The 57671-nt window shown below is 72.5% G+C and carries 46 protein-coding genes and 1 pseudogene (1 of these 47 running past the window's edge); 23 read left to right on the top strand and 24 right to left on the bottom strand.

Annotated elements, in window-relative coordinates:
- Positions 1-411: 411 nt before the first annotated feature.
- Complete coding sequence (locus tag ACFZDK_RS14665) at positions 412-861, top strand: PTS glucose transporter subunit IIA (protein WP_365684972.1); 450 nt, start codon at positions 412-414, stop codon at positions 859-861.
- Positions 862-947: 86 nt separating this feature from the next.
- Positions 948-2618: a phosphoenolpyruvate--protein phosphotransferase gene (gene ptsP, locus ACFZDK_RS14670; RefSeq protein WP_390972550.1), complete on the top strand. Its 1671-nt coding sequence runs from the start codon at positions 948-950 to the stop codon at positions 2616-2618.
- Positions 2619-2690: 72 nt separating this feature from the next.
- Here the strand turns inward: ptsP and ACFZDK_RS14675 are convergent, their stop codons facing one another.
- Positions 2691-3584, bottom strand: coding sequence for a hypothetical protein (locus ACFZDK_RS14675; RefSeq protein WP_390972552.1), 894 nt, complete (start codon positions 3582-3584; stop codon positions 2691-2693).
- Positions 3585-3606: 22 nt separating this feature from the next.
- Entirely contained in the window at positions 3607-4881 is a 1275-nt protein-coding gene (locus ACFZDK_RS14680) for an MFS transporter (protein WP_390972553.1), read from the bottom strand.
- Between the two features lie 45 nt (positions 4882-4926).
- Here ACFZDK_RS14680 and ACFZDK_RS14685 point away from each other — a divergent pair, with 45 nt between their 5' ends.
- Positions 4927-6246 (top strand): aminotransferase class I/II-fold pyridoxal phosphate-dependent enzyme, encoded by a 1320-nt coding sequence (locus ACFZDK_RS14685; protein ID WP_390972555.1) that lies wholly within the window; start codon positions 4927-4929, stop codon positions 6244-6246.
- 18 nt (positions 6247-6264) lie between these two features.
- On the opposite strand, the gene ACFZDK_RS14690 is transcribed toward ACFZDK_RS14685, so the two are convergent.
- Positions 6265-8232, bottom strand: a complete 1968-nt coding sequence (locus ACFZDK_RS14690) for an acetoacetate--CoA ligase (protein WP_390972557.1) — start codon at positions 8230-8232, stop codon at positions 6265-6267.
- A gap of 213 nt (positions 8233-8445) precedes the next feature.
- On the opposite strand from ACFZDK_RS14690, the pseudogene ACFZDK_RS14695 reads away from it, so the two are divergent.
- Both ACFZDK_RS14695 and ACFZDK_RS14700 read left to right on the top strand, forming a co-directional pair.
- Positions 8446-10240, top strand: a pseudogene (locus tag ACFZDK_RS14695) (TIM-barrel domain-containing protein); the annotation flags it as partial.
- 51 nt (positions 10241-10291) lie between these two features.
- On the top strand, positions 10292-10807 hold the full coding sequence (locus ACFZDK_RS14700; protein ID WP_390973398.1) for a hypothetical protein: 516 nt from the start codon (positions 10292-10294) through the stop codon (positions 10805-10807).
- A gap of 10 nt (positions 10808-10817) precedes the next feature.
- Here ACFZDK_RS14700 and ACFZDK_RS14705 read toward each other — a convergent pair whose 3' ends face one another.
- On the bottom strand, positions 10818-11351 hold the full coding sequence (locus ACFZDK_RS14705) for an NUDIX domain-containing protein (protein WP_390972558.1): 534 nt from the start codon (positions 11349-11351) through the stop codon (positions 10818-10820).
- A 187-nt stretch (positions 11352-11538) separates the two neighbouring features.
- Here ACFZDK_RS14705 and ACFZDK_RS14710 point away from each other — a divergent pair, with 187 nt between their 5' ends.
- The 5 genes from ACFZDK_RS14710 to glpK all read left to right on the top strand — a co-directional run bounded on the left by ACFZDK_RS14710 (position 11539) and on the right by glpK (position 17563).
- Positions 11539-11985, top strand: a complete 447-nt coding sequence (locus ACFZDK_RS14710; protein ID WP_390972559.1) for a zinc ribbon domain-containing protein — start codon at positions 11539-11541, stop codon at positions 11983-11985.
- Entirely contained in the window at positions 11982-13172 is a 1191-nt protein-coding gene (locus ACFZDK_RS14715; RefSeq protein WP_390972560.1) for a lipid-transfer protein, read from the top strand. Before ACFZDK_RS14710 ends, ACFZDK_RS14715 begins: the two co-directional genes overlap by 4 nt.
- A 112-nt stretch (positions 13173-13284) precedes the next feature.
- Entirely contained in the window at positions 13285-14925 is a 1641-nt protein-coding gene (locus ACFZDK_RS14720; RefSeq protein ID WP_390972561.1) for an EAL domain-containing protein, read from the top strand.
- A 306-nt stretch (positions 14926-15231) separates the two neighbouring features.
- A complete protein-coding gene (locus ACFZDK_RS14725) occupies positions 15232-15969 on the top strand; it encodes an MIP/aquaporin family protein (protein ID WP_359224660.1) in 738 nt (245 codons plus the stop codon).
- Positions 15970-16042: 73 nt separating this feature from the next.
- Entirely contained in the window at positions 16043-17563 is a 1521-nt protein-coding gene (gene glpK / locus ACFZDK_RS14730; RefSeq protein WP_390972564.1) for a glycerol kinase GlpK, read from the top strand.
- A gap of 59 nt (positions 17564-17622) precedes the next feature.
- On the opposite strand, the gene ACFZDK_RS14735 is transcribed toward glpK, so the two are convergent.
- From ACFZDK_RS14735 to ACFZDK_RS14755, 5 genes are read right to left on the bottom strand one after another with little or no spacing between them, the layout of a single operon-like run.
- Positions 17623-18228: an ATP/GTP-binding protein gene (locus ACFZDK_RS14735; RefSeq protein WP_390972565.1), complete on the bottom strand. Its 606-nt coding sequence runs from the start codon at positions 18226-18228 to the stop codon at positions 17623-17625.
- A complete protein-coding gene (locus ACFZDK_RS14740) occupies positions 18209-21850 on the bottom strand; it encodes a hydantoinase B/oxoprolinase family protein (RefSeq protein ID WP_390972567.1) in 3642 nt (1213 codons plus the stop codon). The genes ACFZDK_RS14735 and ACFZDK_RS14740 overlap by 20 nt, the downstream gene beginning before the upstream one ends.
- 24 nt (positions 21851-21874) lie before the next feature.
- Positions 21875-22270: a DUF742 domain-containing protein gene (locus tag ACFZDK_RS14745; protein ID WP_355722724.1), complete on the bottom strand. Its 396-nt coding sequence runs from the start codon at positions 22268-22270 to the stop codon at positions 21875-21877.
- 9 nt (positions 22271-22279) lie between these two features.
- Positions 22280-22714: a roadblock/LC7 domain-containing protein gene (locus ACFZDK_RS14750; RefSeq protein WP_355722721.1), complete on the bottom strand. Its 435-nt coding sequence runs from the start codon at positions 22712-22714 to the stop codon at positions 22280-22282.
- Positions 22711-25530 (bottom strand): nitrate- and nitrite sensing domain-containing protein, encoded by a 2820-nt coding sequence (locus tag ACFZDK_RS14755; protein ID WP_390972570.1) that lies wholly within the window; start codon positions 25528-25530, stop codon positions 22711-22713. Before ACFZDK_RS14755 ends, ACFZDK_RS14750 begins: the two co-directional genes overlap by 4 nt.
- A 434-nt stretch (positions 25531-25964) precedes the next feature.
- On the opposite strand from ACFZDK_RS14755, the gene ACFZDK_RS14760 reads away from it, so the two are divergent.
- The gene (locus ACFZDK_RS14760) at positions 25965-26456 is read left to right on the top strand and encodes a hypothetical protein (RefSeq protein ID WP_390972572.1); all 492 of its coding nucleotides are present in this window, start codon (positions 25965-25967) and stop codon (positions 26454-26456) included.
- Between the two features lie 51 nt (positions 26457-26507).
- On the opposite strand, the gene ACFZDK_RS14765 is transcribed toward ACFZDK_RS14760, so the two are convergent.
- From ACFZDK_RS14765 to ACFZDK_RS14780, 4 genes are all read right to left on the bottom strand, one after another.
- Positions 26508-31103, bottom strand: a complete 4596-nt coding sequence (locus ACFZDK_RS14765; RefSeq protein ID WP_390972574.1) for a hypothetical protein — start codon at positions 31101-31103, stop codon at positions 26508-26510.
- A 40-nt stretch (positions 31104-31143) separates the two neighbouring features.
- Entirely contained in the window at positions 31144-32013 is an 870-nt protein-coding gene (locus tag ACFZDK_RS14770) for a hypothetical protein (protein WP_390972575.1), read from the bottom strand.
- Positions 32014-32118: 105 nt separating this feature from the next.
- Complete coding sequence (locus ACFZDK_RS14775) at positions 32119-33645, bottom strand: hypothetical protein (RefSeq protein ID WP_390972576.1); 1527 nt, start codon at positions 33643-33645, stop codon at positions 32119-32121.
- Positions 33646-33757: 112 nt separating this feature from the next.
- Positions 33758-34456, bottom strand: a complete 699-nt coding sequence (locus tag ACFZDK_RS14780) for an FCD domain-containing protein (protein ID WP_390972577.1) — start codon at positions 34454-34456, stop codon at positions 33758-33760.
- A 170-nt stretch (positions 34457-34626) separates the two neighbouring features.
- On the opposite strand from ACFZDK_RS14780, the gene ACFZDK_RS14785 reads away from it, so the two are divergent.
- Genes ACFZDK_RS14785 through ACFZDK_RS14805 form a run of 5 tightly spaced genes read left to right on the top strand, consistent with a single transcriptional unit; the run spans position 34627 to position 39082 of the window.
- A complete protein-coding gene (locus ACFZDK_RS14785; RefSeq protein ID WP_390972578.1) occupies positions 34627-35943 on the top strand; it encodes an MFS transporter in 1317 nt (438 codons plus the stop codon).
- On the top strand, positions 35940-36788 hold the full coding sequence (locus tag ACFZDK_RS14790; RefSeq protein WP_390972579.1) for a putative hydro-lyase: 849 nt from the start codon (positions 35940-35942) through the stop codon (positions 36786-36788). Before ACFZDK_RS14785 ends, ACFZDK_RS14790 begins: the two co-directional genes overlap by 4 nt.
- A gap of 19 nt (positions 36789-36807) precedes the next feature.
- Entirely contained in the window at positions 36808-37566 is a 759-nt protein-coding gene (locus ACFZDK_RS14795; protein WP_390972580.1) for a 5-oxoprolinase subunit PxpA, read from the top strand.
- Positions 37567-37598: 32 nt separating this feature from the next.
- The gene (locus ACFZDK_RS14800) at positions 37599-38216 is read left to right on the top strand and encodes a carboxyltransferase domain-containing protein (protein ID WP_390973400.1); all 618 of its coding nucleotides are present in this window, start codon (positions 37599-37601) and stop codon (positions 38214-38216) included.
- Positions 38213-39082, top strand: coding sequence for a 5-oxoprolinase/urea amidolyase family protein (locus ACFZDK_RS14805; protein ID WP_390972581.1), 870 nt, complete (start codon positions 38213-38215; stop codon positions 39080-39082). The genes ACFZDK_RS14800 and ACFZDK_RS14805 overlap by 4 nt, the downstream gene beginning before the upstream one ends.
- Positions 39083-39170: 88 nt before the next feature.
- On the opposite strand, the gene ACFZDK_RS14810 is transcribed toward ACFZDK_RS14805, so the two are convergent.
- The 5 genes from ACFZDK_RS14810 to ACFZDK_RS14830 form a co-directional block, all read right to left on the bottom strand.
- Complete coding sequence (locus tag ACFZDK_RS14810) at positions 39171-40022, bottom strand: GDSL-type esterase/lipase family protein (RefSeq protein WP_390972583.1); 852 nt, start codon at positions 40020-40022, stop codon at positions 39171-39173.
- Positions 40019-41224 carry a glycosyltransferase gene (locus ACFZDK_RS14815; protein WP_390972584.1) on the bottom strand — a complete coding sequence of 402 codons (1206 nt, stop codon included), beginning with the start codon at positions 41222-41224 and terminating at the stop codon, positions 40019-40021. The genes ACFZDK_RS14810 and ACFZDK_RS14815 overlap by 4 nt, the downstream gene beginning before the upstream one ends.
- On the bottom strand, positions 41221-42351 hold the full coding sequence (locus ACFZDK_RS14820; protein ID WP_390972586.1) for a glycosyltransferase: 1131 nt from the start codon (positions 42349-42351) through the stop codon (positions 41221-41223). The genes ACFZDK_RS14815 and ACFZDK_RS14820 overlap by 4 nt, the downstream gene beginning before the upstream one ends.
- Positions 42352-42577: 226 nt before the next feature.
- A complete protein-coding gene (locus ACFZDK_RS14825; RefSeq protein ID WP_390972588.1) occupies positions 42578-43996 on the bottom strand; it encodes a HEAT repeat domain-containing protein in 1419 nt (472 codons plus the stop codon).
- Between the two features lie 300 nt (positions 43997-44296).
- Complete coding sequence (locus ACFZDK_RS14830) at positions 44297-44689, bottom strand: ankyrin repeat domain-containing protein (protein ID WP_390972590.1); 393 nt, start codon at positions 44687-44689, stop codon at positions 44297-44299.
- Between the two features lie 340 nt (positions 44690-45029).
- Between ACFZDK_RS14830 and ACFZDK_RS14835 the strand changes: the two genes are divergently transcribed.
- Positions 45030-45224, top strand: a complete 195-nt coding sequence (locus ACFZDK_RS14835; RefSeq protein ID WP_355722683.1) for a hypothetical protein — start codon at positions 45030-45032, stop codon at positions 45222-45224.
- A 37-nt stretch (positions 45225-45261) separates the two neighbouring features.
- Positions 45262-46818, top strand: coding sequence for an ABC transporter ATP-binding protein (locus ACFZDK_RS14840; protein WP_390972592.1), 1557 nt, complete (start codon positions 45262-45264; stop codon positions 46816-46818).
- Positions 46819-46939: 121 nt separating this feature from the next.
- On the opposite strand, the gene ACFZDK_RS14845 is transcribed toward ACFZDK_RS14840, so the two are convergent.
- Positions 46940-48439, bottom strand: a complete 1500-nt coding sequence (locus tag ACFZDK_RS14845; RefSeq protein WP_390972594.1) for an aminotransferase class I/II-fold pyridoxal phosphate-dependent enzyme — start codon at positions 48437-48439, stop codon at positions 46940-46942.
- A gap of 101 nt (positions 48440-48540) precedes the next feature.
- On the opposite strand from ACFZDK_RS14845, the gene ACFZDK_RS14850 reads away from it, so the two are divergent.
- The 4 genes from ACFZDK_RS14850 (at position 48541) to ACFZDK_RS14865 (ending at position 52023) form a co-directional block, all read left to right on the top strand.
- Positions 48541-49194: a YitT family protein gene (locus tag ACFZDK_RS14850; protein WP_390972596.1), complete on the top strand. Its 654-nt coding sequence runs from the start codon at positions 48541-48543 to the stop codon at positions 49192-49194.
- Positions 49191-49958 (top strand): glycerophosphodiester phosphodiesterase family protein, encoded by a 768-nt coding sequence (locus ACFZDK_RS14855; protein WP_390972597.1) that lies wholly within the window; start codon positions 49191-49193, stop codon positions 49956-49958. The genes ACFZDK_RS14850 and ACFZDK_RS14855 overlap by 4 nt, the downstream gene beginning before the upstream one ends.
- Before the next feature lie 39 nt (positions 49959-49997).
- Positions 49998-51356 carry an MFS transporter gene (locus ACFZDK_RS14860; RefSeq protein WP_390972598.1) on the top strand — a complete coding sequence of 453 codons (1359 nt, stop codon included), beginning with the start codon at positions 49998-50000 and terminating at the stop codon, positions 51354-51356.
- A 292-nt stretch (positions 51357-51648) separates the two neighbouring features.
- Entirely contained in the window at positions 51649-52023 is a 375-nt protein-coding gene (locus tag ACFZDK_RS14865) for an RNA polymerase-binding protein RbpA (protein WP_010046329.1), read from the top strand.
- 132 nt (positions 52024-52155) lie between these two features.
- Here the strand turns inward: ACFZDK_RS14865 and fxsA are convergent, their stop codons facing one another.
- The 4 genes from fxsA to ACFZDK_RS14885 all read right to left on the bottom strand — a co-directional run bounded on the left by fxsA (position 52156) and on the right by ACFZDK_RS14885 (position 56442).
- Positions 52156-52719: an FxsA family membrane protein gene (fxsA, locus tag ACFZDK_RS14870; protein ID WP_390972600.1), complete on the bottom strand. Its 564-nt coding sequence runs from the start codon at positions 52717-52719 to the stop codon at positions 52156-52158.
- 114 nt (positions 52720-52833) lie between these two features.
- The gene (locus ACFZDK_RS14875; RefSeq protein ID WP_355720838.1) at positions 52834-53628 is read right to left on the bottom strand and encodes a polyprenol monophosphomannose synthase; all 795 of its coding nucleotides are present in this window, start codon (positions 53626-53628) and stop codon (positions 52834-52836) included.
- 606 nt (positions 53629-54234) lie between these two features.
- Complete coding sequence (locus ACFZDK_RS14880) at positions 54235-55839, bottom strand: amidohydrolase family protein (RefSeq protein ID WP_390972602.1); 1605 nt, start codon at positions 55837-55839, stop codon at positions 54235-54237.
- A 162-nt stretch (positions 55840-56001) separates the two neighbouring features.
- Positions 56002-56442: an Lrp/AsnC family transcriptional regulator gene (locus tag ACFZDK_RS14885; RefSeq protein ID WP_004002750.1), complete on the bottom strand. Its 441-nt coding sequence runs from the start codon at positions 56440-56442 to the stop codon at positions 56002-56004.
- 266 nt (positions 56443-56708) lie between these two features.
- Between ACFZDK_RS14885 and ACFZDK_RS14890 the strand changes: the two genes are divergently transcribed.
- A complete protein-coding gene (locus ACFZDK_RS14890) occupies positions 56709-57167 on the top strand; it encodes a hypothetical protein (RefSeq protein WP_390972604.1) in 459 nt (152 codons plus the stop codon).
- 1 nt (position 57168) lies between these two features.
- On the opposite strand, the gene ACFZDK_RS14895 is transcribed toward ACFZDK_RS14890, so the two are convergent.
- Positions 57169-57671, bottom strand: partial view of a phosphotransferase gene (locus tag ACFZDK_RS14895; protein ID WP_390972606.1) — the 3' portion only. Its footprint extends 637 nt past the window's final position; the window shows 503 of its 1140 coding nt (coding positions 638-1140); the start codon falls outside the window, past its right edge; its stop codon occupies positions 57169-57171.

A 57671-nucleotide genomic window follows, 5' to 3' on the forward strand; every position in this document is an offset into this window, starting at 1 on the left:
GCGTTGACTTTTGGCACGCTGTTGAGTTCTCAAGGAACGGTCGCTTCCTTTGTACTCACCCTCTCGGGCTTTCCTCCGGGCTTCCCTTCGGTGTTCCAAACTCTACCAGTGTTTTTCCGTCTCCCTGACCACCGTCCCGCAGGCATGCGGAAGATGATCCCGAGTTAGGATCTGACGAGTTTGGGTGCTGCTGAGCAAGGACGCTTTTTATCGCGCCGCTCGGTCTCAAGCAGGAGTACGACTGTACACGGGGCCTCGAAGGGCACGCAAATCGATTAGACTGGTGGTCTAGACCACTAGCTGGTAGCTTCCATGCGGAACCGCCACTTCATATGACATACGCTGCTGCTCAGTGCCGTCCGGGACAGCCAGTGACGGCCCGTAAGCAGCTCCACTCCCGGGAGGCTTCCCATGACCACCGTGACGTCCCCGCTCGCAGGACGTGCCATCGGACTGGCCGCCGTGCCGGATCCGGTCTTCTCCGGGGCCATGGTCGGCCCGGGCACAGCGATCGACCCCGCTCGCGAGCCTTCCGAGGTCGTGGCGCCCGTGGACGGCGTCATCGTCTCTCTGCACCCGCACGCGTTCGTCGTCGTGGACGAGAGCGGCCACGGCGTGCTCACGCATCTCGGTATCGACACCGTGCAGCTCAACGGCCAGGGCTTCGAACTGCTCGTCAACAAGGGCGACACTGTCACCCGCGGCCAGGGCATCGTGCGCTGGAACCCGGCCGAGGTCGAGGCCGCCGGCAAGTCCCCGGTGTGCCCCGTCGTGGCCCTGGAGGCGACCGCCGACTCCCTCTCCGAGCTCCGCGAAGACGGTGACGTGAAGGCCGGCGACAGCCTCTTCGCCTGGAGCTGACTCCTCTGTCTGCAGCTGACGACCAGCTGACGACCACGACAACCATCGCGGCGGCGGGACCCGCCGCACTATCGGAGACGGGTGAGATGGAGACAACGCTGCGAGGCGTCGGCGTGAGCCACGGTGTGGCGATCGGCGAGGTTCGGCACATGGGAACGGCGGTGCTGGAGCCGCCTGCCAAGCAGATCGCCGCGGAGGAGGCGGAGCGGGAGCAGGGACGCGCCCGTCAGGCCGTGGACGCGGTGGCCGCCGACCTGATGGCGCGCGGCAACCTGGCGGGCGGCGAGGCGCAGGCGGTGCTCGAGGCGCAGGCCATGATGGCCCAGGACCCCGAGCTGATGGCGGACGTGGAGCGGCGGATCGCCGTCGGCAGCACCGCCGAGCGTGCCGTGTACGACGCGTTCGCCGCGTACCGCGAGCTGCTGGCCGGAGCCGGCGAGTACCTCGCGGGCCGGGTGGCCGACCTGGACGACGTGCGGAATCGTATCGTCGCCCGGCTGCTGGGGGTTCCGATGCCGGGTGTCCCGGACAGCGACGAGCCCTATGTGCTGGTCGCGCGGGATCTGGCGCCGGCGGACACGGCGCTGCTCGACCCGGCCCTGGTGCTCGGTTTCGTGACCGAGGAGGGCGGGCCGACGAGTCACAGCGCGATCCTGGCGCGGGCGCTCGGGGTGCCGGCCGTGGTGGCGCTGCCGGGTGCCGGTGAGCTCGCCGAAGGCACGATGATCGCCGTCGACGGCAGCACCGGGGACATCTTCGTGAACCCGAGTGCGGAGAAGAAGGCGGAGCTGGAGGCGGCGGCCGCCGCGCGCAAGGCCGCGCTGGCCGCTTCGACCGGCCCGGGTGTCACCGCTGACGGGCACAAGGTGCCGCTGCTGGCCAACGTGGGCGGTCCGGCGGATGTGCCGGCGGCCGTGGCGGCCGGTGCCGAGGGCGTCGGTCTGTTCCGTACCGAGTTCCTGTTCCTGGACGACAGCAAGAACGCGCCGTCCGAGGAGAAGCAGGTCGAGGCCTACCGTCAGGTGCTCGAGGCGTTCCCCGAGGGCCGGGTCGTCGTGCGCGTGCTGGATGCGGGTGCCGACAAGCCGCTGGACTTCCTGACTCCGTCGGACGAGCCGAACCCGGCGCTGGGCGTGCGGGGTCTGCGGACGCTGCTCGACCACCCGGAGGTGCTCCGCACCCAGCTGACCGCGCTGGCGAAGGCGGCCGAGGGGCTCCCTGTCTACCTCGAGGTCATGGCGCCCATGGTGGCGGACCGTGCGGATGCCAAGGCGTTCGCCGATGCCTGCCGCGAGGCGGGGCTGCGGGCCAAGTTCGGCGCGATGGTGGAGATTCCGTCGGCGGCGCTGCGGGCGCGCTCGATTCTCCAGGAGGTCGAGTTCCTGTCGCTGGGCACCAACGATCTGGCGCAGTACACGTTCGCCGCGGACCGTCAGGTGGGTGCGGTGTCCCGGCTGCAGGATCCGTGGCAGCCCGCACTGCTCGACCTGGTCGCGCTGTCCGCGGAGGCGGCCAAGGCGGAGGGTAAGAGCTGTGGTGTATGTGGTGAGGCCGCGGCCGATCCGCTGCTGGCCTGTGTGCTGACGGGTCTGGGTGTCACCTCTCTTTCCATGGGCGCGGCGTCGATTCCCTATGTCCGGGCGGCGCTGGCGAAGTACACGCTTGCCCAGTGCGAGCGGGCCGCTTCCGCCGCGCGGGCCACCGACAGCGCGGACGAGGCCCGTGCCGCGGCGCAGGCGGTGCTGTCCGGCGAGTAGTCGGCCGGCGGCCGTGACCGGCCGTTCTTCCAGGGGCGCTCCACCTGACGGGTGGGGCGCCCCTGGTGCGTTTCAGTGGTGGTGGCCCGGTGTCGTCTCCTGGTCGCCGAGGTCGGGGGGTGCGCTGTAGTCGACGTCGGATTCCGGGGAGATGAGGTCGCCGGATTCGACGTCGGTGCAGTAGGCGTCGAAGACCTCGCCGGCGGTGAGGGGGGTGAGGCCGTCGCCGCGCAGTCGCCAGCCGTAGACGCGGTCGGCGGTGCCGGGGGCGGTGGTGCGGATGACGAGCCCGCCGGGGGTGCGGGTGGCCAGGCCGAGGGCGAGGACGCTGGTGAATTCGAGGGCTTCGGCTTCGTCGAGGTGGGTGGTGCCTTCGGCGCCCTGGTCGGCGTGGAGGACGGTGACGAGGGTTTCGGGTGGTCCGGAGACGCTGCATACGAGGTGCCGGTCGCCTGGTGGGGCGGTGTCGAGGATGCGGGTGAGGAGGTGGGAGGCGCGGGTGAAGGCGGCGCGTCCGAGGTCCTCGCCGCAGGTGGAACAGGGGCCCAGGCGGGCGAGGAGGGTGCTGGCGTACTCCCAGGTGGCCTGGCGTACGGCCTCGTCGACGAGGGCGGGGACCAGGTCGGTCAGCGGCCTGCCGTCGTAGGGGATGGTGGCGCCGGTGGCCGCCAGGTCGGCGGTGAAGCGGGTGCGGCTCGCGGGGTGGTCGGGGTCGAGTCCGCTGTCCGTGCAGAACTCGGCGTATTCCTCGGGGTCGAACAGGGCGAGTGTGGTGTGGGTGCCCGCTGCCGCACGGGTCCTGAGGAGGGCTTCGATCTGCCGGAGGTAGGTGGGGTGGTCGTCGAAGGCGAAGGTGCGGTAGCGCCGCATGGCGCGGAAGTCGTGTTCGTCGGTCAGCAGGCCGATGGTGCCGGCGATTTCGCGGCGCAGGACGCGTCGCATGGTGCGGTGGTCGGTGTGTGCCATGGTTCCCCCTGTGAGCGGTCGATCAATGCTCACTCACAGTAATCGGCGCCACTGACAACGCGGGTTGCGGTAGTCGGTCGCGGACCAAGTGGTGCTGAATTGCGCAGGTCAGGGCGATGGCTGCGCCGAATGTGGTCCAGCCGAGGGGGCCGGTGGCGATGGCCGCGGTGACGGCGAGTGGGCCGATGCTGCGCTGGGCGGACTGGGCGAGTCCGTGGACGCCGAGGTAGGCACCCTGGGCGGTGTCGGGGGCGAGGGCGACGGAGAGTTCCCAGGAGACGGTGGCGTGCAGTATCTCGGCGACGGTGAAGGCCGCGGCCGCGGCGGTGAGCAGGAGGATCGCCGTGAGGGTTCCGCCGGTGGCGGAGAGGGCCATCGTGATGCCGCCGAGGGCGAATGCGGCGGAGAGCGGGACGAGGAGCCGGCGGGCGGCTTCGCTGGTGGTGCCGAAGCGGGCCAGGGGGACTTGGAGGGCCACCACCATCACGTTGTTGAGGACGAGCAGCAGGGGTGCGAGGCCGTGGGGTACGTGGTCGCTGTGGGCGATCCAGAGGGGCAGGCCGACCTTGAAGACGGCGTCGTCGAGGAAGAGCACGGTGTCGGTGGCGACGTAGGCGAGGTAGGCCCGGTCGCGCCAGGGGTTGGCGGGCCTTGTGCTGGCCGGTTCGGTCCGGGAGCCGGCCACGATCCGCGAGGGTGACGGGGGTTCGCCGCAGCGCAGGGTGAGGAGTGCGGCGGCGACGAAGGAGAGGGCGTCGCCGGCCAGGAGGCAGCGGTAGGCGGTGGTGGTGCCGAGGGCGAGGGCTGCCGCGGCGGCGAGGCCGCCCAGGGCCCAGCCCGCGTTGGCGATGGTGCGGTTGAGTGCCTGGTAGCGGACCCGGTCGGGGCCGGCGATACGGGTGGCGTAGAGCTTGGTGAGCACGTTGGCGGCGCGGTCGCCGAGGGCGCCGACGGCGGAGATGGCGAGCAGCAGGGCGTAGTCGTGGGTGGTGAGCAGGGCGAAGGAGGCGAGGGCGCGCAGGAGTTGGAGTGCGATCAGGACGCGGGTGAGGGGCAGTCGGTCGGCGATGCGGCCGCCCAGTGGGGCTCCTGCGATGCCGATGGCGCCCGATACGGCGGCGAGGGTGCCGACTTCGGCGAGGGAGAGGCCCGAGACGTAGGTGAAGTACAGGACCGAGACGGATGCCCACAGGCCGCTGCCGACGCGGTCGACCAGGGCGACGAGGAGCATTCTTCGTCCGTCGCGGCCTCCCGGTACGCGTTTGTGCCGTGCGGTCTCGCCGGGCTTCGCGTTCACTGCTCCCCCTTGCCGGACATTATGTACTGATACATACTTGCCAACGTGGCAACACAATATGCGATCAGTGGTACGACGGCCAAGGGGATTGCCGCGTCCGTGGAACAAGGGGTGGCCGAGGGCGCGTTGGGCCCGGAGGCAGCGCTGCCGCCGGTGCGGCGGCTCGCGGACGAGCTCGGGGTGAGTCCGGGGACGGTCGCCACGGCGTACAAGGAGCTGCGGCGGCGCGGGATTGTCGTCACGCGCGGACGGGGCGGCACCGTGGTGGCGCCGGCTCCGGCGGTGGCGTCCCGGCGGCCGCCCAGGGTCCCCGAGGGGCTCCGGGATCTGGCCGGCGGGCATCCGGATCCCGCCCTGCTGCCCGGTCTGGTGCCGCCCTCACGGCTCTCCCCCGGTGCCCGGTCGCACCGTTCGACGCCCCGGCTCGCGCGGCTGGAGGAAGCCGTGCGGGACTGGCTGCGGCCGGACGGTGTGCCGGTGGAGCATGTGACGTTCGCGCACGGGGCGCTGGATCTCGTCGGCCGGCTGTTGTCGGTGGAGCTGCGGCCCGGGGACGCGGTGGCCATGGAGGACCCTGGTTACCACCATCTGCTCGATCTCGTCCCGGCGTTGGGGCTGCGGATCGTGCCGGTGGCCGTGGACGACGAGGGGATGCGCCCGGACGCCCTGCGTACGGCGCTGCGCGCGGGTGTGCGGGCCGTGGTGTACAGCCCTCGGGCGCAGAATCCGTACGGGGGCTGCTTCTCGGTGGCTCGCCGGGACGCGCTGGCCGAGGTGTTGCGGGAGGAGCCCGATGTCCTGGCGGTCGAGAACGATCACGCCTCCTCGGTGACCGACGCCCCGCTGAACTCGCTGGCCGGGGCCGGGCCGACCCGCTGGGTGCATGTGCGGACGGTGAGCAAGTTCCTGGGCACCGACCTGCGGTGGGCGGCGGCCGCGTGTGATGCGACGACGCTCGCGCGGCACGACGGTCTGCTGTTGCTGACGTCCGGGTGGGTCAGCCACCTGCTGCAGGAGACGGTGCTCGGGCTGATGACGGACGCGGGCACGCGCGCGTTGGTGGCACGCGCGCGGGAGACGTACACGCTGCGCCGGGAGGCGCTGGCCGCGGAGCTGGCCGGGCGCGGGATCGCCTCGCACGGGGCGAGCGGAATGAACCTGTGGGTGCCCGTGCGGGACGAGTCGGCCGTGGTGAACGGGCTCCGGTCGTACGGCTGGTGGGTGGCCGCGGGGGCGCGGTTCCGGCTGTCGGCCGGGCCGGGTGTCCGGATCTCGACCGCGGGGCTGGAGCCGGCCGACGCGGTACGGCTGGCCTCGGACTTCGCCGCCGTGCTGGGCGAGTCCGAGGCCACCTACGGCGGCTGATCGCGTCTCTGGGGAGGGTCAGGCGCGTTTGCGGGCCAGGTCCTCGTAGAAGCCCAGCAGGTCGAGGTTGTCGATGGAGCCGGGGTTGACGGCCTTCTCCAGGGGTGCGCCCTGGAGAAGGCGTTTGACCGGGACCTCGATGCGCTTCCCGGTGAGGGTGTGCGGGACGCCGGGGACCTCGATGATCTCGTCGGGGACATGGCGTGGTGAGAGCTGTTCGCGGATGGCCTGCTTGATGCGGTTCAGCAGGGCCTCGTCGAGGACCGCGCCCGGGGCCAGGTGGACGAACAGGGGCATCCAGTAGCCGCCGTCGGGCTGCTCGATGCCGATGACCAGGGACTCCTTGATCTCGGGCAGGCGCTCGACGACCTCGTAGATGTCGGCCGAGCCCATCCGTACGCCCTGGCGGTTGAGCGTGGAGTCGGAGCGGCCGTGGATGATCACCGATCCGCGTGAGGTGACGGTGATCCAGTCGCCGTGGCGCCAGACGCCGGGGTAGGTGTCGAAGTAGCTGTCGTGGTAGCGGCTGCCGTCGGGGTCGTTCCAGAAATAGATCGGCATCGAGGGCATGGGGTTGGTGACGACCAGTTCGCCGACCTCGTCGACTACGGGCCGGCCGGCCGGGTCCCAGGCCTGGAGGTCGGTGCCGAGGCCGGGTGCCTGTAGTTCGCCGGTGTGGACCGGGAGGGTGGGTACGGCACCCGCGAAGCAGGAACACACGTCCGTGCCCCCGCTGACGGAGGCGATCCAGAGATCGTCGCGAACCTCGTCGTGCAGCCAGCGGAAGCCGTCGGGGGGCAGCGGGGAGCCGGTGGTGGCCACGCACCGCACCCGGGAGAGGTCGAAGTCGCGGGAGGGGTGCACGCCGGCCTTCCGGCAGGCCATCACATACGCGGCGGAGGTGCCGTAGAGGGTGGCTCCGGTGCGTTCGGCGACCCGCCACTGGGCGCTGACGTCGGGGTGGCCGGGGCTGCCGTCGTACAGGACGATCGTGGTGCCCGCCAGCAGGCCGGAGACGAGGAAGTTCCACATCATCCAGCCGGTCGAGGTGTACCAGAAGAAGCGGTCCTCGGGGCCCAGGTCGCAGTGCAGGCCGAGCTGTTTGAGGTGTTCGACCAGGATGCCGCCCTGGGACTGGACGATGGCCTTGGGCAGGCCGGTGGTGCCGGAGGAGTAGAGCACCCAGAGCGGGTGGTCGAAGGAGACCTGTTCGAACTCGGGCTCGGTGTCGGCGGAGGTGAGGGCCGACCACTCCAGGGCCCCCTCGGGGGCCGGGGTGCCCAGCAGCGGGATGTGGACGACGGCGCGCAGGGTGGGCAGTTCGCGGCGGAGTTCGGCGACGATCCCGCGGCGGTCGTGCTCCTTGCCGCCGTAGCGGTAACCGTCGACGGTGAACAGGACGACGGGCTCGACCTGCTGGAAGCGGTCCAGGACGCTGCGGGCGCCGAAGTCGGGGGCGCAGGAGGTCCAGACGGCACCCACGGCGGCGGTGGCGAGGAGGGCGACCACGGCCTGCGGGATGTTCGGGAGGTAGCCGCTGACGCGGTCGCCGGGGCGGACGCCCAGCGCGCGGAGTTCGGCGGCCAGGGAGCCCACTTGGCGGCGCAGCTCAGCCCAGGTGACCGGGCGGGGTTCGTGGGTCTCGTCGACATACAGGAGGGCCGGTTCGTCCGCGCGGGTGGCGGCGGCGCGCAGAGCGTGCTCGGCGTAGTTCAGGCTGGCGCCGGGGAACCACTCGGCGCCGGGCATGGAGCGGTCGCCGAGCACGCGCGCGTAGGGCGTCGAGAACCGTACGTCGAAGAATTCCGTGACGGCTTTCCAGAAGGTGTCCAGCTGGTCGACGGACCAACGGTGCAGGGCCGGGTACCCGCCCTCGGTGGGGGCTCCGTGGCGTTCCGCCGCCCAGGACTGGAACCTGGTGATGCGTGCCTGGGCGATCCGCTGCGGATCGGGCTGCCAGAGCGGCTGGGGGTTCGCGGTCGACATGGGGCGGCTCCCGGGCTTCTGCGCTGGTGTGCGAGGGGCGCGCACGGGCTGGGGTGTGCGCGTGACGCGGCTGACAGGGATGATGCCATGTGATCGACTTCTACACCAGGGCGCGCTCCACATAGTCCGTGTCGTGAAGATGTGGTCCTGGCACGGGTGAACGGCAGTTGAACGGTACGCGCGTGTGGAGCGCTGAGTGGCAGGGTGAGCAGCATGGACGGTCGTGACCTGGTGCGTTCGGTGAGAGTGGTCGGTTCGAGGAATGCGGCTCAGGGGTTGCGTACCGTACGGGCCGCGTGGCGCAGGAGGCGGATCGATGCCGCCGCGCTGCCCGCACGGGGCGCGGAGCGGGCCCGGGTGCCGGGGCCGGTGCAGGGCGCGGAGCCGGGGCCGGGGGGCGGTGTGATCCGCTTCAGCCGGTCCGAGCTGCGCATCACGGTCGCCGTGAACGGGGCGGTGTTCTGGGGCTGGGACGGGGCCGGTGCCGAGCCGTCGTACGCGCTCGTGGGCCGTTGCCCGGAGCCGGATCCGCGGGCGGTCCTGGAGCCGGACACGGACGGCGGCTGGCGGGTGGTGGCGGAGCGGGCGACGGTCAGTGTCTCGCGGCACGGCGCGGTGGAGGTGAGCACGCCCGGTGGCGTGATGCTGCGGCGGGATCTGCCGCCCCGGTGGTGGGAGCCGGTGGACGGGGGTACGGCGCGCTGGGTGCAGCGCTCGGAGGTGGCCGCGGACGCGCGGTTCTTCGGTCTCGGCGGGCGCGCCTCGGGGCCGCGGCTGCGTGATGGAACGTACCGCCTGTGGAACACCGACCCCGGACACGCGTTCGGGCCCGGAGACGATCCGCTGTACATCACCATGCCGGTGCAGCTGGTGGTGGCGGACGCGGCCGCGCATCTGGTGTTCCACGACACCTCGTGGGACGGGACGGTGAGTCTCCGGGAGGGCGAGGAGGGGGCCGGTTCCGGCCATGACCGGACCGGGCGGTCCGAGCTGCGGATGGACGGCGGTCCGCTGCGCTGCTGGGTGATGGTGGGCACCCCCGCGCGCGTGCTGCACACCTGGGCCTCCCTGACGGGCGCGCCCGCGCTGCCGCCGAAGTGGGCGCTGGGCCATCACCACGCGCGCTGGGGTTTCGGCAGCGAGCAGGAGGTACGGCGGATCGTCGCCGGTTACCAGGAGCGCGGTCTGCCGCTGGACGCCGTCCATCTGGACATCGACCACTACGACGCCCATCAGGTGTTCACCGTCGACCAGGAGCGCTTCCCGAAGCTGCCGACGCTGGCGGAGGAGTTGCGGCGGGACGGGATCCGGCTGGTGTCGATCGTGGATCCGGCGGTGAAGGCCGAGCCGGGCAACTCGGTCCACGACAGCGGGACGGCCGTCGACGCCTTTGTGCGGGATCCGTCGGGGCGGCTGGTGGAGGGCGTGGTGTGGCCCGGGGAGACGGTCTTCCAACGATTTCACGCACGCGCGCGTGCGCAAGTGGTGGGGCGAGCTGTACGAGGAGCGGCTCGCGCAGGGCTTCGCGGGCTTCTGGCACGACATGAACGAGCCGACCTCCCTCAGCGCCTTCGGCGAGTCGACGCTGCCGCGTTCCTCGCGGCACTCCCTGGAGGGCCGGGGCGGCGACCACAGGGAGGCGCACAACGTCTACGCGCTCTGCATGGCGCGGGCGGCCTACGAGGGTCTGCGGGAACTGGCGCCCGAGGAGCGGCCGTTCCTGTTCTCGCGCTCCGGCTGGGCGGGCATGCATCGCTACGGGGGGACGTGGTCCGGCGACGTCGCCACCGGCTGGCCGGGGCTACGCGCGTCCCTCTCGCTGGTTCTGGGGCTCGGGCTGTGCGGGGTGCCGTACTCGGGGCCGGACGTGGGCGGCTTCGACGGGAGTCCGTCGCCGGAGCTGTTTCTGCGCTGGTTCCAGCTGGGCGCCTATCTGCCGCTGTTCCGGACCCACGCGAGCATGCGGGCGGGGCGGCGGGAACCGTGGGAGTTCGGGGCCGAGGTGCTGGAGCACGCGCGCGTGGCGCTGCTCGAACGGCGGAGGCTGCTGCCGTACTTCATGACGCTGGCGCATCTGGCCCGGCGGACCGGTGCGCCCTATGTGCGTCCTGTGTGGTGGGGTGCGCCGGAGGACCGGGCGCTGCGCGACTGCGAGGACGCGTTCCTGCTCGGCGACGGACTGCTGGTGGCTCCGGTGCTGGACCCGGGCGCCGACCGGCGCGCGGTGCAGCTGCCCCGCGGGCGCTGGTACGACACGGTCACCGAGCAGGCGTACGAAGGGCCCGGGCAGGTGCTCGTGGACGCTCCGCTGTCCCGGATTCCGGTGCTCGCGCGTGCGGGTGCCGTCCTTCCCGTGCGGGGCGAGGACGGCGGGACGCAGCTCGAGGTGTGGGCCCCCGTCCGGGGACGGACGGGAGGCGGGCTGTTCGTGCCGGACGCGGGCGACGGCTGGGACGAGCCGGAGATCGAGCGTTACGTCGCCCGCTGGGAGGGCCGGCGGGTGGTGGTCCGACGCGAGGGGGACAACGGCGTGGCCGAGCCGGCCCACCCGGTGCGCGTCAGGGGGCTGGGCTGAGCCGGAGGGCTCAGTAGCGGCCCTCGAACCACGCGCGTACCGCCACGCTGTGCAGCGGGAAGGCGAGCTCCTCGGGCCTGCGCAGCAGCTTCCAGCCCTCGGTCTCGTCGGTGGCGCCGGACGGCGGGAGCCCTTCGACGGGACGTTCCGGAAGGAGTCCGAACAGCAGCAGGTGCCCGTCGGGTGAGCTCATGGCGTCGACGAGCCGTACGTCGCGGGCGGCCGCGTCGATGCCCGTCTCCTCCTTGAGCTCACGGACGACGGCGTGCCGCCAGTCCTCGCGGTCGTCGACATAGCCGCCGGGCAGCGCGGTGCCCCCGCGCGCGGGGGCGACGGTGCGGGTGATGACGACCAGGGCGGTGCCCTTCGTGTCGTACACGGGCTGGAGGGCGATCGCCACCGGCAGCGGGTTGCGGTAGGCGACGTGGCCGCAGGCCGGGCAGGTGCGCGGCCAGCCGGAGACTCCCGCTCCGTAGGGCGCTCCGCAGCTCGAACAGTGCGAGCCCGGAGCGGAGTTGGCAATTGGGTGCTGATTTTCGGACACGCGCGGACTTTATCCGATCACGGGAACGCCGTCTTGCGGTCAGGGGAACGTCTTCTTCCGGAAGTGAAACGAACCGGGAAAGCCGGGAACCGGCAGGTGCGGTCGGTTCGGCCGGACGGCCTGCCCAATTCCGGCGGCCCGTGGCACACTTCTGACGTTCCGTCAGATCCGGTTCTCTGGAGGAGCTTTGTCGCGTACACACAGGCCCGCGGTCGACGGCTGGTTCACGGGCGAGGGAGACCGTTTCCGGCTCCTGGGCACCCGCTGTGCGGCCTGCTCCTCGGTCTTCTTCCCGCGCGAGGACGCCCACTGCCGCAATCCGGGGTGCGCGGGCGGCGAGCTGGAGGAGGTCCCGCTCTCCCGGCGCGGGCGGATCTGGTCGTACACCGACGGCAGGTACCGGCCGCCGTCACCCTATGTGAGCGATCCGGAACTTCCGTGGGAGCCGTACGCGTTGATCGCTGTGGAGCTGGAGTCCGAGCGGATCGTGGTGCTGGGTCAGGCGGTTCCCGGGATCACCGTCGCCGATCTGGCGGTGGGCATGGAGGTCGAGGCCGTCCCCGGAGTGCTGAGCGAGGACGCGGAGACGGCCTGGACGACCTGGCACTGGCGGCCGACGGGGGTGGCGGCATGACGGCGGACGTGGCGGTGCTCGGCGTGGGCATGCACCCCTGGGGCAAGTGGGGGCGCGGCTTCGTCGAGTACGGGACGGCGGCGGCCCGCGCGGCCCTGGAGGACGCCGGGCTCCGGTGGCGGGACGTCGGCTCGATCGTGGGCGCGGACACGGTGCGTGGCGGCTACCCCGGCTATGTCGCGGGCGCAGCCTTCGCCAAGGCGCTGGGCTGGCAGGGGGCCCGCGTGGCGAGCGTGTACGCGGCGTGCGCGTCCGGGGCCCAGGCGGTCGCCGCCGCGCGGGCCCAGATCCTGGCGGGGCTCGCGGACGTGGTGCTCGTGGTGGGCGCGGACGCGGCCCCCAAGGGGTTCTTCCGGCCCGCCGGAGGGGACCGTCCCGACGATCCCGACTGGCTGCGCTTCCGGCTGCTCGGGGCGACGAACCCGACGTACTTCGGGCTGTACGCGCGCCGCCGGATGGCGGTGTTCGGGGACACCCCGGAGGACTTCGCGCTGGTGAAGGTGAAGAACTCGGCTCTGGGCGCACTCAATCCGTACGCCCGCTACCGCAAGCGGGTCACCGCCGAGGAGGTCGCGGCCTCCCAGGTGGTCGCCGATCCGCTGCGGCTGCTGGACATCTGCGCGACCTCCGACGGCGGCGCCGCACTGGTGCTGTCCAGCCTGGAGTTCGCGCGTCGGCACGGGGTGGCGCGGCCGGTGCGGATCCGCGCGGTGTCCACGGTGACGCCGCGCTATCCCAGCACGGTGCTGGACCTGCCGGACATCGCCACCGACTCCGCGGCGGCGGTGGCGCCCCCGGAACAGACCTTCCGGGCGTCGATCGCCCACGCCGCCTACGAGGAGGCGGGCATCGGCCCCGACGAGCTGTCCCTCGCCGAGGTGTACGACCTGTCCACCGCCCTGGAGTTGCAGTGGTACGAGGATCTGGGGCTGTGCGCCGAGGGCGAGGCGGCGAAGCTGCTGCGCGAGGGCGCGACGGGCCCGGGCGGCCGCATACCGGTCAACGCGAGCGGGGGTCTGGCCTCGTTCGGGGAGGCGGTGCCGGCCCAGGCGATCGCCCAGGTCTGCGAGCTGACCTGGCAGTTGAGGGAGGCGGCGGGCGACCGGCAGGTGGCTCACGCGCGCGTGGGGATCACGGCCAACCAGGGGCTGTTCGGGCACGGCTCGTCCGTGATAGCGGTGCGCTAGCGGGGCGGGTGTGACACCAGGGATCGCACACCGTACGCGACCACCCTGAAATGGTGCGTGAACGTCTTATGAACTGCCCCTGGGCGTACGCCGGCGGGGTCATCATGCTCCCGTGCGCACCTGGACGGATGCTCTCCGTTTCGCCTTCCAACCGGTGGTCAATCTGGCGACCGGCGGGATAGCCGCACTGGAGATCCTCGCCCGCCCCGAGACCGGCGACATCCTCGCCGAAGCCCGCCGGAATCCCGAACTCGACGGCAGGCTGGCCGTGCTCGCCTTCCGCGCGGCGGCCCGCAAGGAGACGCTCCTGCCGCTGCACATCAACGTCTTCGCGGCCACGCTCGCCGACCTGGGCGGCATCGGCCCGCTGCCCGAGGCCATCCGGGAAGCCGGACGGATGCCCTGGGAGGTGACCCTGGACGTCGTCCCGCCGTACACGCACGTGCCGCAGCAGGCCCTGCTGGAGGCCGTGGCGATCCTGCGCGGCCAGGGCTTCCGGATCAGCGCGGACGGCATCGGGGACGGGGACGTGCCGCTGCGGCTGCTCACCGACCTCTCCCCCGACCTGGTCAAGCTCGACGCCTCGCTGCTCGGCCGGCCGGCCGCGGTGCGGGCGATGCGCACCCTGTGCGAGGAACTGGGCGCCCTGGTGGCCGTCGAGGGCGTGGAGACCGAGCTCCAGTACGCGGCCGCCGTGTCGGCCGGCGCTCAGCTGGCCCAGGGCGAGCTGTTCGCGCCCCCGGCCCGGATCCCGGTCGCGGAGGTATACGTTCCGCCGCCCTCCCCCGTCGCCGTCGCCCCGCCGCGCTCCGGGCCGTCCGTGCGGGAGTTCATCCGGCCGGCCGCGCTGCTGCCGGTCACCGCGTCCGCGCTGCAGGTGCGGGCCCTGCTCACCGGCTCCCCGGACGTCTCCGGCGTCCTCCTGGTGGACCAGACGGGCGCCCCCGTCCGGTCGGTGCACCGCTCCCGCTTCCTGCTGTCGATGTCCGGCCGCTACGGACACGCCCTGTACGCGGACCGCCCGGCGTTCAAGCTGGGCGACGCACCGCGCACGGTGGGCGTCGACGCGACCGCCTGGGAGGTGCTGGACGTGGTGGCCGTCGGCGGCCGGGACCGCACCTCGGACGATGTGGCGGTCGTCGACCGGCTCGGGCGCTGTGTGGGCGTCGTACGCCTCGCCGACCTCGTACGGTCGCTCGCCGAGAGCCGGGTCGAGGAGGCGGCCGGGCTCAACCCGCTGACGCGGCTGCCCGGTTCGGACGCGATCACGGGTGAGGTGGACCGGTGGATCGCGGACGGCCGGATCTTCGCGCTGAGCTGGCTGGACATCGACCACTTCAAACAGGTGAACGACGGCGCCGGGTTCGCCGCGGGCGACGAGCTGATCCGGTCGGTGGGGCAGGCGCTGCAGGAGGCCGCCGTCGGGCACGCGCGCGTGGGACACATCGGCGGGGACGACTTCCTGGTGCTCGCCGACGAGGCGGGGCTGGGTGCCGTGGCCACGCTCCTCGACGCGCCCTGGTCGGCGGGCGGGCGTCCCGTCACGCTGTCCCTGGCCACCGTCGTGTGCGGCCCCGGCAGCGTGGCCGACCACCGGCAGGCCGCCGCGTGTCTGGCGCCCCTCAAGAAGGCCGCCAAGGCGCTGCACGGGGCGAGTTGGGTGCTGGGGCGGGCGGGGCTGCCCGGCCACGAGATCCGGCGCGGCTCGGGCGCGTATCCGGCCCAGGCCGGGTACGCGGCGGTGGAGCCGTGAAAACTGTTTTCCGGTGGGTTGCCTGTCATCGTTGCCGTCGGCGACCTTGACGCTCCCTGAGTGCCGGTGAAAACTTCCGGTGTCGGTCGACATCGCCGTACATTCTCGGCGTATTCAGGCACTGCGCCATGGGCCGCTCCTGTCTCCAGGCCTGTCCCCCCATGGGCGATTCGGCTGCTACGGCACGCTCGTCACGGACGCCGGGCGGGGCGCGGGGCCTTCCCTGCCTTCGGCTGACGTCGCCAAGGGAACCGTTCCTGCTCGGAGCGCCGGGGTGATCCCCCGGCCAGCGCCCTAGGAGCCGCCATGAGCAACGGAGACATATTCGTCGGCGAAGTCATCGGCACCGCCATCCTGATCCTCTTCGGAGCCGGGGTCTGCGCCGCCGTCACCCTCAGACACTCCAAGGCCCGGGCCTCCGGCTGGGTGGTGATCGCGTTCGGCTGGGGGTTCGGCGTCCTCGCCGGCGCCTACACCGCCGCCCCTCTGTCCGGAGGGCAGCTCAACCCCGCCGTCACCATCGGCATCGCCGTGGACACCGGCGAGTGGGGCAAGGTCTGGGTCTATCTGCTCGGCCAGTTCACCGGCGCGATGCTGGGCGCCGTCCTGACCTACCTGGTCTACCTGGCCCAGTTCCAGGCCAACGTCCGCGACCAGGAGACAGGAGAGGAACCGACACCGACGCTCGGCATCTTCTCCACGATCCCGGAGATCCGGAACCCGGTCGCCAACCTCATCACCGAGATCATCGCGACGATCGCGCTGGTCCTGCCGATCCTCGCGTTCGGACTCACCAAGGGGCTCGGTGAGTCGGGCACCACCGTGCTGATCGTCTCGCTGCTCGTCGTCGGCATCGGACTGTCGCTCGGCGGGCCCACCGGCTATGCCATCAACCCGACCCGCGACCTCGGCCCGCGGATCGTGCACACCTTCCTGCCGATCCCCAACAAGGGCACCTCCGACTGGGGTTACGCCTGGATCCCGGTCGTCGGCCCGCTGGCCGGCGGGGCGCTCGCGGGCCTGATCTACAACGTGGCCTTCTGACTCGGCGCGGTCCCCAGAGGCACCGCGGCCCTCCCACCAACGCAGCCTTCCGACCAGCGACCAAGGGGCAGCCATGACGGACACCGCCGACACGTACGTCGCCGCGATCGACCAGGGCACCACGTCGAGCCGCTGCATCATCTTCGACCACGGCGGTGCCATCGTCGCCGTAGACCAGCGCGAGCACCGCCAGATCTTCCCCAAGCCTGGCTGGGTGGAGCACGACGCCACCGAGATCTGGTCCAAGGTGCAGGCCGTGGTCGCCGGGGCGCTCGCCAAGGCGGGGCTGCGCGCCGACCAGCTGAGCGCGCTCGGCATCACCAACCAGCGCGAGACGACCGTCCTGTGGGACCGGGCCACCGGCAAGCCCGTGCACAACGCGATCGTCTGGCAGGACACCCGCACCGCTGCGCTCTGCAACGAACTGGGCGGCAGCGACGGCCAGGACCGCTTCCGCGAGCAGACCGGACTGCCGTTGGCCAGCTACTTCTCCGGGCCCAAGGCGGCCTGGCTGCTGGACAACGTGCCCGGGCTGCGGGACCGGGCCGAGCGCGGTGAGATCGCCTTCGGGACCATCGACTCCTGGCTGATCTGGAACCTCACCGGCGGCACCGACGGCGGCCGGCACGTCACCGACGTCACCAACGCCGGGCGCACCATGCTGATGAACCTGGAGACCCTCCAGTGGGACGCCGCCATCCTCGCCGCGATGAACGTCCCCGAGGCGGTGCTGCCCGAGATCAGGTCCTCCGCCGAGATGTACGGCACCGCCGTCGGCCAGCTGGCCGGTGTGCCGGTGGCGTCTGCCCTGGGCGACCAGCAGGCGGCCGTGTTCGGGCAGGCCTGCTACGACGTCGGCACGGCGAAGAACACCTACGGGACGGGCAGTTTCCTGCTGCTCAACACGGGCAACCGGCCGGTGCCGTCCAAGAGCGGACTGCTGACGACGATGGGCTACAAGATCGGCGGCGAGGCCCCCGTGTACTGCCTGGAGGGTTCGATCGCCATCACGGGCGCGCTCGTCCAGTGGTTCCGCGACCAGCTCGGCATCATCCGCACCGCCGACGAGATCGAGACGCTCGCGGCGAGCGTCGACGACAACGGCGGCGCCTACATCGTGCCCGCCTTCTCCGGCCTGTTCGCGCCCTACTGGCGCTCGGACGCGCGCGGGGTCGTCACCGGACTCACCCGGTACGTCACCAAGGCGCACCTGGCCCGCGCGGTGCTCGAGGCGACGAGCTGGCAGACGCGGGAGGTCGTGGACGCCATGTACCAGGACTCCGGGGTGCAGATCACGACCCTGAAGGTGGACGGCGGCATGACCAAGAACAACCTCCTGATGCAGCACCAGGCCGACGTCCTCGGGGTGCCGGTGATCCGGCCCCGGGTCTCCGAGACGACCTGCCTGGGCGCCGCCTACGCGGCCGGCCTGGCGACCGGCGTCTGGAACGACCTGGACGAGCTCAAGTCGCACTGGCAGAAGGACGTGGAGTGGACGCCCGCCATGGCGGCTTCGGTGCGCGAGCGGGAGTACGCCAGCTGGCGCAAGGCGGTGGAGAAGAGCTTCGGCTGGATCGAGGAGGGCGACGAGTAACCCCCTGGGACCACGGCCCGTACCCCGGTCGGCGGGGGTACGGGCCGTGTCGCCGCCGTTCAGCCGGTGACGGCCCGCCGGCGGGCCGCCCCGTACGCCATCGCGTGCTGGACGACGCCGACGAGCACTTCCTTGACCGACTCGCGGTCCCGTGCGTCACAGAGCACGACGGGCACGTCCGCGTCGAGGTCGAGGGCCTGGCGGACGTCCTCCACCGGGTAGCGGGCCGCGTTCTCGAAGCAGTTGACGCCGATGACGAACGGTATGGAGCGCCGCTCGAAGTAGTCGACGGCGGCGAAGCAGTCCTCCAGGCGGCGGGTGTCGGCGAGCACGACGGCCCCCAGCGCGCCCTCGGACAGCTCGTCCCACATGAACCAGAACCGTTCCTGCCCGGGGGTGCCGAACAGGTACAGCACCAGGTCCTCGCGCAGGGTGATGCGGCCGAAGTCCATGGCGACAGTGGTGGTGTGCTTGCCCTCGACGCCGTTGGTGTCGTCGACCGGCCGCCCGGCTTCGGTGAGCAGCTCCTCGGTGCGCAGCGGCCTGATCTCGCTGACCGCGCCGACCAGGGTCGTCTTGCCCACGCCGAAGCCGCCTGCCACGAGGATCTTGAGCGTGACGGGTTCGACCGGGGGCTTGCCGCGCTCAGATCGGCCGAAGATCATCGGTCTCTTCTCCTGCTAGGTGGGGGTCGTTCCTGACGGGGGTTGGTGACGGACGTCCGTATCCGCCGCCGCCTGGGGTTTCGATGACGAGTACGTCGTCGGGGCCGACGTCCGCCGCGTCGCTGCCGCCGAGTCCGGTGACCGTGCCGTCGGCCCGCTCCACCCGGTTGGCGCCGAGTGCGCCGGGTGCGCCGCCCGCCATGCCGTACGGCGGGACGCGGCGGTGCTGGGAGAGGGTGGAGACGGTCATGGGTTCGAGGAAGCGGATCCGGCGGACCGCGCCGTCCCCGCCGTGCCAGTGGCCGGCGCCGCCGCTGCCCCGCCGTACGGCGAACTCGTCGAGGCGGACGGGCAGTCGCCACTCCAGGACTTCCGGGTCGGTGAGCCGGGAGTTGGTCATATGGGTCTGTACGACGCTCGCGCCGTGGAAACCGTCACCGGCGCCGGATCCGGAGGCGACGGTCTCGTAGTACTGGTGGCGCTCGTTGCCGAAGGTGACGTTGTTCATCGTCCCGGAGCCCTCGGCCTGGACGCCGAGGGCCGCGTAGAGGGCGCCCGTGATGGCCTGGGAGGTCTCGACGTTGCCCGCGACGACGGCGGCCGGCGGCTCGGGGGCGAGCATGGATCCGGGCGGTACGACGATGTCCAGGGGCCGCAGGCAGCCGTCGTTGAGCGGGATGTCGTCGGCGACCAGGGTGCGGAAGACGTACAGCACGGCCGCGTTGACCACCGAGAAGGGGGCGTTGAAGTTGGTGGCCAGCTGCGCGGAGGTGCCCGTGAAGTCGATGGTCGCGCGCCGGTCGTGGCGGTCCACGCGCACGCGTACGCGGATGACGGCGCCCGAGTCGGTCTCGTAGGCGTACTCGCCGTCGTCCAGGGCGTCGATAACGCGGCGGACCGCCTCTTCCGCGTTGTCCTGGACGTGCCGCATGTAGGCCTGGACGACGTCGAGGCCGAAGTCCTCGATCATGCGGGTGACCTCGTCGACGCCCTTGCGGTTGGCGGCGATCTGGGCGCGCAGGTCGGCGAGGTTGGTCTTCGGGTTGCGGGAGGGGTACGGCGCCTCGGTGAGCAGGCGGAGGGTCTCCGGCTCGCGGAAGCGGCCGTCCTCGGCGAGCAGCCAGTTGTCGAAGAGGACGCCTTCCTCCTCGATGGTGCGGCTGTTCGCCGGCATGGACCCGGGTGCGATGCCGCCGATCTCGGCGTGGTGGCCGCGGGAGGCGACGTAGAACCGGATCCGGTCACCCTCTGTGTCGAACACGGGCGTGACGACGGTGACGTCCGGCAGGTGGGTGCCGCCGTGGTACGGGTCGTTGACGGCGTAGGTGTCGCCGGGCCGCATCGAGGTGCCGCGGCGGCGGATGACCTCCTTGACGCTGGTGCCCATGGAGCCCAGGTGGACGGGGATGTGGGGGGCGTTGGCCACCAGGTTCCCGTCCGGGTCGAACAGGGCGCAGGAGAAGTCCAGGCGTTCCTTGATGTTGACGGACTGGGCCGTCGACTCCAGCCGGGCGCCCATCTGTTCGGCGATCGACATGAACAGGTTGTTGAAGACCTCGAGCAGGACCGGGTCGGCTTCCGTGTCGAGATCGGAACTCTGTGTGACCGTCGCGCGTTCCATGACCAGATGCCCGTCGTCGGTCGCCGCGGCCCGCCAGCCGTCGTCGACGACGGTGGTGGCACCGGCCTCGGTGACGAGCGCCGGGCCGGTGACGGGCACCCCGGGAGGCAGGTCCTCCCGGCGGTGGAGGGGTACGTCGCGCCAGGCGCCGCCGGTGTGGAGCCGGACGGCTTCCGAGGCGGCGGGGCGGCCCTCGTACGGGGCGAGGGCGGAGAGATCGGGGGGTGGGGTGATGCCGGTGGCTTCCACGGAAAGGGCTTCGACGACGACCGGGCGGTCGAGCGTGAAGGAGTACGTGGCGCGATGACGTTCTTCGAAGGCGTGTTTCATCGCGTCGGGCTCGGTGAGTTCGACGGTGAGGGTGGTGTCGGTGCCGTCGTAGCGGAGCTGGGCGCGGCGGGTGACCTCGATGTGGTCCTCAGGGACGTCCTCGGCGAGGAGTTCGGCGCGGGCCGCGGCCTCCAGGTCGTCGGCGGTCTTGCGGACGCCGGGCATGGCGGCGGGCTCCAGCGGGGCCTCGACGGACTGTTCGCGCATGGCGGTGGTGTCGGCGAGGCCGATGCCGAGTGCGGACAGGACACCGGCCATGGGCGGCACCAGGACGGTCCGGATGCCGAGCGAGTCGGCGACCATGCACGCGTGCTGCCCGCCGGCCCCGCCGAAGGTGGTGAGGGCGTAGCGGGTGACGTCGTGGCCCTTCTGGACGGAGATGCGCTTCACGGCGTTGGCGATGTTGGCCACGGCGATGCTCAGGTAGCCCTCGGCGACCTGCTCCGGGGTGCGGTCGTCGCCGGTCTGCTCGCGGATCTCCCGCGCCAGGCCGGCGAAGCGGTCCCGGACCAGATCCGCGTCCAGGGGCTGGTCCCCGCCGGGCCCGAACACCCGCGGGAAGTGGGCGGGTTGGATACGGCCGAGCATGACGTTGGCGTCGGTGACGGCGAGCGGGCCGCCGCCCCGGTAGCAGGCCGGGCCGGGGTCGGCACCGGCCGAGTCCGGCCCGACGCGGTAGCGGGAGCCGTCGAAGTGCAGCACCGAGCCGCCGCCCGCGGCGACGGTGTGGATGTCCAGCATGGGCGCGCGCAGCCGGACGCCCGCGATCTGCGTGGTGAAGACCCGCTCGTACTCGCCCGCGTAGTGGGACACGTCGGTGGAGGTGCCGCCCATGTCGAAGCCGATGACCCGGTCGAAGCCGGCGAGCCGCGACATCCGGGCCATGCCGACGATCCCGCCGGCCGGGCCGGAGAGGATGGCGTCCTTGCCGCGGAACTGACCGGCCTCGGCGAGGCCTCCGTTGGACTGCATGAACATCAGCCGCACGCCTTCGAGTGCGTCGGCGACCTGCCGGACGTAGCGGCGCAGCACGGGCGACAGGTAGGCGTCCACGACGGCGGTGTCGCCTCGCGGGATGAGCTTCATCAGCGGACTGACCTCGCTGGACAGCGAGATCTGCGGGAAGCCGGTGCGGGCGGCCAGCTCGCCGATCGCCTGCTCGTGGGCGGGGTGGAGGTAGCTGTGCATGCAGACGACGGCGACGGCGCGGATCCCGTCGTCGTACGCCTCCCGCAGCGGGCCGGACAGCGCGTCCAGGTCGGGGGCGCGCAGGACGGTGCCGTCGGCGGCGACGCGCTCGTCGGCCTCGACGACCCGTTCGTACAGCAGCTCGGGCAGGTCGATGCGGCGGGCGAAAATACGGGGGCGGTTCTGGTAGGCGATGCGCAGGGCGTCGCGGAAGCCGCGCGTGATGACGAGAAGGGTGCGTTCGCCCTTGCGTTCCAGGAGCGCGTTGGTGGCGACGGTGGTGCCCATGCGGACCGCGTCGACGGCAGCGACGGGGTCGCCGGAGCCGCCGAGGAGTTCGCGGACGCCTGCCACGGCCGCGTCGGCGTACCGCGCGGGGTTGTCGGAGAGCAGTTTGTGGGTGAGCAGCCGGCCGTCCGGGCGCCGTGCGACGACGTCGGTGAACGTACCGCCACGGTCGACCCAGAACTGCCAGCCTGTCACGTCACTACTCCGCTTCCGCGCCGGTCACAGCGCCCGGAGGCCGTTGATCACGTCGCGCAGAATACTCTCGTCCACCAGTTCCGCCGGGGGCACCGGGCGGTTGACATGGACGAGTTCCCCGTCGACGAGGTCGCCGATGAGGACCCGGACCACTCCGATGGGGAGATCGAGTTCCGAAGCCAGCTCGGCGACCGACTGCGGGACGTCGCGGCAGAGCTCGACGATGTCCACGTGCTCCGGGGAGAGTGTCCGGTCGGCCTCCGGGTCGTCCGCGTGGGGCTCCGTGACGACCACCGCGATCAGATCGAGGCGGTGCTGGGCCGCACTGGTGGTGCGGCCACGCGTCATGGCGTACGGACGGACGACCGGGCCGGCCTCGTCGTCGAACCAGTGACTTCTTCCCTGACCGTCTCCGCTCATGTCACTCCACTACCCGCCCGAGGGCAGGTCGGTGCGCGGAGCGGACCCCAGATGTATGCCGACCCGCTTGACCAGGAGCGTCATCTCGTACGCGACCTGGCCGACGTCGGAGTCGGCATCGGAGAGGACGGCGAGGCAGCTGCCGTCGCCGGCCGCCGTGACGAACAGGAAGGCCTCGTCGAGCTCGACGACGGTCTGCCGGACGGTACCCGCCTCGAAGTGGCGTCCCACGCCCTTGGCGAGGCTGTGGAAGCCGGAGGCCACGGCCGCCAGGTGCTCGCTGTCCTCTCTGGTGAGGTCCTTGGAGACGCCGGTGGGCAGGCCGTCGCCGGAGAGCACGACGGCCTTGCGGATGCTGGCGACCCGGTCCACGAGGTCGTCCAGGAGCCAGTTCAGCTCCCGCTTGTTCGTCGCCGTGTGGCTGGTCGCCTTCGGATCGGTCATCGACCGTCCCCCTTAGTCGTTCCTTGTGCTATGCCGTTCCGGGACCCGTCGCCCGCGGTGTTCTCCTCACGGCCGCGCTGCCAGCCACGCTGGAGCGAGGCCATGCGGCTGCGCACCTCGTCGGCGTCGCGCTCGGCGGGTTCCGCCGCGCGCGTGGCGGGTCGTGTCGGGTCCTGTCGCAGCTGCGGGGCCAGGTTGGCCTGCCGTACCCGCTTGGGCAGCGGCCGGGTGCCGGATGCGGCCTCCGGGGGTGTGCTGCCGAGGGGCGGGACGGAGTCTTCGGTGCCGCTGTCGGCAGCGGTGGGCTCGGCGTGGCGGGCGCGCCGGGGCAGGGCGGGGAGCCCGGCGGGTTCGCCGGGGCCGCCGGTCGCGGGGCCCGGGTGGTCCGCGGCGCGGTCGGCCGGGCCGGCGGCGCGCTGCGGGGACGGGTCGGTGCGGCGGCGGGAGGGCAGCGGGGCGAGTCCGCCCGGTTCGGGGCGGGCCGGGTCCGGCTCGTCCGGCTCGGCGCGGCGGGAGCGCTGCTCGGTGACGGGCTTGCCGTGCGAGCTGACCAGCTTGGGCGTGCGCCGCGTGGGCAGCGGCACGGGGCTGTCGGCGCGCTCGTCGCGGAAGCCGTCCGCGGTCTCCAGGGCCGGCTGGTGAAGTTCGCTCACGGCGGGGGTGGGGTCGTCCGCGCGGCCGAGGGAGCGGCGGTGGCGGAACAGCCCGCCGCGCTCGCTGTCCTCGTCGGCGAGGGCGCCCGGGAAGCCGTCCAGCGCGTCCAGGTCGACGGGTGCCTCCAGCTCGACCGGCCCGTCCAGGAGTGCGGCCGGACGGCCGGGCCGCTGCGCCGGCATCTGGGTCAGGGCTGCGGTGCGGCCCTCCTCGGGTTCGGCCTCCTGCGAGGGCCGGTCGAGGCGGAACCCGATGCCGTTGGTGTCGGGGACGTCGTCGGTCAGCAGCACGTCGGGGATGAAGACGACGGCGGTGGTGCCGCCGTAGGGGGACGGCTGGAGCGAGACCCGGACGTTCTGGCGCTGGGCGAGGCGGCTGACCACGAACAGGCCGAGCCGGTCGGTGTCGGAGAGCTCGAACTCGGGGGTCTCGGCGAGCCGCAGGTTGGCGTCCAGGAGCGCCTCGGCCGCCATGCCGAGGCCGCGGTCGTGGATCTCCAGGGTGAATCCGTTGGCGACACGTTCGCCGAGCACCTGGACGGCGGTGTGCGGGGGCGAGAACACCGTGGCGTTCTCCAGGAGTTCGGCCACCAGGTGGGTGAGGTCGGCGACGGCGGGGCCGGTGACGGCGACGCGGGGCAGCCGACGGACCTCGATGCGCTCGTAGTCCTCGACCTCGGCCACCGCGGCACGCACCACGTCCATCAGCTGGACGGGCCGACGCCACTGCCGCGAGGGTGCCGCGCCGGAGAGGATCACCAGGCCTTCTGCGTGCCGGCGCATACGGGTGGTGAGGTGGTCCAGGCGGAAGAGGTCGGCGAGTTCGTCGGTGTCCTCGGTCCGGCGTTCCATGGTGTCGAGCAGGGTGAGCTGCTTGTGCAGCAGGACCTGGCTGCGGCGGGCGAGGTTGACGAAGACCTCGGAGACACCGGAGCGCAGTTCGGCCTGCTTGACGGCGGCCTCCACGGCGGCGCGCTGCAGGGTGTTGAGGGCCTGGCCGACCTCGCCCATCTCGTTCTTGTCGTACTCCAGGCGCGGGACCTCGGTCTCCACGTCGACCTGTTCGCCCGCGGACAGCCGGCGCATCACGCTCGGCAGCCGGACTCCGGAGGCCTCGTGCGCCTCCTGGCGCAGCAGTCGCAGGTCGCGGATGAGGCCGCGGCCGACCCGGACGGACACGACGAGCGAGAACAGCAGGGCGACCAGGCCGAGGACACCGACGGCGGCCGCCCGGACGATCACGCTGATGACGGCGGGCCGGACCCGGTCCTGATAGCGGTCGGCGGCCTGGTCGTCGAGGTCGCCCAGGTCCTTGAGGACGTTGCCCGCGGCGGAGTCCCAGCTCTTCGCGCCGACGTCGTCCGGCAGGCCCGACCCGGCGGCGATGACGGACTTCTCGGCCGCCCGGAGCGAGGCGGCGGTGGCGTTGCTCCAGAAGCGGTCGAAGCGGTCGCGTTCGGCGGACGGCAGCAGCGGCAGGCCGATGTTGTACAGGAGGGTGCGCTGGGCGACGAGGTCGGCGATCTCACGGGTCTCGTCGCGGGAGAGCTTCCCGACCACCAGGGCGGAGCCGAGCAGGGCGTCCTCGCGGGAGACGAGTTCGCGGGCGAGCGTGATGTTGTCGAGGGCGCGGGCCTGCTTCTCCAACTCGACGTCGCTGGGCCCGTCGAGGGTGGTGAGCAGCGCGAAGCACGGGTCGACGAGACGGTTGTAGAGATCGAAGGCCTGGGCCCGGTCGACCGTGCCCTCCTCGACGCTGCGACGCAGGGTGTCGATGCCCTCGAAGGCGTCAAACACGGCCGAGAGGCCCTCTCTGTCGTCGGCGTCCATCCCGTCGAGGGCGCCCTGCTTCTTTGCGTTCCTGCGGAGTTCGGCGACGGCGCTGTCGGTGGCGGCGCGCGTGCGGTGCAGGGCGGTCAGCGCGTCGGCGGCGCGCGGGTCGGCGAGATAGACGAGGGTCTGCCGGCGTTCCTGCTGCAGGACCCGGGTGGTGTCCTCGGTGGGGTAGCCGATGTCCTCGATGACGGACGAGACCTGGAACAGTCTGGTGACCTCGTGTCCCGTCAGTACGGTCGCGAAGCCCCAGACCGCGGCCAGGGACACCAGCGGCACGAGAAGCAGCGCCACGATCTTCCGGCGGATCGACTTCCCGCGAAAGCGCATGTCCTCCCCCTGCTCGTCCCCCGCCGGCCGGGGGTACATATGTGCGTCAACAAACGGCGTGAGCCTACTACCGCCACATGGATAACTCGAAGGCGTGTCCGGACGATGAACTTCCGCGCCGGGGTCGGCACATGACGAACGGGCAGGGAGAGTTGTCCGGGCATTGCGGGAGATTGCCACCGCGGTCACGCCGAGTTCGTGCGAGTGGGGCGGGAACGGTACGAAGGATCAGTTGGCCGGAATTTTTCGCTGGTTGGGAATCATCGGGCGAGTTCGTTCGTCCTTGTACATGGGAGATGGGTGCGGAATCGGCCACAGGAGCCGCATCTCGCATCCGGGCGGCGTAAAACAGCGCAAGCCGGGCAGCCACTGGGGAGCCGGGGTCGTCGGACACCGGTGCGAGGAGTCTGCCGGCGGTGGGGAGTGACACGTTGATGGGGACGGCTCAGCGGCGCTTGGCGCCCGAGGACGACGCGGTGGTGCGCTCGACGGCGCGACCGGGACCCGGGGCACGTACGCGACAGCAGGTGCCGTACCGGCCGCTGTGGGTCGAGGAGCCCGCCAAGCGGTACCGGATGCCGGATCCGGTGCGTACCTCGGCCGTGCGGGCGGTGATCATCATCGCGGTCACGCTGATCCAGGCCATGGTGGCGTTCTTCTGCACGATGGCGGAGTCCTGGCTGGCGTTCCCGATGGTGATCAGCAGCGTGGCCAGCACGGTGGTGGCCACTTGGAGCGCGGTCGACGTGCTGGTGACCCGGCAGGTGTGGAGCCAGCGCAACGGCGTGGTCTCGGAGCCGAGCAGCACGGCGCGCGCGTTGCGCCGCGAGCGGCGGGCGGCCCGGCGCCAGGAGCGGGCCGCCGAGCGCGAACAGGAGCGGATACGGCGGCGCGGCGGCAACGCCGGGCAGCTGTCCCACCCCTGAGCGCACCACAGGCGACGCGGGCGACACACGGGCGAGGGGGGCGAGGGCCGCTCAGGCCGAGGGCTTCTTGAACATCCGGGTCGCCGTGATCTCGCTGTGTACGGCCTCTCCCGCCTGGGGCTGCTGCGGCAGCCCGGGCCGGAGGTGTTCCTCGACGCTGATGTACTTCAGCCCGGCCCTGAGGTCGGCATCGTTCCGCAATCTGATGACCAGTGGGAACTCGGCCAGCGCGGTCGTGTCGAACAGCCCGGTCGTGTAGAGCAGCTGCACCCCCAGGGCGTCCGACACGGCCCGCTGAAGCTCCAGCAGATACGTCGCGTTGGCACGCCCGATGGGGTTGTCGAGGAACAGCGTCCCCGCGTGCCGGTGCTTGTCCCGGCCCCGGTCGTTGGAGCGCAGCGCGGCCATCGTGCAGTACAGGGCGATGGCCGCCGTGAGCAGCTGCCCGCCGGAGAACACGTCGCCCATCTGCCCCACCGGGACCCGCTCCGCGCGCAGCACCGCGTCGGGCTTGAGGATCTCGACGGCGATCCCCTTCGGCTGCAGAGCGGCCGCGACTCCGCGCAGCAGCAGGGACATTCCGTCCCGCCGCAGGTCGGAGTTCTTCTTCACGGCGGCCCGGGTCGCCTCGTCGACGACCTCGCCGAGCCGTTCGGTGAGGGTGGCCTGGTCGGGCTCCTCGAAGCGGATGCGCAGGAACTCCTGCCCGGACCACTCGCCGAGCCCCTCGGGCAGCCGGGACAGCCGCTGGGCGGACCGCAAGGTCGCGAGCGCGGACTCGACGAGCCCGCGCAGCCGGTCCACGATCGAGTCCCGGTTGCGCTCCAGCTGCGCCAGCTCGTCGGTCAGCACACGGAGTCGGGGGGCGAAGGCGTCGGCCCACTTCTGGGCGTGCTCGGGCAGCGCGGAGGCAGGCAGTTCACGGATCTGCTGGCGCGCGGGGGTGCGGACCGCCTCGTACCGCGTGGAGTTGGCGTGCCGGACCAGCACATCGCTCGCCTCGCGTACGGCGGACTCGGCGGTGGACAGGTCACCGGCGCAGCCGCGCAGCGAGCGGCGGGCCTCGGCGGCGGACTGCCGGGCCTCCTCCAGGCTGCCGGGGTAGGGCTCGGGCGCCTCCTGCTCCTCCTCGGGGGCGTGCTCGCGCAGCAGGTCGCGGAGCATGGCGGCGATCTCGTCGAAGCCGCCGGCCGCGTCCTCGGCGGCGCGGTGGGTGCCCAGCAGTTCGGTGTGGGCCTCGCGGGCCTGGTTCAACGCCTCGGTGCGTGCGGCCAGTTCCGCCGTCGCGGTGCGCAGCAGCGCCTGGGCGTGCTCGGCGTCGCGCGGCTGGAGCTCCTCAGGCAGCTCGGTGTGCGCCTCGCCGTCCTCGGGGGCGTGCCGCTCGGCCTCGCCGCGCAGCCGCCCGAGCTGCTCGCTGGCGGTGGACATCCGGGTCTCCAGGAGCTGCACCAGCTCCTCCGCGCGGGCGGCGGCGGCCTGCCGGGAGGGCCCGTCGGAGCCGTCGGGTGACTGGAGCAGCTGCCCGGCGCGGGTGCGGACCTTGTTGCTCAGCCGGTCCAGTTCCGCGAGCGCAGCGCTCTCGTCGCTCTCCGAACGGGCCTGCTCGGCGCGTAGGTCGGCGCCGACGCCGACCTTCTCGTAGACCTGGGAGGCGGCCCGGTAGGCCTCGCGCAAGGCGGGCAGCGAGGACCTGGGGTCGTCCTCGTCCGCCTCGGGCACGTCGTCGGGGGCGCCCGCGATCTCGGAGCGCTCGGCGCGCAGCGCGCGGGCGGTGCGGCGGGCGTCGTCGGCGGCGCGCTGGGCGGCGCGCCGGTCCTCGTCGGCGGCCCGGGCGCGCTCCAGACAGGACTGGGCCCGGGCCTCCGACTCGACGGCCTCGTCGGCGAGTTCCCGCAGTCTGACCTGCCAGCCGGACCGTTCGCGGAGCCGGAACGCGAGGCCGGCGAGGGCGTCGGCGGCCCGCCGGGCCTTCTGCGCGGCCTCCTGCCGTTCGTCGCGCACCTGGGCGGCCTCGGCGGCGGCCTCCTCGGCCTCCGCCCGCACGGCCCGCGCCTCGGTCAGTTCGGCCTCGGACTCCTCCGCGAACACACGGGCGTCCCCCGCGGCCTGCGCCAGCTCAACGAGCCGCCCCGCCGGGCAGCCGGTGCGCCAGGAGGCGAGTCGGGCGGCCAGCTCGCGGTCCTTGCCGAGCCGCGCGGCGAGGCTGCGGATCTCCTCGTCCCGCTCGGTCGCCCGGGCGCGGAGCGCCTGCCGTTCCTCGTCGGCGGCGTGCTCGTCGTGCATGGCCGGGTTCGGCGGTACGAGGAACACGTCGCCCGGGGTGGCGACGGCGGCCGGAGTCGGTGCGAGCAGGGCGGCGGCCGTGCCGACGGCGACGGCGGAACGCGGCAGCAGGGCCGCCTCGCCGAGCGCCTCGCGAGCCCGCGCGTGCGTGTCCGGGTCGGTGATGATGACGCCGTCGACGAGTTCGGGGCGGGCGGCGAGCACGCGCGCGTGGTCCGCCGGGTCGACGGCCTGGGCGAGATAGCGCCAGCCGGGCAGGGCCGGGATGCCGTGCTCGCCGAGGAACTCGACGGTGGCCAGCACATCGGGCCCGGGGGGCAGCAGTCCGCCGTCGCCGAGGGCACCGAGGATCCGGGAGTCGTCGGCGGCGGCGGTGCGCAGCTCGAACAGGTGCCGCTCGGCGGAACCGACGGCGTCGTCGAGCAGCTCGCGCAACTCGTCGGCGAACCGGTCGAGTTCCTCGGGGGTGAGCGTGTCGTCGCCGCCCTCGTGCCGGGGCCGTGGCACAGCCGTACGGGAACCGGTGAGGCCCAGCAGTTCGGCGAGCCGCTGCTCGGCCGCCAGGGCCTCGGCGAGGCGCTTCTCGGCGTCGTACGTCCGCTCGGCCGCCGTCGCCGCGTCCGCCGCGCGGGCGGCCGTGAGTTCGGCGCGGGACTCGGCGGAGGCCGCCTCGCGCGCGTGCTCGGCGGTCTTGCGGGAGGCCTCGCGGGCGGTGTCCCAGGCGGCCACGGCCGTCTTCTCGGCGTCGCTGGCCGCGAGGGCGGCGCGGGCCGGGTCGGCGTCCGGGGCGCTGTCGTCGAGCCAGCCCGCGCGGACCGCCTCGGCGGTCTCCTGCTCGACCTCGCCGAGGCGCTGGCGCAGATGTCCGGCCTCGCTGCGGGCACGCTGGGCCTCGGTGGCGGAGGAGGTCGAGTCCTGGTACGCGGAGTCGCTGACCTCCTGGAGGGCGGCGGACCGCTCCTCCTCCTCGTTGGCGAGGTTCTCGGCGCTCTCGGCGGCCGCGTGCAGGGCCCTGACGAGGTCGACGGCGGCCTTGGCGCGGGCGGCGAGCGCGGGGGCCGCGTCCCGTTCGGCCTCCTGGATCGCGGTGGCCACCCGTGCGACGCGGTCGGCGGCGGCCCGGTGCCGCAGCACGGCCTCGGCGGCCTGCCAGGCGGAGTGCAGGGTGCGCGCGTCGGCCAGCTCGCGCTTCTGCGCGGCGGCCGACTTCTCACCGACGGCCAGCGCCAGCGAGGCGTGCCGGTAGGCGAGTTCGGCGGCGATGAGCGCGCTGCGCTCACGGGCCCCCTCGGACTGGGTGACGGCGTAGGCGGCGGCCGTGACCCGCTCGGCGAGTTCGGCGGCGCGCACCCGCTCCTCCACGCCCCGTGCGGACAACCGTCGCGCGAGCGTCCGCGTACGGCGTTCGGCGCCCGCGTGGATGTCCCGCGCGCGGGCCCGCCCCTCCGCGGCCTCCACGATCCGCCCGAGCAGCTCCACCGACCCGGCGGTGAAGTCCCGTTCGGCGATCAGTTCGGCGCGCCGCCCCAGCTTGTTGCCGAAGCCGCCGACCAGGTCGGCGAGCCCGTCGGTGTCCCTGGTGTCGGTCACGGCCCGCAGCAGCAGGTCGGTGAAGTCGGAGTCCTTCTTCACCGCGAACAGGCCGGCGGCCTCGCCCTCGTCGGCGTTCATCTCCCGCTGGTAGCGGAAGAGTTCGGGGTCCAGGCCCAGGTCGCCGAGGTGCTCGATCCAGCGGTCGTGGATCTCCTCCCAGTGCACCTCGAGGTGCGGGTAGAACTTGCTCGCCTCGGTGATGGCGTCCCTAAAGCCCTTCATGGTCCGCCGCCGCCCCTGTGCGCCGGAGGCGCCCTCCACCGGCGGTCGTACGGCGGTGGACTCGGCGACCGGCAGGTTGTCCAGGGAGAGCCCCGGCCCGGGCCGGAAGGAGTACCAGGCCTCCGCGAACTTCCGCGGGTCGTTGGAGACCTGCCGCCCCCGCCACTCGCTCACCTTGCCCACGACCACGCACTCGCCGGTCAGGGTGTGCTGCCACTCCAGGGCGACATGCCCGCAGTCGTCGGCGAGCAGGAACTTGCGCAGCACACCCGAGCTGGCGCCGCCGAGGGTGTTGCGGTGGCCCGGCAGCATCACCGAGAAGATCAGCTTGAGCAGCACCGACTTGCCGCCGCCGTTCTCCAGGAAGAGCACCCCGGCGGGCGCGGGCCGGCGCGGCGGCCCGACCGGCTCCTCCTCGAAGAACTCCGCCTGGGTGGGGGCGGGGTCGGGCACGGGCTCGCCGACACCGCGCAGGTCCAGCACGGTGTCGGCGTAGCGCGCACCGGCGGGCCCGATGGAGTAGAGGCGGACCCGGGACAGCTCGTACATGGCGGACTCTCGTAAGGCTTGGGAAAGGGGTTCTGACGGCTCAGGAGTGGAACGGCAGCCCGGCGTCGGCGACCAGGTCCAGATCCTCGGTGTCGTCGGCGGGCATCAGGCTGGCCGTGCCGTCGGTGACCGGGACGACGCCGAGTTCCAGCAGCTCGGCCATGGCGGCGCTGCCCGCCATGTCTCGCACCTGGAGCTGGTAGCGGGCCGTCGTGCGATAGGTGCCGCCCTGGTCGTCGCCGGTGCGCTGGAGGAACCCGGAGTCGGTGAGGAAAACGACCGCCTTGCCGATGATCCCGGTGGTGGAACCCGCCAGCCGGCGGGCGTCCTTGGTGGCGCCGGTCGCACTGCGTCTGGCCCAGATCCGCCAGGCGGCCTCCAGGCCTGGCGCGTCGGTGGCGGGGTCGGTGTTCTCCCCCAGCTCCTCCGCCCGCTCCTCCAGCCGGCGGCAGGCCTGCCGTACGAAGGCGTCGACGCCGTTGACGGTGATCCGCCCGATGTAGGCGTCGTCGGCCAGGTCCTCGGGGCGTGGGAAGGCCAGCGCGGCGACGGCGAGATGGGCGAGTCCGTGCAGGAAGCGGTCGCTGCCGTCCGCCGACGTACGACGCGCGTAGTCGCCCATGCGAACGGCGAACACCGAGTCCTCGGCGGCGGTCACGGCCATCCCCGCGCGGGGCGACACCTCGAGCACCACCAGCCCGAGCCCGGCGGCCACGGCATCCGCGAGCCGTGCGAACGCGGGATCCTCCCGGTACCGCCGCAGCAGCTCCGTGTACTCCTGATCACGCGCGGGCTGCAGCTTGGGCTGCAGCCCGAAGGCGACGAGCCGCGCGGCATCGGCGGCATCGGCCGGCGTGACGGCAGCGGGCGCCGCCCCGGCAGACACCTCAGCCTCGACGTACTCGCTCACAACGACAACTCCCTCGACTTGAAAACAGGGTCGGCGCAAGCGCCCCGTCAGGGGCGCGGGGAACTGCGCGACCAGCCACGAACGGCCCGCACCCGGCACCCGACATCACGCCGCCTCGGTCCGATCCGCAGCCATCCCCACCGCATCCAGCAGAGCGGTCCCCACGATCAGATCCGCCCCACCGAACTCGGGATCGTCCAGCTCGGTCCCGTCGTCCACGGCGAACAGCAACTTCCCCTCGCCCTGCCGATACGCCGTACCCACCGCGGGACTGGCCGCGTGCACGGCCAACAAGGCCACCAGATAGGGCAGATCAGGATCGGACCGCCGCGCCTGCGCCAACAGCCCCGACAACCGTCGCGGCGCGTCGGCCGGAAGATCCAGCAACTCCATGGCGGCCGCCAGCTGCTCCTCGCTGAACCGGCTGTCGTCCGGCGTGGCGATGAGGTCCGGCTCCGGCATCTCCGCGCCCAGGTGCTCCCGCTCGACCGGCGGCGTCAACAGTATGTCGACGAGGTCGCCCACCCGCACCGACACCGGCGTCCGCAGCCCGGTGCCGCGCGCGAAGAACGCGCTCGTGACCCGGCTCGCCTGCTCCAGCGGCAACGGCAGCAGCGGCGCGACGAGATGCCCGTACAGGTCTATGCCGGACGTCGTCATCGGTGTCGCGAACGCCTGCCGGTCCTGCTCCGCGCGGAACAGCGGCCCGGCCTCCAGCAGTCGCGACTGCAACTGCGTGTGGCGTCGGATGCAGTCCTTGACGATGTCGACGAGCTCGGCGGCGCGCCGCTTGTTCTCGGGGTCCTCGGTCTCGTCGCGGGCCCTGCGGATGTTGGTGAGGATCGCGTTCTCGTGCCGGTAACGGTCGGCGACGTGGTCCAGGGCCTCGGCGATCATGTCGGGGACGGCGTTGAGCCAGTCCACCGCGCGGACGTTGCGCCGGGTGGCGTCCAGGGCGCGGCGCAGGCTCTCCGAGTACTGGACGGTCCGGTAGCGGGCCTGCTCCGCGGCGAGCTGGGCGTCGGCGAGGCGGCCGCGGTTGATCAGCACCTCCAGCTTGACCTCGGCGGCGATCTGGGCGCTGGTGACGTCCGTGTCGAGGGCGCCGACCAGGACGTTGACCGCCTCGTCCGTGGTCCGCAGGTACACCGTGCCGCCGGGGCCCGGCACCTCCTCGATGAGCTTGAAGTCGTAGTCCCGGCGGACGTAGGACCCGTCGGGCGCGAAGGTGCCGTACACCGCGCGGAAGCCGCGGTCGACGCTGCCGACGTTGATCAGGTTCTCCAGGACCCAGCGGGCCACCCGCTCGTGCTCGGCGACCGGGCGGTGCGGGGTCTGGGCGGAGATGCGCGGGATCAGCCGGGCGACGATCTGCTCGTGGTCGGCGCCGGTGTCGAAGTCCATGTTGAGGGTGACCAGGTCGATGGCGGAGAGGGCCACCTCGGCCATGCCGTAGACGGAGTACTCGCCGGCCAGGTTCGCCTTGCGGGTGTCGAGGTCGTGCAGCGGCGCGGTGCACGCGAGCGCGCGCAGCCGCCGCGCCAGCCCCTCGTCGGCGGCCGGGCCCGGTGCCGGGCGCGGCCCCGCGCTGAGCTGGGGCGGAACGCTGTCCGTCGATGCAGGCGAAGTCACGGTGCACAGACTAGGTCCTGGGTCTGACAACCACCCAAAATCGGTGCGGGCCGGTGGGGGGCCTGTCGCGCCCACGCGGCGGCAGCCGCAGATTCAACACAGCCCCGCGCCCCTATGGGGCGCTGCTGTCCACTCGGCGTCGGTAGACCTCCACCACTCGTTCCAGCGAATCCGTGAGGTACGTCTCCAGCAGCCGCTCCGCCGCGCGCCTGTCACCGCCCTGCAGCGACTCCAGGATCTCCCGGTTCCGGGCCAGGTACGGCTCGTGCAGCGCGTGCGGATCGTCGACCACGTGGAACGCAAGGCGGAGTTCGGCGAAGACACTGCGCATCAGTTCGTCGGTGCGCTCGCTGCCGGCCAGGGCGACCAGTTCCCGGTGGAAGTGGATATTGGCCGTACCCACTGCTTTCCAGTCATCTCCGGCCGCCGCCCGCTGCCCCTCGGTGACCGCCGCCGACAGGGCGTCCAGGGCGTACGGCGGGTCGCCGAGGCCGCGTACGACGGCGCACTCGACGAGGGTCCGGGTGCGGTAGATGTCCTCGACGTCCTCGACGGCCAGGACCCGGACGAAGACGCCCCGGTTGAGTTCGTGGACGAGCAGGCGTTCATGGGTGAGCAGCCGGAACGCCTCGCGCAGGGTGTTGCGGGAGACGCCGAGCGCGCCGCCGATGCCGTCCTCCGACAGGCGGGTGCCTGGCGGGAAGTAACCCTCGGCGATCCGGCTTCTGAGGATGTCGGAGACCCGTTCGGCGGTGCTGGTGCGCCCGAGGAGGGCGCGGTCGTCGGCCAGTCCCGTCAGCTGCTCTGCCATGCCCGAATTCAACCGCAGACACAGGAACGAAACAACGTGGCTATTGAAGGATCGTTGAACGATCCTCTACGGTGCTCTTCACGCTCACCTCGACACGGCCCCGCACGGCCCGGCACGGCACCGCACGGCTCAGCCCACGCACCCTCCGTCCCCTCATCTGCGAGGTGCACATGAGCACGACTCCTCCACCCCAGGCCCTGACCGACACACAGCAGGGCAGGGGTGAACGCGCCGCCGAGGACGGCGCGTTCGGCTGGCTGCACGCCCTCGGCCCGCGCGGCCGGCACGCGTTCGCCGGTGCTTTCGGCGGATATGCCCTGGATTCATACGACTACTTCACGCTGCCGCTGAGCATGGTCGCGCTCGCGGCGTACTTCGGTCTGGACAGCGGCCAGACCGGCCTGTTCACCACCGTCACCCTGGTGGTCTCCGCGGTCGGCGGCGCCGTGGCGGGCGTGGTGGCGGACCGGGTCGGCCGGGTCCGCGCCCTGATGATCACGGTGATCACCTACGCGGTCTTCACGGTGGCCTGCGGTTTCGCGCCCAACTACGAGACGCTGCTGGCGTTCCGCGCCCTCCAGGGCCTCGGTTTCGGTGGCGAGTGGGCGGTCGGCGCCATCCTGGTCGCCGAGTACGCGAGCGCCCGGCACCGCGGTCGCACGCTGGGCGCGATCCAGAGTTCCTGGGCCGTCGGCTGGGCCCTCGCCGCGATCGTGTACACGCTGGTCTTCTCGTTCGTCGGCGACGACATGGCCTGGCGGGTGATGTTCTGGACCGGCGCGCTCCCCGCGCTGCTCGTGGTCTGGCTGCGCCGCCGGGTGCACGACGCCCCGCAGGCGGTCGCGGTACGGGAACAGAGCCCGCAGCGCGGCTCGTTCGCCGCGATCTTCCGGCGGGGCACGGCCGACGCGCCCGGGCTGCTGCGCACCACGGTCTTCGCAGGCCTGCTCTCCACGGGGGTGCAGGGCGGCTACTACACGCTGGCGACCTGGATCCCGACGTACCTCAAGACCGACCGCGGTCTCTCGGTCGTCGGCACCGGCGGCTATCTGACCTTCCTGATCTCCGGGGCGTTCCTCGGCTACCTGACCGGCGGCTATCTCACCGACCGGCTGGGCCGACGGCGCAACATCTGGCTGTTCGCACTGCTGTCGGCGGTCTGTGTGCTGGCGTACGCGAACATCCCGGACGGCGCCGACACGCTGCTCCTGGTGCTCGGTTTCCCGCTCGGGTTCTGTATGTCGGCGATCTTCAGCGGCTTCGGTTCGTATCTGAGCGAGCTGTACCCGACGGCGGTGCGCGGCACCGGGCAGGGCTTCACGTACAACACCGGACGCGCGGTGGGCGCGGTCTTCCCGACCCTGGTGGGCTTCCTGGCCGACAGCTGGGGCGTGGGCGGCGCGCTGGTCTTCGGCGCCGCCGGATACGCGCTCGCCGCCCTCGCCCTGTTCGGACTGCCGGAGACGCGCGGGAAGGAACTGGCGTGAACCGTACGGAAGACCGCTCACCCGTCCTCGCGACCAAGGACCGGCCCGTCGTCCTGACCGACGAGCACGCGCACGCGTGGAGCCCGAGCACCGCGCGGGCCCGCTTCCGGGAGGGCCTCACGGGCGCCACGGCCGGGGTCGCGGCCGGTCACACCCAGGCCAACCTGATCTCGGTGCCCGCGGACTGGGCGTACGACATGCTGCTGTTCTGCCAGCGCAATCCCAAGCCCTGTCCGGTGCTCGACGTCACCGACGCCGGGGCCACGGGCACCGTGCTCGCGGAGGGCGCGGACCTCCGCACCGACCTGCCGCGCTACCGGGTGTGGCGGGACGGGGAGCTGGTGGACGAGCCGACGGACGTGCGCGCGTACTGGCGGGACGACCTGGTGTCGTTCCTGCTCGGGTGCAGCTTCACCTTCGAGTGGGCGCTGGCCGGGGCCGGAGTGCCGATCCGGCACGTCGAGCAGGGCCGGAACGTGCCGATGTACGTCACCAGCAGCCCGTGCCGTCCGGCGGGGCGGCTGAGCGGGCCGATGGTGGTGTCCATGCGCCCGGTGCCCCCGGCGCACCTGTCCGCCGCGATCCGGGAGAGCAGTCTGCTCCCGGCGGTGCACGGCGGCCCCGTGCACTGCGGCGATCCCTCGGTGCTCGGCATCGACGACCTGGGCCGACCGGACTTCGGCGACCCGGTGGACGCCGACCCGGACGACATCCCGGTGTTCTGGGCGTGCGGGGTGACCCCGCAGGCGGCGGTGATGGCCTCACGGCCGCCGTTCGCCCTCACGCACGCGCCGGGCCAGATGTTCATCAGCGACGCCCGCGACGAGCAGTACCGCGTGGCCTGACAGGGGAGACAACGGATCCATGACCTCGATCGACCTGAACGCCGATCTCGGCGAGGGCTTCGGCCGGTGGCGGCTGACCGACGACGAGCAGTTGCTGTCCGTCGTCACCAGCGCCAACGTGGCCTGCGGCTTCCACGCCGGGGACGCGGCAACCATGCGGCGGGTGTGCGAGCTGGCGGCCGGGCGCGGGGTGACGATCGGCGCCCAGGTGTCCTACCGGGACCTGGCGGGGTTCGGGCGGCGCGCGATGGACGTGCCGCCCGCCGAGCTGGCGGCCGAGGTGGCCTACCAGATCGGCGCCCTCGAGGTGTTCGCCCGGGCGGCGGGCTCGCGCGTGGCGTACGTGAAGCCGCACGGCGCGCTCTACAACCGGGTGGTGCACGACGAGGAGCAGGCCGCCGCGGTGGTCGACGGCGTACTCCTCGCGGACGCCTCGCTGCCCGTGCTCGGGCTGCCCGGTTCGCGGCTGCTGGAGCGGGCCGGGAAAGCGGGGCTGCCGGCCGTCCCGGAGGCGTTCGCGGACCGCGCGTACACCGACGAGGGGACGCTCGTCCCGCGCGGGCGCGAGGGCGCGGTGGTGAGCGACCCGGAGACGGTCGTGGAGCGCTCGGTGGAACTGGCGCGCTCCGGCGCGGTCACCGCACACTCCGGCGCGCGCATCGCCGTACGCGCGCGCTCCCTCTGTCTGCACGGCGACACCCCGGGCGCCGTGGAGCTGGCGCGCCGGGTGCGCGCGCGGCTCGCGGCGGCGGGCGTGACCGTGGCGGCCTTCGCATGAGCGGGACCGACCGCACCGGAACCACCATGCCCATGGCCACGCGGCTCGTCGGTGACGATGCCCTCCTCGTCGAGGTCGCCACCGGCGCCGACGCCCAGTCCCTCCACGCCGAGCTGCTGCGCCGCCGCGCGGAGGGCTCGCTGACGGTCCGCGAGATCGTGCCCGCCGCCCGCACGGTCCTGCTCGACGGCCTCGACGACCCGGCTCGCTGGGCGACCGAGCTGGCCGCCGCGGCGATCCCTCCCACTCCCCCAGGCGCGCGTGCGGCGATCGAGCTGCCCGTGCGCTACGACGGTCCGGACCTCGCCGAGGTCGCCGCGCACTGGCGGGTGCCCGAGCGGGAGGTCGCCCGCATCCACGCGGAAGCCGACTTCACGGTCGCCTTCTGCGGCTTCGCGCCGGGCTTCGGCTACCTCACCGGGCTTCCCGCCCGCTACGACGTGCCGCGCCGCGCCACCCCGCGCACGGCCGTGCCCGCGGGCGCGGTCGCGCTGGCCGGGCCGTACACCGGGGTGTACCCGCGCTCCTCGCCGGGCGGCTGGCAGCTGATCGGGACGACGGAGGCGGTGTTGTGGGACCACGCGCGCGTGCCGGCCGCGCTGCTGGCACCGGGGACTCGGGTGCGGTTCGTGCCGGTGGGGGGGCTGTGACCGACCGTGCGCTCGTCGTCGTACGGGCCGGGGCGCTGACCACCGTGCAGGACCGGGGGCGGCCCGGGTACGCGCATCTCGGGGTGCCCCGTTCCGGCGCGCTGGACGCGCCCGCCGCGGCGCTCGTCAACCGGCTGGTCGGCAACTCCCCCGACGCGGCGGTCCTGGAGACGACGCTCAACGGCTGTGCCGTACGGCCGCGTTCCACTGTGGTGGTCGCGGTCGGCGGTGCGCCGTGCCCGGTCGCGGTGGGCGGGCGCCCGGCCGCGTGGGGCGCGCCCGTGGTGGTTCCGGCCGGAGATCTGCTGGAGGTGGGAACGGCGCTGTCCGGCGTACGGAGTTATGTGGCCGTCTCCGGCGGGATCGCCGTCGAGCCGGTGCTGGGCAGCCGGGCCACGGACCTCCTCTCCGGGCTCGGCCCCGCCCCGCTGGCGGACGGCACGGTGCTGCCGCTGGGGGTTCCGGCGGGCCCGCACGCGCGCGTGGACGTCGGACCGCAGCCGTCCCCGCCGGCCGAGCTGGTGCTGCGGGTGACGCTCGGCCCGCGCGCCGACTGGTTCACGGCCGGTGCCGTGCGGGCGTTCACCTCGCGCGCGTACCGCGTGTCGTCGGCGAGCAACCGGATCGGGCTGCGCACGGAAGGGCCCGCCCTGGAGCGGGCCCTTCCCGGTGAACTCCCCAGCGAGGGCATGGTCCTCGGCGCCGTCCAGGTGCCGCCGGACGGACGTCCGGTGGTGTTCCTGGCCGACCATCCGACCACCGGCGGCTATCCGGTGATCGCGGTGGTCCGCGCCGCCGACCTCCCGGCGGCGGCCCAGGCGGTCCCGGGCACCCCGGTCCGCTTCGTGGCCGTACGCCGCCGCTGAACCGTCGTGCACCGCCGTTTAACCGCCGTACGCCGCCGCTGAACCGTCGTACGGCACCGCTCGTTCGGCGAGGCCGGCGCCGTCGGCCTCACGCGGCGTCGGCGGGCCGCTCCGGCGGGTGGAGGGCGGCGAGCGCGGCGGAGACGGCGGCCGACGCGCTCAGGTCCAGGCGGGCGCTGGTCCCCTTGCGGCGGTGCCGCATCTCGTCGAGGGCCAGCCGCATCAGCTGGGGCAGCAGGTCGCGGCAGCGCCTGATCACCCAGGCGGTGCCGGCGGTGGCCAGCCAGAACAGGCTCGCCGACTTGGTCGGCGCCGCGAACTCGGGTTCGGGGGACGGCGCCGTCCCTGTCGCCTTGCCCATCGGGGCGAGCATGGCGTGGAAGCGGACGGCGAGCTGCCGGTGCCCGCGCTCGCACGGGTGCAGCCGGTCCGCGCTCCACAGCCCGCGGTCGGTGAGCCAGGCGCCCTCCGCCGCGTGCAGATGGACGGCCCCGTACCGCTCGGACAGGGCGTGCACGACCGCGTTGACCGCGCGCTGCCGGCGGGCCAGCGGGCGGGCCAGGGCGCCCGGGAGCCGCAGCATCGAGCCGGGGTCGGGCAGACAGGCCGTGAGCAGGGTCGCGCCTTGTTGGGTGAAGGCCGCGTAGACCCTGTCGAGCCGTTCGGCCACCGCGTGGATGTCGAAGGTACAGCGCAGGGTGTCGTTGACGCCTATGACGACGGCGACGATGTCGGGGCGCAGGTCCAGTGCGGCCGGGGTCTGGCGTTCCAGCACGTCCCTGGTCTGCGCCCCGCTCACCGCGAGGTTGGTGAAGTCCACGTCCTTGACGGCGAGTCCGCCGGCCAGCAGCGCGGCCCAGCCGCGCCACCCGTCGCCGGCGGGGTCGCCCACGCCCTCGGTCAGCGAGTCCCCGAGCGCCACGAAGCGAACCGCTCTCATGCCACGCCCTCCGGCACGACACGACGGACCGGTTCCGTCGCTCCGCTCTCGTCACGACGGCACAGCACCGGCGCGTCGTGAGCGGCGAGGAAGGCCTCCACGGCCGTTCCCCAGCCGAAGCACTCCGCACGCGCGCGTGCCGTCTCCCGGCGCTGGGCGGCGGGGCGCTCCAGGAGCATCTCCACCGCGTCGGCGAACGCCTCCCCGCGGTCGGCCGCGGTGGCCCCCGCGGAGCCGATCACCTCGGGCAGCGCGGAGGAGGCGCTGGCGACCACGGGGGTCCCGCAGGCCATGGCCTCCAGCGCGGCGAGCCCGAAGGTCTCGGCGGGCCCGGGCGCCAGCGCGACGTCGGCGGACGCCTGCAGCGAGCCCAGGGTGTCCCGGTCGGAGACGTGCCCCAGGAAGGTCACCGGCAGCCGGCGCTCCCGCGCGCGCTGTTCCAGGCGCTCCCGCAGCGGCCCGTCGCCGGCGACGACCAGGACGACCCGGCGCCCGCGCCGTACCAGCGCCTCCAGGGCGTCCAGGGCGGTGCCGGGCCGCTTCTCCACGGAGAGCCGCGAGCACATGACGAGCAGGGCTTCGTCGTCGCGCGCGTGCCGCGCCCGCAGGTCGAGGTCGCGCATCGAGGGATGGCGGCCGATCAGGTCGACGCCCAGGGGGGCGCGTACGACGTTGCGCGCGCCGATGCGGATGAACTCGCGCTCGGCGAACTCGGTGGTGCACACCACGCGCGCGTACGTGTGCGCCGTACGGATGTTCAGGGCGTCGGCGGTGCGCCGGGACATGTTCTCGGACAGGCCCCAGGTGCGCAGGACGCCGTCGGCGGTCTCGTGGGAGACCATCACGGCGGGGACCCGGGCGCGGCGGGCCCAGCGGCCGGTCCAGCGCAGGGTGGTCCGGTCGGACACCTCCAGGCGGTCCGGGGCGAGGCGCTCCAGGAGGGTCTGCACCCGCTTCTTGTCGACGAGGACGCGGTAGCCGCCGGTGCCGGGCAGCAGCGGGCCGGGCAGCGTGATGACCCGGCCCTGCTCCTCGTCCCGGTCCGAGTAGCGCTCGCCGGGCACGATCAGGACCGATTCGTGGCCGGCGGCCACGAAGCCCTTCCCGAGCTCGCGCAGGGCGGTGCGCAGACCGCCCGAGGACGGGGCCACGAAGTTGGCGAGGCGGACGATGCGCAGAGGTGCGGACGAAGAGGCGCTCATGCCGCCACCACCGGCCGGCGTGCCGCGAGCACGTCCTCGTAGTGCTGGATCAGCTGGTCGCCGACCGCGGCCCAGGTGCGGCCCTCGACGGTCTGGCGGGCGGCGGCGCCGAAGCCGGCCCGCAGCGCGGGGTCGGCCACCAGGGACGCCACGGCCTCGCGGACGGCGCCCGCGTCGCGCGGCGGGACCAGGAACCCGGTGCGGCCGTGGTCGACCAGGTCGATCGGGCCGCCGACGGCGGGCGCGACGACCGGGACGCCGCTGGCCATGGCCTCCTGGACGGTCTGGCAGAACGTCTCGAAGGGGCCGGTGTGCGCGAAGACGTCGAAGGAGGCGAAGATCCGGGCGAGGTCGGAGCCGGTGCGGCGGCCGAGGAAGACCGCGCCGGGCAGCGCCTCGGTGAGGTGCGCCTGGCTGGGCCCGTCGCCCACGATCACGACCTTGACGCCGTCCAGGCCGCAGACCCCGGCGAGGAGTTCGATCTGCTTCTCGGGGGCGAGCCGGCCGACGTAGCCGACGATGACCTCGCCGTTCGGGGCGATCTCGCGGCGCAGTGCCTCGTCGCGGAACTCGGGGCGGAAGCGGACGGTGTCCACGCCGCGCTGCCACAGCTGGATCCGGGGGACGCCGTGCGCCTCCAGGTCGCTGATCGAGGCGGTGGACGGGGCGAGGGTGCGGTCGGCGGCGCCGTGGACGGACCGGATCCGCCGCCAGGCGGCCGCCTCGCCGGCGCCCACGTAGGTACGCGCGTATCCGGCCAGGTCGGTCTGGTAGACGGCGACGGCGGGGACGCCGAGCCGGGCGGCGGCGGCCATGCCGCGGACGCCGAGGATGAAGGGGCTGGCCAGGTGCACCACGTCGGGACGGTGCTCGATCAGCGCGGTGGCGAGCTTGCGGCTGGGGAGAGCCACGCGGACCTGGGGATAGCCCGGGAGCGGAAGGGAGGGGACATGGACGACAGGGCACGGCGCGGCGGCCGCGGCGAGCCTGTTTCCGGGGGCGGGGGCCGGTGCGACGACGAGGGGAGCGTGACCGCGATCGACGAGGTGTCGGGCGGTCTGGAGCGCGCAGTGGGCCACGCCGTTCACATCGGGGGGAAAGGATTCGGTCACGATGACGACACGCATACCGGTGTTGTCGCCGCGCTGGACGTGGCCGCGTCAAAGTGGATCTTTCCGATGGTTAAACGTCCCATGAGCGTTGGCCTGCACACCCGAGCGGGCCAGCCGGCGTCCATGCGTGGCTGGCCTGTCGGTCACGGGCTGTTCACCCGGCGGGCGGTCGTCCGCGTACGGAACGTGTGGGGGACCCCCCGTGGTTCCCGTGGTGAAGCCGTCGTCCCCCGTGGATGTGTCACACGGCGGGTGTGTCCGGTCCGATGCGGCTGCGGACGGCCGTCTGGACCTCGGCCTCCTCGGCGGGGTCGGCGGCGAGCCGGCGGAGCTGTTCGACGACCCGGGCGTCACCGGTCTCGGCGTGCCGGGCGGCGATCTCGCGGGTGGTCTCCTCGCAGTCCCACAGGCATTCGACGGCGAATCCGGTGGCGAAGGAGGGATCGGTGGCGGCCAGGGCGCGGGCTGCGCGGCCGCGGAGATGGGACGAGGCGGTCTCACGGTAGACGTGCCGCAGGACGGGGGCGGCGCAGGCGATGCCCAGCCGTCCGGTGCCGTCGACGAGCGTCCAGAGCGTCGGGGCGTCGGGGCCTTCGCCGCGTACGGCCTCCCGGAGGGCCGCCAGGACCAGTTCGCTGTCCTGGGCTCCGCCCCGGCAGGCGAGCATCCGTCCGGCGGCGGCGCCCAGGGCGTCGGGCCGGCGGGCCCAGCCGCGAGCCTGGTCGACGGCGGCGATACTGCGCATGCGTTCGAAGGCGTCGACGGCCGCCTCCAGGACGGTGGCGGTGCCGTCGGTGACCGCGGCCTCGATCAGGTTCAGCGCGTCGGGGTCGTTGCTGTCCGCGAGGTAGCGCAACGCGGTGCAGCGGGCTCCGTCGGTGCCGTCCTTGGCGGCCTGGAGGATCTCCGGCCGGTCCTCGGGTCCGGCCACGGCGACCAGGCAGCGGGCGGCCGGCACATGAAGGGCCGCGCCCCGGTCGACGCCCTGCTGGGCCCACTCGAAGACCGCCCGCACGCTCCACCCCGGACGGGGCCCGGTAGGTCGCATCTGACGTTGCCAGCGGTCGAAGCAGCCGGTCTCCTGCGCGGCACGCACGCGCGTGGCGATCGATTCGCGCGGATCCTCGGCCCACAGCCGCCAGGGCCGTGGTTCGAAGGCGTCCCGGACGGCGGCGGCAAGTTCGGCCTCGCCCTCGGCGTCCGTGGTGAAGCGCGCGAGCACCGGGGCGGCCAGGGCGCGCAGGCCCGCGTCGTCGTCCCGCAGGGCCAGCTCGTCCAGGGCCCAGGCCCAGTTGGAGCCGGTGGCGGCGTACCTGCGCAGCAGTACGAGCGCGTCCCGCCTGCCGTAGGAGGCGAGGTGCCCGAGCACGGCCAGCGCGAGGCCGGTACGGGACTCCTCGTCGTCGAGGACGTCCTCGGGGTCGAAGAGATGCGCCTCGATGGCGTCCAGCTCGCCGTTCAGGTCGAGGTAGAGCCGGGCGTAGTAGAGCGAGCGGTTCTCCACCTGCCAGTCGTGGCGGGGGTCGCTCAGCACACAGTGGTTCAGAGCCGCGAGCGCCTCGGCGCGAGGGGCGGTGAGCGCGTGCAGCGTGCCGTCGCCTCGGCCCCGCTGGAGCAGGCCGAGCAGCGTACCGCTGGGCGCTATGACCGGATCGAACATGGGAAACAGCCTCACATCAAGCGTCGATGCAACCGGGGAACACGCATTACCTGGCCGCGTGACACAACGTCGGAGCGCCCGCCGTCTCTTGCTTGCTGTAGACCATTTCTCTCTGCCTCTCGTCAGTGGCCCATGCGGGCCGATCACGGCCCGCGCGGTGCGGCAACACCTGCCCGGCCATCGCGTCCGTGAATCACGACGTCATGATGACTCGGCACTTCGACCTGCCGCGACCGAAATTTCGGCGGCCCTGTACCGCCTCCCCCGTTATGTGTGTTTTCGCTGGTCAGAACAGACGTATCAGTGGGTACCGAACAAATCCAGAATCTCTGCCTTGCCGAACATCCGTGCGGTGTCGACGGCCGACGGGGTGCCCGAGGCCGGATCCGCGCCGGCCTCCAGAAGCACCTTGATCACTTCTGTCTCGCCCTTGAAGACCGCCCCCGCGAGCGGGGTCTGGCCTCGGTCGTTGATCCGGTCCGCCTCAGCACCCCGGGCCAGCAGTTCGCGTACCGCCTCGGCGTGCCCGTGGTACGCGGCGAGCATCACCAGGGAGTCACCGCGGTCGTTGGTGAGGTTGGCCGGAACGCCCGCGTCGACGTACGCCACGAGCGCCTCGGCCCGCCCCTGCCGGGCCAGATCGAAGATCTTGGTCGCCAGCTCCACGACCTCGGGGTCGGGGGCTTCGCTCATCGCACGGACCGCCTCTCCTGTGTGCTGCGGGGACTTTCGCGGACGGGTGGAGCGTACGGCAACGGGCGGGCCGCGGGGCCGTACGAGTGAATCGTCAGCGTACTGGCTCTGGGTGCACATGACCGGTTCCGCCCGAGGTAAAGATCACCGCAGCCCCGCCGAGCGACCACCGTCCCGCACCGATCGGCGGCCGACCTGGTCGGCACAGGTCAGGAATGATCCACCAACCGAGTGAAATTCGCCAGAATTCACCCAATTGCACCTTTTATCGTATGGATACCTGCTGTGATCCTGGAAGAACTCATGGTGACTGTCCCCCTTCGACACCAGGAGATCTCAAATGATCCTCTCCATGTCAGGCGTCGTCCTGCTCGGCATCATCGTCTTTCTCTTCTTCCGCAAGGACGGGCTGAAGGCGTCGCACGCCACGATCTCGGCGCTCTTCGGCTTCTACCTCGCCAGCACGGCCATCGCACCGAGCATCAAGGCAGGCGGCGAGAGCCTGGCCAGCCTGCTCGGCGGCATCAAGTTCTGACGCCGCTCCCGCCCGTCCGCACCGTCAGGAGACAGCAGTGGCCCGGCGCCCTCTTCCCCGCATTCTGAGCAACGGCGGCATGCAGCTCGCCCGGAGCCGGGAGCTGGCCCGGACGGCTGCCGACAGTGCCACCGACGTTCTCCATCCGCTCATCACCGTCACCCGCGGAATGCGCCGGCTCGCCTCGGCCGGGCGGCGCAGATGGGCGGAGACACCCAAGGACAAGCGGGGACCACTGCTCTTCCTGGTGGCCTCGGTCGTCCTGGTCGTGGCACTGGTGCCGTACGGGCCCCTGCTCGCCGTCATCACCCTGATGGCGGCGAGCGCCTGGCACGGCCGTGACACCGCCCCACCCCCGCCGGAGGGCCCCGACGAGTCGCAGACCCAGCGGCTCCAGTCCCTGTACGAGGCCCTGGTGCCGTACTTCTCGGCCGCCGAGGACCCGGCGCCGCTGTACGCACACGGCGGGGAGTGGGAGAAGGCCTTCATCGCCCACGAGTTCGACGACACGGGCCGGGTCGGCCAGCTCCTGATCCGCTACCCCGCCTACTTCCCGGACGGCGAGCCCGCGGCCCGCGCCCGGATCGAGAACCTCCTCACCGCGAAGTCCGGACGAGGCCGCGAGTACCACTTCGCGTGGGACGAGGAGGGCAACCACCTCACGGTGAACGTCCTCGCCCCGCTGCCCACCGACATCGCCGCCCAGCGCTTCGTCACCGCGCCGGGCGAGACGGTCCTCGGCTTCACCGACCCCGCCGAGGTCCAGCGCACCCTCCCGCTCGCCTACGGCGAGGAGCGGCGGGACGTCCCGCCGGTCGTCTGGCGCACCGGTGCCCGCTCCACCGAGCCGCACCTGCTGGTCGTCGGCCGCCCCGGCAGCGGTACCTCCACTCTGCTGCGCTCCATCGCCCTGCAGGCCCTCCAGTACGGCGACGTCCTGGTCGTCGAGGGCGGCGGCACCGGCGAGTACGCGTGCCTCACCGGCCGGGACGGGGTGCTCGCCGTGGAGTGCGGGCTCACCGGAGCACTCGCCAGTCTGGAATGGGCCGCGCACGAGACCGAACGCCGGCTCGTCGCCCTCAACCGCGCACGACAGGCCGGCCACCCGCAGCCGGACGACTGCAAGCGCCCCCTGTGGATCCTCCTGGACCGCCCGAGCGCCTACGTCCACCTGGCCTCCGCGGCCGGCCACCCCGATCCGCAGTCCCACCTCCAGGTCCCCCTCCGCCACGGCCGCGCGGCCAACGTCACCGTGGTCATCGCCGAACAGCTCGACAGCGCGGACGCGTTGAGCGAGGCGGTACGACAGCACACCCCCGCACGTGTCGTCCTGGGCCCGGCCCTGCCCGACGAACTGGCGGCGGTACTGGGCGCCCCACCCCACACCACCCCACTCGCCCAGGTACCACCGGGCCGCGGCTACGCCCGACTCGGCCACGGCCCGGTCCTGCGCCTCCAGGTACCCGCCACCCCCGACCCCTACGACGACGCCACGAGCGACGTCTACCGCGAGGCGGTACTGGCGTTGCTCCCGCCGCGCAGCGGGGAGATGGACGACGCGGCACCGGTGGAGGCTGCCGTAGCCGAGGGCTGAGGTGAGGGTGGGACGCTTACCGACGGAAGAAGCCCCGGCTGCAGCGCCCCTTCAGGGGGCGGGGAACTGCGCGACCAGCCCCGCCCACCCGCACCCGAACCACTACGCCACAAGGAAACCCCTACGCCACAAACGTCCGCGGCGACTCGCTCCCCCCGGACGCCCCCGCCTCCACCAACCGCGCCGCAGCCGCCAACCGCACCGCCGCCTCGTCCGCCACCGCTCCCCCCACGGTGAACGGAAGCCGCACATACCCCTCGAACGCCCCGTCGACCCCGAACCGCGGCCCCGAGGGGACCCGTACCCCCACCCGCTCCCCCGCCTCCGCCAGCCGCGAGCCGGACAGCCCCCCGGTCCGCACCCACAGCGTCAGACCGCCCTGCGGAACCTCGAACTCCCACTCCGGCAGCTCCCGCCGGACCGCCGTCACCAGCGCCTCCCGGTTCTCGCGTGCCTGCGCCCGACGCAGATCGACCGCCTGTTCCCAGCCACCGGTGCTGAAGAGCCAGTTCACCGCCAACTGCTCCAAGACCGGCGTCCCCAGGTCGGCGTAGGCCCGGGCGGCGACCAGGCTGCGGATCACGTCGGGAGCCGCCCGTACCCAGCCGATACGCATGCCCGCCCAGAAGGCCTTGCTGGCGGAGCCGACCGTGATGACGGTCGAGCCCGCCGGGTCGAAGCCGCAGACCGGGCGGGGCATCTCCACGTCCTCGTCCAGCCACAGCTCGCTCATCGTCTCGTCGGCGACCAGCACCGTGCCCGCCGAGCGGGCCGCGTCCACCAGCCGACGGCGCTGGTCCTCGTCGGCCAGCGCCCCCGTGGGATTGTGGAAGTCGGCGACGACATAGGCGATCCGGGGCGCCGCCTCCCGCAGCACCTGACGCCAGCGGTCCACGTCCCAGCCCGACAGTCCTTCGGCCATCGCGACGGGGACGAGGCGGGCGCCCGCCTCCCGCATCAGCTGGAGGATGTTGGCGTACGACGGCGACTCGACGGCGATGCGTTCGCCGCGCCCGCCGAAGAGATGGCAGATCGCGTCGATCGCGCCCATCGCGCCGGTCGTGACCATGATCTGCTCGGGCATGGTGGGGATGCCGCGCGCCGTGTAGCGCTCGGCGATCATCGCGCGCAGGACGGGGAGCCCGGCCGGGTAGTCGCCGTGCGTGTGGGCGTACGGCGGGAGTTCCTCCAGGGCGCCCTGGACCGCGCGGGTCAGCCACGGCTCGGGCGCGGGCAGGGCGGCGGTGCCGAGGTCGATCACCGAGCCGAGGGCCTCGGGGGGCAGTGGTTCGAGGCCGCGGGCGGGGAGCGGGTTGCCCGCCGGGACGGCGGTCCAGCTGCCGGCGCCCCGCCGGGACTCCAGGAACCCCTCCGCGCGCAGCGCCTCGTACGCGGCCGCCACCGTGGTACGGCTGACGGACAGGGACAGCGCCAGCTCGCGTTCGGCGGGCAGCCGGGCGGCGACGGGGACGCGTCCTTCCAGGACCAGCAGCCGGATGCCGTCGGCGAGGGCGCGATAGGCGGGCGGACGCCGGGTGCCGGGGCCGGCGGGCCTTTCCTGCTGCGAGTTGAGCAGCCGGGCGAGCTGTGCGACACCCACCGCCGAGGTCCACTGCACCATCTGAATCAGTCCACCTTCCCCGAATTGGCCATGGCCGGCCGTCTCTCCCGAGCCACAGAGTGACACGGGTCAGGCCACCTTTACCACCAGGGGGGTATCCCTTGTCCACGCAAGGCCGTCTCGGACGACGGTTGGTCCAGCTCTACGCGGGGCTCACGCTGTACGGAGTGAGTTCCGCGCTGCTCGTCGAGGCGGGCCTCGGTCTGGAGCCCTGGGGGGTGCTGCACCAGGGGCTCGCCGGGCACACCGGGCTGAGCATCGGCACGGTGTCGATCGTCGTGGGCGCGGCCGTGCTGCTGCTGTGGATCCCGCTGCGCCAGCGGCCGGGCCTGGGCACGGTCTCCAACGTCTTCGTCATCGGGCTCGCGATGAACGCCACGCTCGCGCTCGTCCCCGAGGCACACGCGTTCGCCGTGCGGATTCCGCTGATGGCGGCGGGCATCGTGCTCAACGGGGCGGCCACCGGCCTGTACATCGCGGCGAGCTTCGGGCCGGGTCCGCGCGACGGTCTGATGACCGGGCTGCACCGCCGCAGCGGCCGGTCGATCCGGCTGATCCGGACGGGGATCGAGGTCGCGGTGGTGGTCACGGGGTTCGTGCTCGGCGGGACCGTGGGCGTCGGCACCCTGCTGTACGCCGTGTCCATCGGGCCGCTCGCACAGCTCTTCCTGAAGGTGTTCGCCGTTCCGGCGGCATCCGGTGGCAGTACGGTCGTTGCCAGGGGGTCATCGGCGCAGGTCATACTTCGCCCGTGAGCACGCTGATACGCCACCCGTACCTGGACCACCCCGGTCCCATCCCCTTCGCCCACCGGGGCGGGGCCGCGGAGGGCCTGGAGAACACCGTGGCGCAGTTCCGGCGCGCGGTCGAGCTCGGCTACCGGTACATCGAGACCGATGTGCACGCGACGGCGGACGGCAGGCTCGTCGCCTTCCACGACGACACCCTGGACCGGGTCACCGACGGGGTCGGCCGGATCGCCGACCTGCCGTGGCAGGACGTACGGCAGGCGCGGGTGGCGGGCCGTGAGCCGCTCCCCCTCTTCGAGGAGCTGCTCGATGAGTTCCCCGACGTCCGCTGGAACGTGGACGCCAAGGCGGAACCGGCGCTGCGGCCGCTGCTCGACCTGATCGAGCGGACGGACGCCTACGACCGGGTGTGCGTGGGGTCGTTCTCGGAGGCACGGGTGCTGCGGGCGCAGCGGCTGGCCGGGCCGCGGCTGGCCACCTCGTTCGGCACCCGCGGTGTGGTCGGGCTGCGGCTGCGCTCCTGGGGGCTGCCCGCGTCGGTGCGCCGGTCGGCCGTCGCCGCCCAGGTGCCCGAGTCGCAGTCCGGAGTCCCGGTGGTCGACCGGCGCTTCGTGCGCGCCGCCCACGCGCTCGGGCTGCACGTCCACGTGTGGACCATCAACGAACCCGAGCGGATGCACCGGCTCCTGGACCTGGGAGTCGATGGCATCATGACCGATCACATCGACACGTTGCGTGAGGTCATGCGGGACCGCGGCGTCTGGTTCTGAGACGCGCACGGCACCGCCACGGGAAAGGCGAGGGCACGGGTGGGCACCGAGACCGTGCGGACGGGGGCCTTGGACGAGGCCGCCGAGCTGCGGCGCGAACAGCGCGGCTGGTACTTCTACGACTGGGCGTGCTCGGTCTACTCGACGAGCGTCCTCACCGTGTTCCTCGGCCCGTATCTCACCTCGGTCGCCGAGCACGCGGCGGACGCCGACGGCTATGTGCACCCGCTCGGCGTCCCGGTGCGGGCGGGCTCCTTCTTCGCCTACTCGGTCTCCCTGTCGGTGATCCTCTCGGTGGTGCTGATGCCCCTGGTGGGCAGCGCCGCCGACCGCACCGGCCGCAAGAAGCACCTGCTGGGCGCGGCCGCGTACACCGGGGCCGCGGCGACCACGGGCATGTTCTTCCTGGACGGCGACCGCTATCTGCTCGGCGGGGTGCTGCTGATCGTCGCGAACGCCGCCCAGTCCGTCGCCCTGATGCTCTACAACTCCTATCTCCCGCAGATCGCCCCGCCCGAGGAACGCGACGCGATCTCCTCCCGGGGCTGGGCCTTCGGCTACCTGGCCGGCTCCCTGGTGCTGATCGTCAACCTGGTCCTGTACTCCGCGCACGACTCCTTCGGTCTGTCCGAGACGGAGGCGGTCCGCATCTGCCTGGCCGCTGCGGGTCTGTGGTGGGGTGCCTTCACCCTCGTCCCCCTACGACGGCTGCGCGACCGGGGCGGCCGGGGCGGCCCGGCGGCGGCCGAGGCGACGGCGCCGGGGCTGCGCCAACTCGCGGCGACCGTCCGGGACATGCGCCGCCATCCGCTGACGCTCTCCTTCCTCCTGGCGTACCTCATCTACAACGACGGCATCCAGACCGTGATCTCGCAGGCGTCCGTCTACGGCTCCGAGGAGCTCGGGCTCGGCCAGTCGACGCTCATCGGGGCCGTCCTGCTGGTGCAGGTGCTGGCCGTGGCGGGCGCCCTGACGATGGGGCGGCTGGCCCGGACGTACGGGGCGAAGCGCACGATCCTGGGCTCGCTGGTGGCGTGGACGGTGACGCTGGCTGCCGGGTACTTCCTGCCGACCGGGGCGCCCGTGTGGTTCTTCGTCCTCGCGTCCGGCATCGGCCTCGTGCTCGGCGGCAGCCAGGCCCTGTCCCGCTCCTTGTTCTCGCATCTGGTGCCGCCCGGCAAAGAAGCCGAGTACTTCGCGGCGTACGAGATGAGCGATCGGGGGATGAGCTGGCTGGGACCGTTGTTGTTCGGGGTCACCTACCAGCTGACCGGGAGCTACCGCTCGGCGATCATCTCGCTGGTGGCCTTCTTCGTCATCGGGTTCGCGCTGCTCGCGCGGGTACCGGTGCGGCGGGCGATCGTCGAGGCGGGCAACCCGGTTCCGCAGAAGATCTGAGAGAAGATCCGCGAAAAGATCCAGCGGGAAGATTTAGCGTTCAACGCGGAAGGGCGGTAGTGTACGCGTTTGGCCTGCCAGGCGTACCGTTACTGCGCGTCAAAGATGCCGAAACGCTGGGTGACATCCGCTAGCAGATGTGACAAACCGGGCGCTGGTGGGTACAACAAGGGGCGGCTACGACGGCGACGCATGACCCTGAACGGGAATCTTTACCGCCGACCGGACGTTGACCGGATGACGACGACAGCGACACCTGTCCTGTGGGCGACAAGCCCGGGAGGCACGATTCATGAGTGAGCGAGCTCTTCGCGGTACGCGCCTCGTGGTGACCAGCTACGAGACGGACCGCGGCATCGACCTGGCCCCGCGCCAGGCCGTGGAGTACGCATGCGAGAAGGGGCACCGCTTCGAGATGCCCTTCTCGGTCGAGGCGGAGATCCCGCCGGAGTGGGAGTGCAAGGTCTGCGGGGCGCAGGCACTCCTCGTGGACGGCGACGGCCCTGAAGAGAAGAAGGCCAAGCCCGCGCGTACCCACTGGGACATGCTGATGGAGCGGCGCACCCGCGAGGAACTCGAAGAGGTCCTCGAGGAGCGTCTGGCGGTTCTGCGTTCCGGGGCGATGAACATCGCGATTCATCCCAGGGACAGCCGCAAGTCCGCATAGTCCCGTCCAACGGGAAGCCGACATAACCAAAACCGAGGGCGCCGCACGTTCAGTGAACGTGCGGCGCCCTCGTTTCTGCGTGCCCGCGCGGGGAGCTGATTCCGCCCGCCCGCGCGGGGAGCCGGAAGGCGGTCACCGCGTCAGCGGCGGCCGCTCTCCCGTCTGGCCGTCGCCCGGCTGCGGGCCGGCGTCGCGGATCACCTCGCCCTGGACCACCTTGCCGTCGGGGCGGTGCATACGGGCCTGCTGGAAGGCGTTGCCCAGGGTGCCGGGGGCGGCGGCGCGGAGCTTGCGTTCGAAGGTGCGCTCCGCGAGGCGGGAGACCGCCTTCTGTACGGGCGGCAGCAGGAGCAGCAGGCCGAGGGCGTCGGAGACCAGGCCGGGGATCATGAGCAGCAGGCCGCCCAGCATCATCAGGCCGTTGCCGCCGCCGCTCTCCGGTGAGCCGCCGCGCTGGATCGCCTCGTTGAGGCTCTGGAAGGCACGCCGGCCGGCCCGCTTGATGACCACGGAACCCGCGACGAAACCCGCCACCAGCAGCAGGAACACGGTCATGCCGCCCGCCGCGCCCGCGACCACGGTCAGCAGCCAGATCTCCAGCACCAGCCATGCGGCGATGCCCAACGGCAGGTATCTGGCAAGCCGGGAGCGCCGGGGCCGGTCGGTGTACGGAGGGGTCTGCGCGCCAGTCGTCATGCGTCCAGTGTGCCTGGGCCCGGCTCAGTGCGGGATAAGGGGTTGATCAGCCGGATCTGTGGGTTCTCCGGGCCGTCGCTGTGACCGCTGTGCCGGTGGTCTCCCCCGGGTCCGCTAGGACGTCCTGCCCTTGCCGGTGATCCTGCCGACCCGCTCGGTGACGCCCCACGAGGTGACCCGCCACAGGGCCTCCACCAGGATGTCGCGGCTCATCTTGGAGTCGCCCAGCTCACGCTCGACGAAGGTGATGGGCACCTCGACGACATGGAACCCGGCCTTGATGGCACGGCGGGCGAGGTCGACCTGGAAGCAGTAGCCCTGCGAGGCGACCTCGCCGAGCCCCAGCCCTTCCAGGGTCTCCCGGCGGAAGGCGCGGTAGCCGCCGGTGATGTCCCGGATCGGGAGGTCGAGGGCGAGGCGGGAGTACAGGGAGCCGCCCCGGGAGATGAACTCACGGGACTTCGGCCAGTTGACGACCCGGCCGCCGGGCACCCAGCGGGAGCCGAGCACCAGGTCCGCGCCCTTCAGCGCGGTCAGCAGGCGGGGCAGTTCCTCCGGCTGGTGGGAGCCGTCGGCGTCCATCTCGATGAGCACGCCGTAGCCGTTGTCCATGCCCCAGCGGAAGCCCGCGAGGTAGGCCGCGCCGAGCCCTTCCTTGCCCTTGCGGTGCAGCACCTGGACGTGGTCGTCCTCGGCGGCCAGTTCGTCGGCGAGCTTGCCCGTGCCGTCGGGGCTGTTGTCGTCCGCCACCAGCACGTGCGCCTCGGGGACGGCCTGGCGCACCCGGCCGACGATGGACTTGATGTTCTCCGCCTCGTTGTACGTCGGAATGATCACCAAGGCCGTGCCGAGCGGGCCGAACCGCCTCCCCTGGGCCTGTGCCGCGAGGGTCCCGTCGCCGTCGTTCACTGCTGCCCCTTCATGTCGTACGCAGGGGTCCACCATAGTGGCCGCTGCCTGCGCTGACGTGACAGCTCATTCGTATGGTGGTGTCGATTCCACAAGAGCGGGGTAAGGATGCCCGTTTCGGGTGGCCGTCATCCGTTCTTTCGCCATCCTGTTCGCCCGCGGAGCCACTCTGTTCCCCTGCGGATGGGGGCCCGGCGCCCTTCGGGCCGACCTGGGACCCGCTGGCTGCGGGTCGACCGAAGCCGTTGTCTACTGAGCTCCGGGCCCCACCCGGGTCACACCTCCCGACCGGCCGGAACGTTCCCTCGTCGGCGCGGGCGCTGAGCCTGGCTCCCAGTGACGGTGCCCCGGTGCGGCACACCGTCCCTGACCCAGCGGCGCTGCGACGAGTGCGCGAACTGCTCCCCGGTCGGGCGTCCGGTGGTGGACTCGGCCGAACCTACCGGCCCGCTGCCGCTGGCTGTCAACAGCCGTTTGACCTGCGCAAACAACCTCAAACCGCTGGTCAGCGCGGAGGATGCGCAGGTCGCGCGACGGGCCGGCGGCCGACGATCGCGATCACGCCACCCCGGGAGATCACTCGCCCGGCCGTACGAATGCGCCGGGTCACTCGCCCGGTCGTACGAACACGGTCCGGCCGCCCACCACCGTGCGCAGGCAGACCGGCAGGTCGCGGCCGGGGGTCAGGTCGGGCAGGCCGGGGGTGCCGGAGCGCGGGTCGGTGGACCAGCGGGCGACCCGGTCGTCGGGGGCCTGCACCACGAGTTCGTCGGTGCGCCAGACCGCGTAGTCGGCGGGCGCGCCGGGTACCAGGACGCCCGCGTCGTCCCGGCCGATCGCCCGCCAGCCGCCGCGCGTGTGCGCGGTGAACGCGGCGCGGACCGAGACGCGGTGCTCGGGCGTGTGGTGGAAGGCGGCGGCGCGGACGGTCCCCCAGGGGTCGAGGGGCGTGACCGGGCTGTCGGAGCCGAAGGCGAGCGGGACCCCGGCCTTGAGGAGGGCGGCGAAGGGGTTGAGGGTGCGGGCTCGCTCGGTGCCGAGCCGCTGGGCGTACATCCCCTCCGCCCCGCCCCACAGCGCGTCGAAGGCGGGCTGCACCGAGGCGATCAGGCCGAGCTCGGCGAAGGCGGCGATGTGCTCGGGCGTGAGCATCTCGGCGTGCTCGACGCGGTGCCGGGCGGCGCGCACGCGGGCCAGGCCGACCTTCTCGGCGGCGGCGCGCACCCCCTCGACCACGGAGGTCACGGCGGCGTCGCCGATGGCATGGAAGCCCGCCTGGAGGCCGGCCTCGGTGCAGGCGGTGACATGGACGGCGACGGCGGCCGTGTCCAGGTAGGCGGATCCGGTGTGGGTCTCGTCGGCGTACGGCTCGTGCAGGCAGGCGGTGTGCGAGCCGAGGGCCCCGTCGACGAACAGGTCACCGGCCGCACCGGCCGCGCCCAGCTCACGCGCCTTGTCCGGGTTCTCCTCCGCCCAGTAGCCGACCACCCGGGGGCCGGGCACCTCGGCCGCGAGCCGGAGCAGTCCGGTGAAGTCGTCCTCGGAGGAGATCTTCGGCCCGCCGCACTCGTGCACGGTGCCGATACCGAGGGAGGCCGCGTGCGCGAGCGCGGTGCGCTGCGCCTCGGCGCGCTGCGCGGGCGTCACGGCCGCGAACGCCGCCGCGCGTACGGCGTGGTGGGCATCGCTCGTCAGCGGGGTGTCCTCCCGGGGTGCCGCGCCCGGGACCAGGTCCAGCAGGGCCGTGGTGACGACCGCCGAGTGGACGTCGATCCGGGAGAGATACAGCGGGCGTCCACCGGTGACCGCGTCCAGCTCGGCGCGGCTCGGCGGGCGGCCCTCGGCCCAGCGCGAGGCGTCCCAGCCGTGTCCGAGCAGCACCCGGTCACCGGGGCGGGCGGCGGCGAAGTCCCGTACCAGCGCGAGCGCCGCGTCCAGGGAGGCCGCCCCGGACAGGTCGAGGCCGGTCAGCGCGAGCCCCGTCGAGGTGGTGTGCACATGGGCGTCCGTGAAGGCGGGCGTGACCAGCGCACCGTCCAGGTCCACGACCTCGTCCACCCCGTCCGCGAAGGCGTCGGCGGCCCCTTCCGACCCGACCCAGGCCACCTGCCCCCGCTCCACCACCATCGCGGTCGCGAACGGATCGGCGGGACTGTGCACCTCTCCACGACGGAGAAGAACGGTCTTGGGCTGGTCGGTGCGATCACTCATGGAGGACAGTCTCGCGCCTCATACCGACCACTTACCACGAGGGTCCCCTGCAACGCGCCCCGTCAGGGGCGCGGGGCTGCATCACGTATGCGGCTCCGCCGCGTGGGCGCGACCAGCCACAACGCACCCGCGGACGACGCACAGCCCGCACCGCCACGGCGCTCAAATCCTCGGCGGCCGTGCCTCATAAGGCGTCGACAACACCACCGTCGTCCGCGTCGACACCCCCGCCAGGCTGCGCAGCCGCGCCAGCAGCTCCTCCAGCTCGTGCGGCGTAGCCACCCGCACCTTCAGGATGTAGTTCTCGTCGCCCGCCACGCTGTGGCACGCCTCGATCTCGGGGACGCCGGCGAGCCGGTCCGCGATGTCGTCGGGGGCGCTGGGATCGAACGGTTTCACCGAGATGAACGCCGTCATGGGCAACCCGACGGCCTCCGGGTCGACGACCGCGGCATAGCCGCGGATGACGCCACGCTGTTCCAGCCGGCGCACCCGCTGGTGCACGGCCGACGTGGAAAGACCCGTGGCCTTGCCCAGGTCCGTGTAGCTCATCCGCCCGTCCTTGACGAGCAGCTGCACAATTTGACGGTCCAGCTCCTCCATGGCGCAAAAACTACATTGCGCCTGATCTCCTGGGATACCTCAGCGGCGCAGGTCATGGCCGGTTCGTGATGTGACGGAGGGGAGGCTGTGAGCCGTCTGAGGGACAAATCCACCGCACCGGGCACCTGCGGGCGGCATGTGACGAACGCCACAGGCCTCGAACGGGCTCCGTGATGGTCTCGTGATTACCCCGCAGAGCGGACGGGAAGTGCTTGCTGTGGTCGAGGCCGCAGTGCCTTACGGCCCAGCCCGAGGGGGAGTTACCCATGCAGAGTCTCAAGCGCCCTGGTCGCACCACGCCCAAGCGCCCGCAGCTGGTCGTCGAGCCCGAGCCGGAGGGCGTCGAACCCGACCTCTACGAGGTCGGCGAGCCGGACACCTACGACACCTTCGAGATGTTCCGGGTGATCTGCCCGGACTGCGCGCAGTCCATCGCGCTGCTGGCGGACGAGGAGTTCCTGCCGGAGCACGCGCTGTGCGCCTCGCCGTGGAACCCGTTCGGGCTCACGGTCTGTGCCGGTACGGGCCGCGCGGCGGACGACGTGCCGTCCGCGGACGACTCGGTCGAGTCGCAGGAGCAGGACACCGCCCTCCTGCTCACCCTTCCGCAGGGTCTGAACTGGCGGACGCAGCCCTTCTCGCACGTCGGCGGCGCGGGTTCGCGCCCCATGCGGGTACCGGCGATGCGCCTCGGCGGCTACGCCGTCGGCCGCCAGGCTGCCTGAGTCACCGCACCGCATCCCAGTAGCTGCCCTGCACCATGGCGCGCAGACTGCCGTGGTGCAGGATCAGTGTGTCCGGATCCGCCGGGACGGCGATCTCCCCGAAGTGCACCTGCCGATAGGCGACGCGCAGCATGACGATGGCGTGCCGCAGAGCGGCGTACAGGGTGTAGAAGTCCATGTCCCGCGGGGTGTGGCCGGTCAGCCGGGCATAGCGGGCCTCGACCCGGTCCCGGCGCAGGAAGCCGGGCAGCCCCTGCTGTCCCGAGGCGACCGTGAGGTCCTGGAAGAAGCGGTGCAGATAGACGGTCCAGCCGAGGTCCACCTCGCGCGGGGCCGGTGCCGCCATCTCCCAGTCGAGGACGGCGACGGGGTCGAACCCGTCGTAGACGACGTTCCCGATGCGCGCGTCGCCCCAGTTGAGGACCGGCGTGCCGGTGTCGCGCGGCCACTGCTCCGTCAGACGGTCGAACGCGGCCTCGATCAGGGGCGAGCGGGCGACTCCGT

Source organism: Streptomyces sp. NPDC007901 (assembly GCF_042959465.1).
In the GTDB taxonomy this organism is placed as follows: Bacteria; Actinomycetota; Actinomycetes; order Streptomycetales; family Streptomycetaceae; genus Streptomyces.

Bases quoted from the DNA above. Each gene is read 5' to 3' on its own strand.
- ACFZDK_RS14835 (WP_355722683.1), top strand. From the start codon at position 45,030: ATGATCCTCTCCATGTCAGGCGTCGTCCTGCTCGGCATCATCGTCTTT.
- ACFZDK_RS14810 (WP_390972583.1), bottom strand. From the start codon at position 40,022: ATGAGAGCGGTTCGCTTCGTGGCGCTCGGGGACTCGCTGACCGAGGGC.
- ACFZDK_RS14815 (WP_390972584.1), bottom strand. From the start codon at position 41,224: ATGAGCGCCTCTTCGTCCGCACCTCTGCGCATCGTCCGCCTCGCCAAC.
- ACFZDK_RS14735 (WP_390972565.1), bottom strand. From the start codon at position 18,228: ATGATCTTCGGCCGATCTGAGCGCGGCAAGCCCCCGGTCGAACCCGTC.
- ACFZDK_RS14760 (WP_390972572.1), top strand. From the start codon at position 25,965: ATGGGGACGGCTCAGCGGCGCTTGGCGCCCGAGGACGACGCGGTGGTG.
- ACFZDK_RS14795 (WP_390972580.1), top strand. From the start codon at position 36,808: ATGACCTCGATCGACCTGAACGCCGATCTCGGCGAGGGCTTCGGCCGG.
- glpK (WP_390972564.1), top strand. From the start codon at position 16,043: ATGACGGACACCGCCGACACGTACGTCGCCGCGATCGACCAGGGCACC.
- ACFZDK_RS14890 (WP_390972604.1), top strand. From the start codon at position 56,709: ATGCAGAGTCTCAAGCGCCCTGGTCGCACCACGCCCAAGCGCCCGCAG.
- ACFZDK_RS14820 (WP_390972586.1), bottom strand. From the start codon at position 42,351: ATGCGTGTCGTCATCGTGACCGAATCCTTTCCCCCCGATGTGAACGGC.
- fxsA (WP_390972600.1), bottom strand. From the start codon at position 52,719: ATGACGACTGGCGCGCAGACCCCTCCGTACACCGACCGGCCCCGGCGC.
- ACFZDK_RS14765 (WP_390972574.1), bottom strand. From the start codon at position 31,103: ATGTACGAGCTGTCCCGGGTCCGCCTCTACTCCATCGGGCCCGCCGGT.
- ACFZDK_RS14780 (WP_390972577.1), bottom strand. From the start codon at position 34,456: ATGGCAGAGCAGCTGACGGGACTGGCCGACGACCGCGCCCTCCTCGGG.
- ACFZDK_RS14785 (WP_390972578.1), top strand. From the start codon at position 34,627: ATGAGCACGACTCCTCCACCCCAGGCCCTGACCGACACACAGCAGGGC.
- ACFZDK_RS14700 (WP_390973398.1), top strand. From the start codon at position 10,292: ATGACGCTGGCGCATCTGGCCCGGCGGACCGGTGCGCCCTATGTGCGT.
- ACFZDK_RS14690 (WP_390972557.1), bottom strand. From the start codon at position 8,232: ATGTCGACCGCGAACCCCCAGCCGCTCTGGCAGCCCGATCCGCAGCGG.
- ACFZDK_RS14675 (WP_390972552.1), bottom strand. From the start codon at position 3,584: ATGGCACACACCGACCACCGCACCATGCGACGCGTCCTGCGCCGCGAA.
- ACFZDK_RS14715 (WP_390972560.1), top strand. From the start codon at position 11,982: ATGACGGCGGACGTGGCGGTGCTCGGCGTGGGCATGCACCCCTGGGGC.
- ACFZDK_RS14745 (WP_355722724.1), bottom strand. From the start codon at position 22,270: ATGAGCGGAGACGGTCAGGGAAGAAGTCACTGGTTCGACGACGAGGCC.
- ACFZDK_RS14665 (WP_365684972.1), top strand. From the start codon at position 412: ATGACCACCGTGACGTCCCCGCTCGCAGGACGTGCCATCGGACTGGCC.
- ACFZDK_RS14750 (WP_355722721.1), bottom strand. From the start codon at position 22,714: ATGACCGATCCGAAGGCGACCAGCCACACGGCGACGAACAAGCGGGAG.
- ACFZDK_RS14880 (WP_390972602.1), bottom strand. From the start codon at position 55,839: ATGAGTGATCGCACCGACCAGCCCAAGACCGTTCTTCTCCGTCGTGGA.
- ACFZDK_RS14800 (WP_390973400.1), top strand. From the start codon at position 37,599: ATGGCCACGCGGCTCGTCGGTGACGATGCCCTCCTCGTCGAGGTCGCC.
- ACFZDK_RS14830 (WP_390972590.1), bottom strand. From the start codon at position 44,689: ATGAGCGAAGCCCCCGACCCCGAGGTCGTGGAGCTGGCGACCAAGATC.
- ACFZDK_RS14725 (WP_359224660.1), top strand. From the start codon at position 15,232: ATGAGCAACGGAGACATATTCGTCGGCGAAGTCATCGGCACCGCCATC.
- ACFZDK_RS14865 (WP_010046329.1), top strand. From the start codon at position 51,649: ATGAGTGAGCGAGCTCTTCGCGGTACGCGCCTCGTGGTGACCAGCTAC.
- ptsP (WP_390972550.1), top strand. From the start codon at position 948: ATGGAGACAACGCTGCGAGGCGTCGGCGTGAGCCACGGTGTGGCGATC.
- ACFZDK_RS14845 (WP_390972594.1), bottom strand. From the start codon at position 48,439: ATGGTGCAGTGGACCTCGGCGGTGGGTGTCGCACAGCTCGCCCGGCTG.
- ACFZDK_RS14755 (WP_390972570.1), bottom strand. From the start codon at position 25,530: ATGCGCTTTCGCGGGAAGTCGATCCGCCGGAAGATCGTGGCGCTGCTT.
- ACFZDK_RS14825 (WP_390972588.1), bottom strand. From the start codon at position 43,996: ATGTTCGATCCGGTCATAGCGCCCAGCGGTACGCTGCTCGGCCTGCTC.
- ACFZDK_RS14885 (WP_004002750.1), bottom strand. From the start codon at position 56,442: ATGGAGGAGCTGGACCGTCAAATTGTGCAGCTGCTCGTCAAGGACGGG.